This is a genomic window from Lentisalinibacter orientalis, assembly GCF_040706535.1.
Taxonomy (GTDB): Bacteria; Pseudomonadota; Gammaproteobacteria; order Steroidobacterales; family Woeseiaceae; genus Lentisalinibacter; species Lentisalinibacter orientalis.
The window spans coordinates 344,411-397,913 of the sequence record NZ_JAPDRJ010000004.1; the positions used below are offsets into that span (position 1 = coordinate 344,411).

The 53,503-nt window shown below is 65.8% G+C and carries 50 protein-coding genes (1 of these 50 only partly in view); 23 read left to right on the plus strand and 27 right to left on the minus strand.

Annotated elements, in window-relative coordinates; genetic code table 11:
- From ACJMK0_RS15520 to ACJMK0_RS15535, 4 genes are all read right to left on the minus strand, one after another.
- Positions 1 to 421 carry the 5' end (the start) of an efflux RND transporter permease subunit gene (locus ACJMK0_RS15520; RefSeq protein ID WP_405239594.1) on the minus strand. It extends 2,795 nt beyond the left edge of the window, so 421 of the gene's 3,216 nt are visible here — the first part of the coding sequence; the start codon lies at positions 419 to 421; its stop codon lies off the left edge, out of view.
- Positions 422 to 449: 28 nt separating this feature from the next.
- Positions 450 to 1,589: an efflux RND transporter periplasmic adaptor subunit gene (locus tag ACJMK0_RS15525; RefSeq protein WP_405239596.1), complete on the minus strand. Its 1,140-nt coding sequence runs from the start codon at positions 1,587 to 1,589 to the stop codon at positions 450 to 452.
- A 25-nt stretch (positions 1,590 to 1,614) separates the two neighbouring features.
- Positions 1,615 to 1,938 carry a hypothetical protein gene (locus tag ACJMK0_RS15530; protein WP_405239598.1) on the minus strand — a complete coding sequence of 108 codons (324 nt, stop codon included), beginning with the start codon at positions 1,936 to 1,938 and terminating at the stop codon, positions 1,615 to 1,617.
- Positions 1,939 to 2,037: 99 nt separating this feature from the next.
- On the minus strand, positions 2,038 to 4,164 hold the full coding sequence (locus tag ACJMK0_RS15535; RefSeq protein WP_405239600.1) for a carboxy terminal-processing peptidase: 2,127 nt from the start codon (positions 4,162 to 4,164) through the stop codon (positions 2,038 to 2,040).
- A 122-nt stretch (positions 4,165 to 4,286) separates the two neighbouring features.
- On the opposite strand from ACJMK0_RS15535, the gene ACJMK0_RS15540 reads away from it, so the two are divergent.
- Positions 4,287 to 4,571, plus strand: coding sequence for a hypothetical protein (locus tag ACJMK0_RS15540; RefSeq protein WP_405222114.1), 285 nt, complete (start codon positions 4,287 to 4,289; stop codon positions 4,569 to 4,571).
- Here the strand turns inward: ACJMK0_RS15540 and ACJMK0_RS15545 are convergent.
- Both ACJMK0_RS15545 and ACJMK0_RS15550 read right to left on the minus strand, forming a co-directional pair.
- The gene (locus tag ACJMK0_RS15545) at positions 4,568 to 4,888 is read right to left on the minus strand and encodes a hypothetical protein (protein WP_405239602.1); all 321 of its coding nucleotides are present in this window, start codon (positions 4,886 to 4,888) and stop codon (positions 4,568 to 4,570) included. The two genes, ACJMK0_RS15540 and ACJMK0_RS15545, sit on opposite strands and share 4 nt — an antisense overlap.
- Before the next feature lie 2 nt (positions 4,889 to 4,890).
- On the minus strand, positions 4,891 to 5,460 hold the full coding sequence (locus ACJMK0_RS15550) for a YkvA family protein (RefSeq protein ID WP_405239604.1): 570 nt from the start codon (positions 5,458 to 5,460) through the stop codon (positions 4,891 to 4,893).
- Between the two features lie 155 nt (positions 5,461 to 5,615).
- Here ACJMK0_RS15550 and ACJMK0_RS15555 point away from each other — a divergent pair, with 155 nt between their 5' ends.
- Positions 5,616 to 7,340, plus strand: coding sequence for a M28 family metallopeptidase (locus ACJMK0_RS15555; protein WP_405239605.1), 1,725 nt, complete (start codon positions 5,616 to 5,618; stop codon positions 7,338 to 7,340).
- A 95-nt stretch (positions 7,341 to 7,435) separates the two neighbouring features.
- Here ACJMK0_RS15555 and ACJMK0_RS15560 read toward each other — a convergent pair whose 3' ends face one another.
- From ACJMK0_RS15560 to ACJMK0_RS15570, 3 genes are all read right to left on the minus strand, one after another.
- On the minus strand, positions 7,436 to 7,960 hold the full coding sequence (locus ACJMK0_RS15560) for a hypothetical protein (protein ID WP_405239607.1): 525 nt from the start codon (positions 7,958 to 7,960) through the stop codon (positions 7,436 to 7,438).
- 188 nt (positions 7,961 to 8,148) lie between these two features.
- Entirely contained in the window at positions 8,149 to 8,526 is a 378-nt protein-coding gene (locus tag ACJMK0_RS15565) for a hypothetical protein (protein WP_405239608.1), read from the minus strand.
- 175 nt (positions 8,527 to 8,701) lie between these two features.
- On the minus strand, positions 8,702 to 9,001 hold the full coding sequence (locus ACJMK0_RS15570) for a hypothetical protein (RefSeq protein ID WP_405239609.1): 300 nt from the start codon (positions 8,999 to 9,001) through the stop codon (positions 8,702 to 8,704).
- Between the two features lie 140 nt (positions 9,002 to 9,141).
- Here ACJMK0_RS15570 and ACJMK0_RS15575 point away from each other — a divergent pair, with 140 nt between their 5' ends.
- The gene (locus ACJMK0_RS15575; protein WP_405239611.1) at positions 9,142 to 9,699 is read left to right on the plus strand and encodes a gamma-glutamylcyclotransferase; all 558 of its coding nucleotides are present in this window, start codon (positions 9,142 to 9,144) and stop codon (positions 9,697 to 9,699) included.
- Here ACJMK0_RS15575 and ACJMK0_RS15580 read toward each other — a convergent pair.
- From ACJMK0_RS15580 to ACJMK0_RS15590, 3 genes are all read right to left on the minus strand, one after another.
- Positions 9,688 to 9,957, minus strand: coding sequence for a hypothetical protein (locus ACJMK0_RS15580; RefSeq protein WP_405239613.1), 270 nt, complete (start codon positions 9,955 to 9,957; stop codon positions 9,688 to 9,690). The genes ACJMK0_RS15575 and ACJMK0_RS15580 overlap by 12 nt on opposite strands.
- A 91-nt stretch (positions 9,958 to 10,048) precedes the next feature.
- Positions 10,049 to 11,908 carry an FHA domain-containing protein gene (locus ACJMK0_RS15585; RefSeq protein ID WP_405239615.1) on the minus strand — a complete coding sequence of 620 codons (1,860 nt, stop codon included), beginning with the start codon at positions 11,906 to 11,908 and terminating at the stop codon, positions 10,049 to 10,051.
- A 77-nt stretch (positions 11,909 to 11,985) separates the two neighbouring features.
- Positions 11,986 to 13,470, minus strand: a complete 1,485-nt coding sequence (locus tag ACJMK0_RS15590) for an AAA family ATPase (RefSeq protein ID WP_405239617.1) — start codon at positions 13,468 to 13,470, stop codon at positions 11,986 to 11,988.
- A 142-nt stretch (positions 13,471 to 13,612) separates the two neighbouring features.
- Here ACJMK0_RS15590 and ACJMK0_RS15595 point away from each other — a divergent pair, with 142 nt between their 5' ends.
- Positions 13,613 to 15,661, plus strand: coding sequence for a S9 family peptidase (locus ACJMK0_RS15595; RefSeq protein WP_405239618.1), 2,049 nt, complete (start codon positions 13,613 to 13,615; stop codon positions 15,659 to 15,661).
- On the opposite strand, the gene ACJMK0_RS15600 is transcribed toward ACJMK0_RS15595, so the two are convergent.
- Both ACJMK0_RS15600 and ACJMK0_RS15605 read right to left on the minus strand, forming a co-directional pair.
- On the minus strand, positions 15,621 to 18,431 hold the full coding sequence (locus tag ACJMK0_RS15600) for a tetratricopeptide repeat protein (RefSeq protein WP_405239620.1): 2,811 nt from the start codon (positions 18,429 to 18,431) through the stop codon (positions 15,621 to 15,623). The genes ACJMK0_RS15595 and ACJMK0_RS15600 overlap by 41 nt on opposite strands.
- On the minus strand, positions 18,428 to 19,690 hold the full coding sequence (locus ACJMK0_RS15605) for a hypothetical protein (protein ID WP_405239622.1): 1,263 nt from the start codon (positions 19,688 to 19,690) through the stop codon (positions 18,428 to 18,430). The genes ACJMK0_RS15600 and ACJMK0_RS15605 overlap by 4 nt, the downstream gene beginning before the upstream one ends.
- 121 nt (positions 19,691 to 19,811) lie before the next feature.
- On the opposite strand from ACJMK0_RS15605, the gene ACJMK0_RS15610 reads away from it, so the two are divergent.
- Together ACJMK0_RS15610 and lysM are read left to right on the plus strand one after the other, a co-directional pair.
- Positions 19,812 to 20,015: a dodecin family protein gene (locus tag ACJMK0_RS15610; RefSeq protein WP_405239624.1), complete on the plus strand. Its 204-nt coding sequence runs from the start codon at positions 19,812 to 19,814 to the stop codon at positions 20,013 to 20,015.
- Positions 20,016 to 20,078: 63 nt separating this feature from the next.
- Positions 20,079 to 20,561, plus strand: coding sequence for a peptidoglycan-binding protein LysM (gene lysM, locus ACJMK0_RS15615; protein WP_405239626.1), 483 nt, complete (start codon positions 20,079 to 20,081; stop codon positions 20,559 to 20,561).
- A 93-nt stretch (positions 20,562 to 20,654) separates the two neighbouring features.
- Here the strand turns inward: lysM and ACJMK0_RS15620 are convergent, their stop codons facing one another.
- The 5 genes from ACJMK0_RS15620 to ACJMK0_RS15640 form a co-directional block, all read right to left on the minus strand.
- Positions 20,655 to 21,701, minus strand: coding sequence for an SAM-dependent methyltransferase (locus ACJMK0_RS15620; protein ID WP_405239628.1), 1,047 nt, complete (start codon positions 21,699 to 21,701; stop codon positions 20,655 to 20,657).
- Positions 21,701 to 22,225, minus strand: coding sequence for a DUF2878 domain-containing protein (locus ACJMK0_RS15625; protein WP_405239630.1), 525 nt, complete (start codon positions 22,223 to 22,225; stop codon positions 21,701 to 21,703). The genes ACJMK0_RS15620 and ACJMK0_RS15625 overlap by 1 nt, the downstream gene beginning before the upstream one ends.
- An 85-nt stretch (positions 22,226 to 22,310) precedes the next feature.
- Entirely contained in the window at positions 22,311 to 23,018 is a 708-nt protein-coding gene (locus ACJMK0_RS15630) for a hypothetical protein (protein WP_405239632.1), read from the minus strand.
- The gene (locus ACJMK0_RS15635) at positions 23,005 to 23,892 is read right to left on the minus strand and encodes a hypothetical protein (protein WP_405239634.1); all 888 of its coding nucleotides are present in this window, start codon (positions 23,890 to 23,892) and stop codon (positions 23,005 to 23,007) included. The genes ACJMK0_RS15630 and ACJMK0_RS15635 overlap by 14 nt, the downstream gene beginning before the upstream one ends.
- A 207-nt stretch (positions 23,893 to 24,099) precedes the next feature.
- Complete coding sequence (locus ACJMK0_RS15640; protein WP_405239636.1) at positions 24,100 to 24,705, minus strand: nuclear transport factor 2 family protein; 606 nt, start codon at positions 24,703 to 24,705, stop codon at positions 24,100 to 24,102.
- A gap of 137 nt (positions 24,706 to 24,842) precedes the next feature.
- On the opposite strand from ACJMK0_RS15640, the gene ACJMK0_RS15645 reads away from it, so the two are divergent.
- The 7 genes from ACJMK0_RS15645 to ACJMK0_RS15675 all read left to right on the plus strand — a co-directional run bounded on the left by ACJMK0_RS15645 (position 24,843) and on the right by ACJMK0_RS15675 (position 30,944).
- Positions 24,843 to 25,595, plus strand: coding sequence for a glutamine amidotransferase-related protein (locus tag ACJMK0_RS15645; protein WP_405239638.1), 753 nt, complete (start codon positions 24,843 to 24,845; stop codon positions 25,593 to 25,595).
- Between the two features lie 112 nt (positions 25,596 to 25,707).
- The gene (locus tag ACJMK0_RS15650) at positions 25,708 to 27,174 is read left to right on the plus strand and encodes an HAD-IB family hydrolase (RefSeq protein WP_405239640.1); all 1,467 of its coding nucleotides are present in this window, start codon (positions 25,708 to 25,710) and stop codon (positions 27,172 to 27,174) included.
- 138 nt (positions 27,175 to 27,312) lie between these two features.
- Positions 27,313 to 27,684, plus strand: coding sequence for a DUF6249 domain-containing protein (locus tag ACJMK0_RS15655; protein WP_405239642.1), 372 nt, complete (start codon positions 27,313 to 27,315; stop codon positions 27,682 to 27,684).
- A 24-nt stretch (positions 27,685 to 27,708) separates the two neighbouring features.
- Positions 27,709 to 28,272, plus strand: coding sequence for an RNA polymerase sigma factor (locus ACJMK0_RS15660; protein WP_405239644.1), 564 nt, complete (start codon positions 27,709 to 27,711; stop codon positions 28,270 to 28,272).
- A complete protein-coding gene (locus ACJMK0_RS15665; RefSeq protein ID WP_405239646.1) occupies positions 28,269 to 28,604 on the plus strand; it encodes a hypothetical protein in 336 nt (111 codons plus the stop codon). Before ACJMK0_RS15660 ends, ACJMK0_RS15665 begins: the two co-directional genes overlap by 4 nt.
- Before the next feature lie 85 nt (positions 28,605 to 28,689).
- Entirely contained in the window at positions 28,690 to 29,718 is a 1,029-nt protein-coding gene (locus ACJMK0_RS15670) for an ion transporter (RefSeq protein WP_405239648.1), read from the plus strand.
- An 80-nt stretch (positions 29,719 to 29,798) separates the two neighbouring features.
- Entirely contained in the window at positions 29,799 to 30,944 is a 1,146-nt protein-coding gene (locus ACJMK0_RS15675; RefSeq protein ID WP_405239650.1) for a D-2-hydroxyacid dehydrogenase, read from the plus strand.
- Here the strand turns inward: ACJMK0_RS15675 and ACJMK0_RS15680 are convergent.
- Both ACJMK0_RS15680 and ACJMK0_RS15685 read right to left on the minus strand, forming a co-directional pair.
- On the minus strand, positions 30,938 to 31,435 hold the full coding sequence (locus ACJMK0_RS15680) for a DUF2505 domain-containing protein (protein WP_405239652.1): 498 nt from the start codon (positions 31,433 to 31,435) through the stop codon (positions 30,938 to 30,940). The genes ACJMK0_RS15675 and ACJMK0_RS15680 overlap by 7 nt on opposite strands.
- Positions 31,435 to 32,151 carry a Crp/Fnr family transcriptional regulator gene (locus tag ACJMK0_RS15685; RefSeq protein WP_405239653.1) on the minus strand — a complete coding sequence of 239 codons (717 nt, stop codon included), beginning with the start codon at positions 32,149 to 32,151 and terminating at the stop codon, positions 31,435 to 31,437. The genes ACJMK0_RS15680 and ACJMK0_RS15685 overlap by 1 nt, the downstream gene beginning before the upstream one ends.
- A 389-nt stretch (positions 32,152 to 32,540) precedes the next feature.
- Between ACJMK0_RS15685 and ACJMK0_RS15690 the strand changes: the two genes are divergently transcribed.
- Positions 32,541 to 34,913: an OmcA/MtrC family decaheme c-type cytochrome gene (locus tag ACJMK0_RS15690; protein WP_405239699.1), complete on the plus strand. Its 2,373-nt coding sequence runs from the start codon at positions 32,541 to 32,543 to the stop codon at positions 34,911 to 34,913.
- 133 nt (positions 34,914 to 35,046) lie between these two features.
- The gene (locus tag ACJMK0_RS15695; protein ID WP_405239655.1) at positions 35,047 to 37,737 is read left to right on the plus strand and encodes a fused MFS/spermidine synthase; all 2,691 of its coding nucleotides are present in this window, start codon (positions 35,047 to 35,049) and stop codon (positions 37,735 to 37,737) included.
- A gap of 45 nt (positions 37,738 to 37,782) precedes the next feature.
- Here ACJMK0_RS15695 and ACJMK0_RS15700 read toward each other — a convergent pair whose 3' ends face one another.
- From ACJMK0_RS15700 to ACJMK0_RS15710, 3 genes are read right to left on the minus strand one after another with little or no spacing between them, the layout of a single operon-like run.
- The gene (locus ACJMK0_RS15700; protein ID WP_405239657.1) at positions 37,783 to 38,073 is read right to left on the minus strand and encodes a hypothetical protein; all 291 of its coding nucleotides are present in this window, start codon (positions 38,071 to 38,073) and stop codon (positions 37,783 to 37,785) included.
- 13 nt (positions 38,074 to 38,086) lie between these two features.
- Positions 38,087 to 38,923 carry a sterol desaturase family protein gene (locus ACJMK0_RS15705; protein ID WP_405239659.1) on the minus strand — a complete coding sequence of 279 codons (837 nt, stop codon included), beginning with the start codon at positions 38,921 to 38,923 and terminating at the stop codon, positions 38,087 to 38,089.
- 27 nt (positions 38,924 to 38,950) lie between these two features.
- Positions 38,951 to 39,841 (minus strand): LysR family transcriptional regulator, encoded by an 891-nt coding sequence (locus ACJMK0_RS15710; protein ID WP_405239661.1) that lies wholly within the window; start codon positions 39,839 to 39,841, stop codon positions 38,951 to 38,953.
- A 101-nt stretch (positions 39,842 to 39,942) separates the two neighbouring features.
- Between ACJMK0_RS15710 and ACJMK0_RS15715 the strand changes: the two genes are divergently transcribed.
- Positions 39,943 to 40,950: a sodium-dependent bicarbonate transport family permease gene (locus ACJMK0_RS15715; protein ID WP_405239663.1), complete on the plus strand. Its 1,008-nt coding sequence runs from the start codon at positions 39,943 to 39,945 to the stop codon at positions 40,948 to 40,950.
- A 66-nt stretch (positions 40,951 to 41,016) separates the two neighbouring features.
- Positions 41,017 to 41,334 carry a P-II family nitrogen regulator gene (locus ACJMK0_RS15720; protein ID WP_405239664.1) on the plus strand — a complete coding sequence of 106 codons (318 nt, stop codon included), beginning with the start codon at positions 41,017 to 41,019 and terminating at the stop codon, positions 41,332 to 41,334.
- A 15-nt stretch (positions 41,335 to 41,349) separates the two neighbouring features.
- Here ACJMK0_RS15720 and ACJMK0_RS15725 read toward each other — a convergent pair whose 3' ends face one another.
- Both ACJMK0_RS15725 and ACJMK0_RS15730 read right to left on the minus strand, forming a co-directional pair.
- Positions 41,350 to 43,242 (minus strand): hybrid sensor histidine kinase/response regulator, encoded by a 1,893-nt coding sequence (locus tag ACJMK0_RS15725; RefSeq protein ID WP_405239666.1) that lies wholly within the window; start codon positions 43,240 to 43,242, stop codon positions 41,350 to 41,352.
- 299 nt (positions 43,243 to 43,541) lie between these two features.
- Entirely contained in the window at positions 43,542 to 44,579 is a 1,038-nt protein-coding gene (locus ACJMK0_RS15730) for a TauD/TfdA dioxygenase family protein (RefSeq protein WP_405239668.1), read from the minus strand.
- A gap of 426 nt (positions 44,580 to 45,005) precedes the next feature.
- Between ACJMK0_RS15730 and ACJMK0_RS15735 the strand changes: the two genes are divergently transcribed.
- On the plus strand, positions 45,006 to 45,506 hold the full coding sequence (locus ACJMK0_RS15735) for an outer membrane beta-barrel protein (RefSeq protein WP_405239670.1): 501 nt from the start codon (positions 45,006 to 45,008) through the stop codon (positions 45,504 to 45,506).
- A 284-nt stretch (positions 45,507 to 45,790) separates the two neighbouring features.
- Here ACJMK0_RS15735 and ACJMK0_RS15740 read toward each other — a convergent pair whose 3' ends face one another.
- Complete coding sequence (locus ACJMK0_RS15740) at positions 45,791 to 46,630, minus strand: hypothetical protein (RefSeq protein ID WP_405239671.1); 840 nt, start codon at positions 46,628 to 46,630, stop codon at positions 45,791 to 45,793.
- A gap of 290 nt (positions 46,631 to 46,920) precedes the next feature.
- Here ACJMK0_RS15740 and ACJMK0_RS15745 point away from each other — a divergent pair, with 290 nt between their 5' ends.
- The 5 genes from ACJMK0_RS15745 to ACJMK0_RS15765 all read left to right on the plus strand — a co-directional run bounded on the left by ACJMK0_RS15745 (position 46,921) and on the right by ACJMK0_RS15765 (position 53,255).
- Positions 46,921 to 47,385: a YccF domain-containing protein gene (locus tag ACJMK0_RS15745; RefSeq protein ID WP_405239672.1), complete on the plus strand. Its 465-nt coding sequence runs from the start codon at positions 46,921 to 46,923 to the stop codon at positions 47,383 to 47,385.
- 137 nt (positions 47,386 to 47,522) lie between these two features.
- Entirely contained in the window at positions 47,523 to 48,158 is a 636-nt protein-coding gene (locus ACJMK0_RS15750; protein ID WP_405239674.1) for a hypothetical protein, read from the plus strand.
- A 106-nt stretch (positions 48,159 to 48,264) separates the two neighbouring features.
- Positions 48,265 to 48,849, plus strand: coding sequence for a PEP-CTERM sorting domain-containing protein (locus ACJMK0_RS15755; RefSeq protein ID WP_405239676.1), 585 nt, complete (start codon positions 48,265 to 48,267; stop codon positions 48,847 to 48,849).
- Positions 48,846 to 49,301: a hypothetical protein gene (locus tag ACJMK0_RS15760; RefSeq protein WP_405239678.1), complete on the plus strand. Its 456-nt coding sequence runs from the start codon at positions 48,846 to 48,848 to the stop codon at positions 49,299 to 49,301. The genes ACJMK0_RS15755 and ACJMK0_RS15760 overlap by 4 nt, the downstream gene beginning before the upstream one ends.
- 90 nt (positions 49,302 to 49,391) lie before the next feature.
- Complete coding sequence (locus ACJMK0_RS15765; protein ID WP_405239679.1) at positions 49,392 to 53,255, plus strand: VWA domain-containing protein; 3,864 nt, start codon at positions 49,392 to 49,394, stop codon at positions 53,253 to 53,255.
- The last annotated feature ends 248 nt before the right edge of the window (positions 53,256 to 53,503 follow it).

Below are 53,503 nucleotides of genomic sequence, written 5' to 3' on the forward strand. Positions count from 1 at the left end.
GCGCGAAGCGCATGATCGGGTCGCTGGACGGATCGAAGCGCAGCAGCAGCGGACGATCGGCCTCCAGGGGCAGCTCCAGCACGTCGAGCTTCTCCCGCACGTCGACGCTGGCCAGGTTCATGTCCGTGCCCCAGATGAACTCGATGGTGACGTCGGACTGGCCCGAGCGCGACAGTGAGCGCACCTTGCGCACGTTCTTGACGATACCCACCGCTTCCTCGATGGGTTTGCTGAGCAGGTTCTCCACCTCCTGGGGAGCGGCGCCCTCCAGCTCCGTGCGCACGGTGAGGGTGGGGTAGGAGAGATCCGGCAGCAGGTTCACGTCCAGGCGGCTGAGAGACACCGTCCCGAACAGGGCGACGGCGACGAAGAACATCAGCACCGTCACCGGCCGTTCAGTGGCCCGGTTCACCAGCCACATGGCATGCTCTCCCCCGGCCGGCGCCGGCTCACAGGCGGTTGCGGCTGGACGCGATCTCCGCGTTCAGCTGCATCGCGGTCTCTTCGTCCGCTACCACCTTCACCCGGGCGCCGTCGCGCAGCCCGGACTGGCCCACCACCACCACCTGCTCGCTCTCCTCGACGCCGGAGACGATCTCCATGTGGTTCTGCCAGGCGATGCCGGTCTGCACCGGCCGGCGCTCCACGACGCCGTCGCGGACCACGTACACGGCCGGCCCCGATTCCGTCTCGACGACGGCGGGGCGGGGCACCAGCAGGCGGGCCGGCCGCGAGTCGTACACGATGTCGAGCCGGCCGAACATGCCCGGCTTGAGCGCGGTGTCTTCTTCGTCCACCTCCACCGTCACCTTGAACGTGCCGGTACCGGCATCCACCACCGGGCTGATGCGCTCGACCGCGCCGCGGAAACGCTCTCCGGGCAGCGCGTCGATGGTGATGAATACGGGCTGTCCCTGCTCGATCTTGCCGAATTCCTTCTCCGGTACGTGCAGGTAGGAGACGATGGGCTCCAGGTCGGTTACGCGGAACATGGGCGTATTGGCGGAGATCGTGTTGCCGACTTTTACGTGCCGTTCCGAGACGACGCCGTCGATGGGCGCGCGGATCTCGGTGTAGCTGTACTCCAGCCGGGCCAGCCGCCAGGCCGCGCGCAGCGCGTCCAGCTCGAACTTCAGGTTCTCGAAGGCGCCCGCCGCGAGCAGGCCTTTCTCGTGCAGCTCGGTATTGCGCTGGTATTCCTGCTCCGCCCTGGCCAGATTGGCCCGCGCCTGCTCCAGTTCCAGGCGCAGCCGGTCGCCGTCCAGTCGCGCGAGCACCTGCCCGCGCTGCACGGTCTCGCCTTCCTCGGCGAGGACCTCGCGGATTTCCCCGCCCACTTTGGCGACTACCTCCGCTTCGGCGAAGGCTTCGAGGGCGGCGGTGCCCGAGTAGACCGCGAAGATATCGTCACGGGCGACAGCGGCCACCTCCACGGGTATCGCCGCTTTTTCCGTTTCCTTCTCGTCTTCCGCGGCCCCGGCGGATGCGCCTGCGCCCGAATCCCCGGGGCCGCCGCAGCCGGCCAGGAGCAAGGCCCCGAGCAGTCCGGCGGGGAGCAGACCCCGCGTTATCACGTCCCGTGTGATCATCGGCTTCAATCGTCCTCGCAGTGTCTCAGATGTCGCGCCGGTACATGTGGCCGGTCGGCAGTCGAACCGGCGGGAAAGCGGCGGCCCGGTCCATGGCCCGTTTTGCTCCCCGTCTTGCTCCGTCGATGCGGCTGCCGAAGATCTCGGCCCAGCGCAGCTCGATCAGGGGCCTGATCCGCAGCACCGGCGGCGTGATCGGCGTCGGCGCTGCCGCATTCGCGGCGTACGCCGGCGGCGCCGGGAAAAGGGTCGCCGGCGCATCGCGGGTGGCCAGCGCCTGGGCGGCAGCAAGGGTCAGCGTCAGGCCGACGGCCAGAGCGAGTGGATGGCGGAGCGGGCGTGCGGACATCCTGTGCTACTTCCATGGTTGACTAGTGTTGTAGTTAAGTATAACACCTTGTGACCGCCTGACAAGAGGTAACCCCCGATCACGACCGGCGGAGACGGCTCAGAGGTCGTTCTTGGCGGCCCGCTCGACGGCGGGCGGACGCGGCAGCGTCAGGAACTGAGCCATGTCGGCGACGATGGAGGCGGCTTCCTTCAGGAGAATGTCCGGCTCTTCTTCTTCGTCCAGCGCTTCCACGGACTCGACCGGCTCCAGGCCCAGCGCCTCGCGGCGCTCGTTCTCCCGCGCCAGACGCTCGGCCTGCAGGCGCTCGCGCTCCTGCTTGCGCTCGTCCAGCGCGAGCGACACCGTCTTGCGCTCGCGCATGCTCTGCGCGGCCTCGATGTCCTTCAGCAGGTAATCGTAGTCCGGGTCGCTCTTCAACCGCTCGCGGAAGTTGGTCGACAGGAGGTCGATGGTGGGATCCAGCGGCTCACGCGCCTCGTAACGGGTGGGCCGGATCCGGTCCCAGGGCAGCGCCGTGGGGCGGGTGCTCTCGCCGACTTCCGCCGAATCGATCACGGAGGGCAGGGCGATGTCCGGGTCGACGCCCCGGTGCTGGGTGCTGTCGCCGGTCACGCGGTAGTACTTGCCGATGGTGAGGGTGAGCTGGCCGAGGCCGTCGCCGCTCCGGTCACGCTGGAAGCGGTCCAGCGCATAGAGGTTCTGCACCGAGCCCTTGCCGAAGGTGCGCTGGCCGATGACGACGCCGCGCTCGTAGTCCTGGATGGCCGCGGCGAAGATCTCGGACGCCGAGGCGCTGAAACGGTTGACCAGCACCGCCAGCGGTCCGTCGTAGGCGACGCCGTTCTTCCACTGGTCGTCGATGACGCTGATGCGCCCGGTGGAGTCGCGCAGCTGCACTACGGGACCCCGGTCGATGAACAGGCCGGACAGTGCGGTCGCCTCGGTCAGATGGCCGCCGCCGTTGTTGCGCAGATCGACGATCAGGCCGTCGACGCCTTCCTGTTCCAGTTCGCCGATGAGACGCTCGACGTCGCGGGTGGTGCTGGTGAAATCCTTGTCGCCGTCGCGCTGGGCCTCGTAGTCCCGGTAGAAGCTGGGCACGGTGATGACGCCCACCCGCCAGTCGCGGCCGTCGCGCGGGATGGTGACGATGTCGCTCTTCGCCGCCTGCTCCTCCAGCTTCACCTGGTCGCGCACCAGCGAGAGCATCTCCTCTTCGGCGCCGGGGAGGGCGTTGCCCGGCAGTATCTGCAGGCGCACGGTGGTGCCCGCGGGTCCGCGTATCAGCTGCACCACGTCGTCCAGGCGCCAGCCGATGACGTCCACCAGCTCGCCTTCCTCGCCCTGGCCCACCGCCGTGATGCGGTCGGTGGGCTCGAGCTGCCCGTCGATGGCGGCGGGGCCGCCGGGGATGATGTTCATCACCGTGACGTACTCGTCCTCCATCTGCAGCGAAGCGCCGATCCCGAAATAAGACAGGCTCATCTGGATCTGGTATTCCTCGGAGTTGCGCGGCGACAGGTAGCTTGAGTGCGGGTCCATGGTGCGGGCGTAGGAGTTCATGAACGTCTCGAACACGTCGTCGCTGTTGATCTGCTCGAAGCGCTTCTGGAACCGCTTGTAGCGCTTATCGAGGATGTCGCGCACCTCTTCCCACGGCTTTTCGGTCAGCACGAGACTGAGGGCGTCGTTCTTCACGCGCTTGCGCCAGAGTTCGTCCAGCTCCGCCTGGCTGGCGGCCCAGGGCGCGTCCTCGCGGTCGAAGCGGAAGGTCTCCTCCACGGAGAAATCCGGTTCCTCGTCGAGCAGCTCCAGCGCGTGGCTGATCTGGCGCTCGGCACGCTCGCGGTAGACCCGGAAGATCTCGAAGGCCGGCTCCAGCGACGCGTCCCGGGACACGGCATCGTCGAGCTCGTCGCGGTACTGCCGGAACGTATCGATATCGGACTGGAGAAAGTAGGAGCGGTTGCCGTCCAGGGCCTCGATGTAGGCGTCGAGGATGCGGGCGGACACCTCGTCGTCGACGGCGGTGCGGCGGTAGTGGGAGCGCTCGATGAAATCGGTGACCAGCGTCGCGATCTGCTCGTGCCGGTCCGTCGGCGCCAGCGTCGGGTTGCTCTCCGGCGGGACCGCGTCGGCGGCGACGGGCACCAGGCCGCCGGCCCAGGCACCGGCCAGCACGAATGCCGTCGCAAATAAACCAGTTCTGATTCTATTCATCATTGCAGATTCGTCCTCGATTCCGACGCAGCGGCGGCACTTGCACCCCGCCGAGGCAAGGCTAGAATGCCCCGACCCGCCAATCAAGGGCAAACGACACGCCTTCGCAACGCTCGACAAGCCCTATGCAGCCACTCACCATAATCACCGGCATCGTCCTCGGATCCGCCGCCTCCATCAGCCTCGGCCTCGCCGTGGTCATGCTGATCTTCCTCATCCTCGGGGACGAGTATCCGCGGCTGGCGTCCGAGTTCCGTCCGCTGGTGGGCAGCTTCGGGCTGTTCATGGCTATGACAGTCGTGGCCGGGGCAAGTTTCTATGCACAGCTGAAACGCCTGTGGTGGCGGTGGCCGGCGCAGGCGCTGATGTGGGCGGACGTGCTGTTCACGGGCTGGTTCTACTGGCCCTAGCCGTCCCTCTCGGTCCCTGCCAGCGCCCGCTCGTGGGCCCTGGCCATCGCGGCGAGCACGGCCAGGTGCAGTTCCCGGCGCAGCGCGGGGGCAGGTTCGCCGCGGATCAGGCGGTCGGCCACTTCGGCCACCCGATCCGGCACTTCGTCCATGCGGTGCCAGGTCCGGTAGTCGTCACGGCGTCGTCGGAGCTCTTCGGCGAGTCCGCCGCCGGCGCCCGCCAGTTCATCACACAGCTGGCCGCTGACCGTTCGCTCCAGCGCGGCGACGGCGTCGCGGAGTTCCCGCGGGAGGTCTTGCGCCTCCGCCGGGCTCACGCTCAGAACAGCGACAGCGGCGAGCGCCGGGTGCCGCCGCGCTTGCGCTCGCTGCGCCGGCGCCGGCGCATGCGCGAGTGGAGTTCGCGGCGCCGGCTGCGCAGCCATTCCTCTCGCGTCACGGGGTCTTCGTTCTTGCGGCCCCGCCGCACTTCCTCGCGCACGCGGAACTCGCAGAAGTCCTGATAGGCCTCGATCTCGTGGCGCAGCTCGCGCACCACCAGTTCCACCATGATGGCGTCGTCGAGGAAGCCCAGGCCCGGGATGTGATCGGGGATCAGGTCCTCCGGCTCGGCGAAGTAGGCCAGCGCGTTGATCACGCGGCTTTTCTCCTCTTCCGGCAGCTGCCATTCATCATCGTGCAGCATGTCGGTCAGCACCCGCAGTTTCTCGAGGCGCTCCTGGATGTACGCCGGCACCTTGCCCCCGCGGACCTGGTCGAGGAGGCTCTCGGCGGAGGCGATGATGTCCTCCTCGGAGGCCCGGCCGGCGGCCTTGTGCGCCTCCTTCATGATCAGGCGGAAGTGGTCGAGGTCCGAATCCTCGAGATCGATGGTGATGCGCAGCCCCATGGTTTTCCTCCTCGGCGGGAAGCAGCGAGCGTACGCGGGGGCCCTGATGCGGTCAATTCTGCCCGGCGTGTACCCGGGCGCCGTTTCTGGTATACCGGGCCGCTCTCATCGAAGGGCTGCCCGGAAGGGCGGCCGAAACCGGAACAGGAGAAAGCATGGATATCGTAGTGCGCTTGGTAAGCCGCGCGTCGCGTTGGGCGGCCTTGGCCGCGGCCGTCGTTCTCACCGCGGCCTGCGGCGGTGGCGAGCAGGAGGCTGGTGGCACGGAGCAGCCGACCGCCGGCGCGGAGCCCGCCGCGCCGGCCAATGCCATCGACGCGGCCGATTTCGCCGAGCATGTGAAGGTGCTCGCCTCGGACGAATTCCAGGGCCGGGCGCCGGGTGGCGAAGGCGAGCGCAACACCGTCGACTACCTCACCGCGGAGTTCCGCGCCGCCGGGTTGCAGCCGGCCAACGGCGACAGTTACCTGCAGGGGGTGCCGCTGGCCTCCATCACCGCCGAGGAGGTGACGCCGCTTGCGATCGAGGGCGGCGGGGAATCGCTGGCGTTCCGCTACCAGCAGGACATGATGGTGTGGACCAAGCGCTATCGGGAAGCCGAGTCCCTGACCGACAGCGACATGGTCTTCGTCGGCTACGGGATCGTCGCGCCGGAGTACGACTGGAACGACTACGAGGGCCTCGACGTCGAGGGCAAGACCGTGGTGATCCTGGTCAACGACCCCGGTTTCGCCACCGGCGATCCGGAGCTGTTCAACGGGCGCGCCATGACCTACTACGGACGCTGGACCTACAAGTACGAGGAGGCGGCGCGCCAGGGCGCCGCCGGCGCGCTGATCGTCCACGAGACGGAGGCGGCCGGTTATCCCTGGCTGGTGGTGAGCGGCAGCTGGAGCGGCGAGCAGTTCGACCTCGACCTCGGTGATGCCGCGCCGCCCCGGGTCGCCATCGAAGGCTGGCTGACCGGCGAGGCGGCCCGCTCGGTGTTCGCATCGGCCGGCGTCGACTTCGACGAGGCAGTGAGCAGCGCGGCGAGTCGGGAATTCGAGGCGCGGCCGCTGGGCCTGCAGGCGAGCGTCGCCGTCATTAACAGCCTGTCCAGCATGGAGTCGGCCAACGTCGTCGGCATGCTGCCGGGCAGCGAGCATCCGGACGAATACATCGTCTATACGGCGCACTGGGACCACCTCGGCGTGGCGCGTTCCGTGCTGCAGGACCGCATCTACAACGGCGCCGTTGACAACGCGAGCGGCGTGGCCGGTATGCTGGAGATCGCGGAAGCGTTTGCTGCCATGGACCCCGGTCCGGAACGCAGCATCGTGTTCCTGGCCGTGACTGCGGAGGAATCGGGTCTGCTCGGCTCCGATTGGTACGCCAGCCATCCGTTGTTCCCGCTCGAGCGCACGGTGGCCAACATCAATCTGGACGCGATGTCGCTGGTGGGCCCCAGTCACGACGTCACGGTGATCGGCTACGGCAACTCCGAACTGGACGAGTACGCGGCCCGCGCCGCGGAGATGCAGGGGCGGCATCTCGAGCCGGAACCCACGCCGGAGAAGGGCTTCTTCTACCGTTCCGACCACTTCAACTTCGCCAAGCGCGGCGTGCCGGCGCTCTACCTGCGCGGCGGCGTCGACCATCGCGAGAAGGGCAGGGAGTACGGACTCGCCTACAACAGCGCGTGGGTCAGCGAGCACTATCACAAGGTCAGCGACGAATACAGCGAGGACTGGGACCTGCGCGGCGTGATCGAAGACGTCGGGCTGCTGTTCGAGGTGGGCCGGGCCCTCGCCGGGACGAGGGACTGGCCGAACTGGGCCGAGGGGAACGAGTTCCGCGCGGCGCGGGACGCGTCGGCTTCCGCCCGCGAGGGCGGCTGACGGCACGCGCCGCCATTGCCGGCGCCAGCGGCGTCCAGTGGCTCCCGGTGGCTCCCGGTGGCTCCCGGTGGCCCCTGTCGGCCTCTCGGCCCCTATTAACGATAGGCCGTGGCGGCGAGAAACTCTGGGTCGGGGGCCGGGTCGGCAGGCTCGGCCTCTTTCTCCTCCCGCTCGGGCGCACCGTCTTTCTTCCGGCTGATGTTGAGGCCGGCGATGCCGTCCCTGGAGACGCCGAAGAAGACGGCGAAGGCCCGGGTCTCCCAGAACGTGAGGAGGCGCAGCCCGTCGAGTTCCTTCAGTCGGGTGATGAGGGCGGCGCGGTCCCGGTATTCCATGGGACCGATGCCGGGCGCGGCGTCCTGCAACGTTGGCGCGTCGGGGCTTCCTGCGTGCGCGGCCCGGTGCCGGAAGCGTGCCGGGAGAAGGGCGTAGCGCAGGGTGCCTTTGTCGTCGATTGCCCTCACCCTCATCGCATCGCCATCCGTGGCCGCGCGCGAGGCCGATCCATCTGTGGCCGCGCGCATGGCCGATACATGACGGGCGGGCGATTCGTCCGCCACCGCGGCGGTGCCGGGCAGCGCCAGCAGGCACGCCGCCGCGAGTATCAGTGGAGTCTTCATCGGCCGCACCCTCCATGGTCATCAGGGACAGCGGAGGCCAGTCTGGCACCGGGTGGCGGCAGCCAACGAGGAATCAGGTCACAACCTGAAGCTAATTCAAGGGCTTATGTCAATAAGGCAGGGTGAGCGGACGGCCGCTGCATTGCCGGCGGCCGGGTCGGACTGCAGCCGGCCGGACCCCGGCGCGCTCAGCGCTGGTCGTTCCGGCGCCAGGAATCGGAGTGGTCGTAGGGATCGAAGGCATGATCCTCGTCGATCGACAGCGAGGGGTCATCCAGCAGCCTGAGCAGCTCTTCGCGATCATCGGCAGGAATCTCGCCCAGATAGACGTTCTTGCCGTTGCCGTTGGAAACGACCCGGCTGCCCGCCGGCAGGTGATCGATGCGGGGAGGCGGGGGCGGAGAGGGTTTCTCGTGGTGCTGCGACTCTTTACGCTGCCTGGCGCGCTGCTCGGCGAGGACCTGGTTCAACAGCGGCGTGGCTCCGCGCGCCGGTGCGGTTGTCGGCCGGGACCGGAAACGGTCCAGCAGTCGCTCTTCCAGCAGTCTCTTCAGATACGAGGTCATTTATCGGGTTGTTCTTGGTGGTGAGCCGATGCTTTTACGGACAGTTCGATTATCCGAGCCACCCGTCAGCGCGCACCTGAAACTTTACATAATTTTGTCAAATTACCCGTCAATCCATTGATTTTGTGAGAGTTCTGTGAACCCTTTCACAGTTCTGCGGTACCGTCGTCGGGACTCATGCCGGCACCCGGCTCCGGGGCCGACGCATGGCACGCCAGGTCAGTCGGGCGACCGTCACCACCAGCCAGGGGCTCAGCACGAGGAACCACGTGCCCGGATTGCCGCGGCCCAGCGCGCCCCAGATCTCGCGGTAGAAGCCCCCGAGGCCGCCCGGGTACTCGCCGAAGATCAGGAAACCGACCCCGTGGACCGCGGCCGGCAACAGGAGCACCCCGCCGAGTACCAGAACGACGGCCACGAGCGACTCGCGTTTCAGGAGGGTTCCGATTCGGATGTCGTCTTTTTCGTCTGCCATTGCGAGAATCCGTTAGTCCGGCGGCCATGCGGTGGCCGGTCAGTGGGCAACCAATGGCTATTCAGCGGCGATCCTCGGCGAGTTGCCGGGCGGAATCAAGCCCCGGGGTATCGACCGCGGAGGCATGGCGTGAGGTGCGCGTGGCCGACAGCGGCGAACAGGAACTTTGGATCTTCGGTTACGGATCGCTGGTATGGCGGCCCGACTTCCCCCACGCCGAGGCGGTGCCCGCCTGGAGCGCGGGCCAGCAGCGACGCTTCTGGCAGGCCTCGACGGACCACCGGGGCACGCCGGCCCGGCCTGGTCGGGTAGCGACCCTGGTGCCGGAGCCGGGTGCCCGCTGCCGGGGGGTCGCCTACCGGATCCGGACCGGGTCGCGTGACGAGGTGCTGGCCTACCTCGACCATCGCGAGAAGAACGGTTACCTGAAACGCACGCTCGGCATCGAACTGGACGACGGCCGGCGCGGCGAGGCCATCACTTACGTGGCCGACCCGGCCGGCGAACACTATCTGGGCGCGGCGCCGCTCGCCGAGATGGCGCGGCAGATCCGCACCAGCATCGGCCCCAGCGGACCCAATTCGGAGTACGTGCTCCGTCTGGCGGAGGCGCTGCGCGGACTCGGTGCGCCGGACCAGGAAGAGGTGTTTGCGCTGGAGGCGCTGCTGCGGCCGCCGGAGCCCGGCTCAGGGCCGTAGGCGCTCGCGCCGGCGCCGGCGCCAGATGCGGGCGCCGAGATGCAGGCAGCAGCCCGCGAAGAGCAGGTAATAGGGCACGACCCAGTACCAGCCGCTGACGTAAAGGGTGGCGAACAGCGCCAGGAAGCCGGCCGTTATGTAGAAATAGGGGAGGGCTTCGTACAGCAGCGTGGGCAGCCAGACGCGGCGGTTCACCAGCGACCGGCCCCGTACGCGGAGCGTGCTCGCGTCCGTTGCCCGTGCTTCCCTGCTGCCCATCAGTGGCGCATCCGTCCCGACCTCGTGCGGTCTCCCCAGCGCCGCCGAGCTTAGCGCACGCGTCGAGTTCGGTCCGTGACTGGCCTCACAGTCAGGCTTCGGCGCCGGAATCCCGGGCCGTTTCCTGGTAGCGGAAGCGGCTGTCGCCGATCACCAGCGTGTCGCCCGGTTTCAGATCGGCCCGCGGTGTGCGCTCGCCGTTCACGTAGATGCCGTTCTTGCTGCCCAGGTCGACGATGTGCACCCGGTCGGCCTCGTTGATGATCGCCGCATGGAAGCGGCTGACGAACGGCGTCTTCAGCTGGATGTCGTTGCCCGCCGTGCGGCCGATGCTGATGCGTTCGCGGAACAGTGGGTAGCGGATGTCCTGCCCGTTGACCTCGGCGACCAGCGATCGGCCGACCCGCGTCTGCTCCGGGCCCGGCTCGTCTTCACCGCCCATGCTGCGCGCCATGCGGGCGTCGAGATCCTCCATCGAGGCCTCGATCGTGCCGAGCCTCGAGATGTGCTCGCGCAGCTGCACGAGCTCGGCGGACAGTGCGCCGTTGCGGGTGAGGGCGTCGGCGAGTTCGCTGCGGGTCTCGTGCAGCTCGCCGCGCAGCGACCCGATCGCGGCGGCGTCGGCCTGCTCGCGGGATTCCCGCGTCGCCAGGCGGCTCTTCAGATCGTCGACCCGGCTCTCCATCTGCTCCAGGCGCGATCGGGTCTTCTCCAGGTCGTGGTCCCGTTCGCACAGCTCGTGCCACACCTGCTGGAGCTCCTCGCTGCGTTCCTCGAGCTCGCCGGCCGCCTCCGACCGGGCCGCTTCCGCTTCGCCGGCGGCCGTGCGCGCCTCTTCCAGCGCGGTGCGCAGGCCGGCGGTTTCACCGTCGAGCCGCTCGTTGTCCGCCTTCAGCCGGGCGATGGTCTCGTTCTGCTCGTCGATGCGCCGGCCGAGTTCCTGGCGTACCTGCGCCAGTTCCCCGTTGCGACTCTGCAGCTCGCGGTCGGCATCCGTGCGTGACCGGTTGGCCTCTTCAAGCGTGGCGCGCAGCCCGGCGGCTTCGCCGTCCAGCCGCTCGTTGTCGGCCTCCAGCCGGCGGATGGTCTCGTCGCGCTCCCCGATGCGGTTGCCGAGTTCCGCGGCGGCGCGGCGCACCTCGGCGAGCGTACGGGAGAGTTCCTCCGCCTGCTCGCGCCAGCCGGCGCGCTCCTCGAGCCGGCCTTCCATCTCGGCGGCGGCCGCCTCGAGTTCGCGGCTACGCGCGTCCCGGTCGTCCAGCCGGCGGCGCAGCTCGTCGTTCTCGTCCCGGACACGGGCCAGTTCCCGTTCCAGCGCCCGGCCCGTCGCCTCCCGGCGGGTGAGCCGCCGTCCGAGTCGTGCGGCCTCCCGTTTCGCCCGAGCCGACTCGCGCCGGGTGCGGACCAGCAGCGAGAGGCCGGAACGCAGTCGCGAGTCCTGCTGTTCGGCCTCGGCCAGTGCCTGCTGCAGCCGTGCCGTCTCCTCCCGGGAGCGGGCGAGCTCCGCCTCGATTCGCTGCCGTTCGCCACCGGACTCGGTGAGCTGCCGCTCCGCGGCGTCCAGTTTCTCGGTCAGGCCGGCGCCGCGGTCGGCGGCGTCGTTCAGCTGCTCCTGCTGGGCCGCGATGCGTTCCCGGGCCGTCTCCAGTTCCTGGCGCAGGGTCGCCGCGGTGCTCTCCCTCTCGGCCAGTTCCTGCTCGACCGCGTCCCAGCGGGCCTGCATCTGCTCCAGCCGGTTCTCGAGGGAACGGATCCGCTCGCCGCGTTCTTCCAGGTCGGTCTGCAGGGAGAGGATCTTCTCTTCCCGAGTGACCGTTTCCGCGTCGAGGCCGTGCAGCTCGGCCGTCCCTTCGTCGATCGCGCCGCCGCCAAGTGCGCGCAGCTCGTCGGTGGGGTCGTCGTCGACGACGGCGGCCGGAGCATCGATCTTGTTATTTCTTTCCGATGCCATGACAAAAGTCTAGCACGCGTCCCCGCGCGAGGCGGGAGTGCGCCCCGGGCGGGGTACGGCGGGCGGCCCGGTGCGGCTCAGTCGGCGGGTACCGTGCGGGCGTCGGCCCAGCGCCGGAGGCGGTCGATACGTTCGGCCATCACGACGGAGAGGGGGCGCGTCGCCTCGATCTCGGCGAGGATGGCGGCGGTGTCCAGCGTCTGGTCCGAGCCGTGGACCGTGTAGAGTGCCGCGACGACCGCCTGCTCGATCTCGGCGCCGGAGAAGCCGTGGCTGGCGTCGGCCAGCGCGGCCACGTCGAACCCGCCGGGGTCGAGGTCCCGGGCCGCCAGGTGCAGCTGGAAGATCTCCCGCCGCACTTCGGGCCGCGGCAGATCGACGAAGAAGATCTCGTCGAAGCGGCCCTTGCGCACCAGTTCGGGAGGCAGGTCGTCGATCTCGTTCGCCGTGGCGACGACGAACACCTGCTCCCGCTTCTCCGCCATCCAGGTGAGGAAGGTGGCGAGCACCCGCCGGCCGGTGCCCGTATCGTCGCGCCCGCCGGCGATGCCCTTTTCGAGTTCGTCGATCCAGAGCACGCAGGGCGCCATGACTTCGGCGGTGCGCAGCGCCTCCCTGAGGTTGCGTTCGGTCTCGCCGTGATACTTGTTGTACAGCGCGCCGAAGTCGAGGCGCAGCAGCGGGATGCCGTAGACGCCGGCGGTGGCCTTCGCGGCGAGGCTCTTGCCGCAGCCCTGCACGCCGATCAGCAGCAGTCCCCGGGGCAGGTCGAGGTGGCGGTTCTCGCCGGGTTTCAGGAACGCGCCGCGGCGGCGTTCCAGCCAGCTCTTGAGCCGGCCCAGACCGCCCACCTCGGCGAAGTCCGCGGTCTCGTACTCGTAGGAGAGCAGGCCGCCCCGGTTCAGCAGCTCGTACTTGGCCCGCATCACCTCCGGGATGTCGGCGGCGGAGATGGCGCCGTCGCGGAATATCGCGTTGCGCGCCAGGCGCGCCGTATCGGCGGCGGTCAGCCCGCCGAGGTTGCGGATCAGCAGTTCGAAGGCCTGCTTGTCGGTGCGCACGGGACGGCCCTCGTTGGCCTGCGCCCATTCCCGGGCCACCTTGCGGACGATCTCCTCCCGTCGCGCGGGGCAGGGCATGCTCAGTTCCAGCCGGGCGGAGTAGCGCTCGATCTCCGCCGGCAGGCGGATGCGGTGACTGATCAGCACCAGATGCCGGTTCGTATTGCGGAAGCCGATGCAGATGTCCTTGATCAGGCGGACGTTGACCGGGTCGTCGATATACGGATGGAAGTCCAGCAGCACGTACAGGCCCGGCTTCTCCACCGCCCGGATGTGGCGCAGGACGTCGGCCGGCTGGCTGTTGTGCAGCTGCGGCTCCATCTCGATGTCGAGGCGCTGCAGGCCGTCGGTGACCGTCCAGCGATACAGCGGCCGGTAGTCGCCGCCGGTCAGGTTGACGTCCTTCAGCAGCTCCAGCACCCGATCCTCCTCGTGGCTCTCCACGACGATGATCGGTACCCGCGAGTTCAGTATCAGGCTGAGGTCTTTGCGCTCGTCCATAGCTCGTCCGTTGGCGGCCCGTTGTTCGTTACCCGTGCCGCTACATGCTAGACCATCCGCCGCGGGCGGCGGCTTGCGTCAGGTCACGCCACAGGGTTTTGCCGTCGGCTGCTAGAATCCCGCTCGTGATGAGGTACCGCCCATGAAGCCGACACTGCCGGCCGCCGCGCTCGCGCTGGCCGCGGCCCTGCCGCTGGCGGCCGCGCCGCTCACCGAGGAATCACTGCTCGACTGGGAATACGCGGGCAGCCCCCGCTACGCGCCCGGCGGCAATGGCAATGGCGCGCGCATCGTCTATACCCGCTTCGGCACCGACGCCGAGGCGGACGGCTACGACGCGGACCTGTGGCTGATCGGGGCGTCCGGCGAGCGGCGCCTCACGGCAGACGCCGCTGCCGATTATGCGCCGGCCTGGTCGCCGGACGGCCGGAGCCTCGCCTTCCTGTCCCGCCGGGACGGCAGCGCCCAGGTCTACGTACTGCGGGGCGGCGGTGGCGATGCATTGCAGGTCACCGCAGTCGAGGCGGGCGTGCGCGCGTTCGCCTGGGCGCCCGACAGCCGCCGCATCGCGATACTGGCGCGGCCGGCCGCCGAGCCGGAACAGGACGGAGCCTACGTCACCGAGCGCCTGCTCACGCGGCGGGACGGCCGGGAGGGCTATCGGCGGCCGGGCGCGGCGCAGCTCGGCGTCGTGGCCGTGACGGAACCGCGGACGGAGCCGCTCTGGCTCACCGATCACGAATTCGGCGCCGGCGTGCCCGCGTGGAGCGCGGACGGGACCACCCTGTATTTCAGCGCCGCCTGGGATTCGGAGGAGGCGCTGGCGCTGGGCGATACGGAACTCTATGCCGTCCCGGCCGACGGCAGCGCCGCCGCCCGGGCCATCACAGACCGCGTCGGGCCCGACGACAATCCGCTGCCGTCGCCGGACGGGAGCTGGATCGCCTGGACCGGCTTCGACGACGGCGAGCCCCCGGTCAGCTATCGCCCGGACGAGCTCTACGTGATGCGCCCGGACGGCAGCGAGCGGCGCAACCTGACGGCGGACTGGCCGGCGGGTGTCGCCGACACGATGGCCGGTGACGTCAACCCGCCGTTCGGACCGGCCCGCCGACTCGCGTGGTCGGCCGATAGCCGCAGCCTGTACTTCACGGCCGCCGTGGAGGGCCGGGTGCAGCTGATGCGGGCCGGCGTGGACGACGGCGTCGTCTCGCCGGTCACCGATTTCGACGAGGGGGATATCCGCGAGTTCGACGTGGCGGCCGACGGCAGCATCGCCGCGGTCTACAGCCGGCCGGACTCGCCGCCACAGATCGTGACCTTCCCGCCGGAGCGGGCGCAGCGCGGGGGCTGGCGCCAGCGCACGTCCCTGAACGGCGCCTACCTGGAATATCCGCGCTTCGCGGAGTACGACGAACTCCGGGTCAATTCCTTCGACGGCACGCCCATACAGGCCTGGCTGGTCCAGCCGCCGCGCTTCGACATGCGCGAGCGCCACCCGCTGATCCTCTATATCCACGGCGGCCCGCATTCGATGTACGGGACGAACTTCTTCCACGAATTCCAGGTGCTGGCCGCAGCGGGCTACTTCGTGCTCATCGCCAATCCCCGGGGCAGCACCGGCTACGGCGAGGTTTTCGGCAACGTCATTCAGTACCGTTACCCGGGCGACGATTTCCGCGACCTGATGGCCGTGGTCGACGCGGTGGCGGAGCGCGAGTACATCGACGCGGGGCGGCTCGGCGTGGCGGGCGGCAGCGGCGGCGGGCTGCTGACCACCTGGGTGGTCGGACAGACGGACCGGTTTCGCGCCGCGTCTGCGCACCGCTCCGTCACCAACTGGCTGAGCTTCGTCGGCACCACCGACATCAACCGCTACGTGACCGCGCGCTGGTTCCGCGACTACCCCTGGCGCGACCCGGAAGGCTACCTCTCGCGCTCGCCGCTGATGCTGGTGGACCGGGTCACGACGCCGGTGCAGATCATCCACAGCGACGACGACTTCCGTACGCCGCTGGAGCAGGGGCTGCAGTACTACACGGCGCTGAAGCAGCTCGGCAAGCCGGCCGAGCTGGTGGTGCTGCCGGGCGAGAGCCACGGCCTGTCACGGGACGGCGCGCCGTCCATGCGGGCGGAGCGGCTGCGGCTCATCATCGACTGGTTCGACCGGCATCTCCGGGAGGGGCGCTAGCCGGCTCCGCGTCGGCCCGCCGCGCCTCCAGCTCCCGGCCGTCCTGACGGATCACGAGTCCGGTCACCCTTCCCGTCCGGTCGCGGCGGAACAGCAGCCGTACGTCCACCAGTTCGTTGCCGAACTCGTCGACGTCCCGCGGCCGGTACGGGATGGCCGCCTGGCCGGTGATCGCGCCGAACAACAGGTTGTCGCGGCGCGTGAGGCGCAGCTCGACGCCGGCCACGCCCTCGATCTCGTAGCGGCCGACGTAGTCGTCCAGGATCATCGGGTCGATTTCGTAGTCGGCCACCTCGCGGCGCGTCACGGCCGGCCGGCCACGCAGCTCATGGCCGTATTCCTGCCAGAGCATGTGCCTGAGCCTTCCTCGCTCGTCCAGCACGAACTGCAGCCTGACCGCCGCGTCGTCGAAAAAGAACTCGGTCTCCGAGGCAGGGCGCATCAGGCGCGGGCGGTCGCCGGGAACGGTCAGGACGAGTCCCTCCGGCGTGTCGTCGATCTGTACCACGGCGCCATCCTCCCGGCGGTAGCGGCGCGCATAGCGTTCTCGTTCGGACGGGTCGAGATCGATCGCCTGCGGCCTGGCCGGCTGCGCATGCTCGACAGGCGGGGCGGTGGCGAGCGCCGCGCGGTCGCGCTGAATGTAGGAGTCCAGCAGGGTCCGGAACTGCCCGCCGCCGGCAGAAGCCAGGAGCGCCCGGAGATCGTCGGCGATTTCCACATAATAGGCCTGCCGGAAACCGCGCTCCGCCGCCGCGCGCAGTTCCCGCAGCGCTAGCTCGGGCCGGCTGCGCAGGGATAAGACCTGGGCGTACTGGGCGTGCGCGCTCGCCGTGTCGATGCCGGCCGAGAGACGCTCTTCGAGGTAGGTCTGGAGCGCGTCCAGGAGGCCGCCGGCCTCCGCCCCGAGGCCGAGCTGCCGGTAGGTGCGGATCATCCAGGGCAGCCAGGCCTGGTTCGTCTCGTTGACTACCGGTCCGGCGACGCCGCCGTCGTAGCTGAGCGCCTCCGCGTAGGCATCGCGCGCGGCCTCCAGCTCGCCCGCGAAGAAGTTTGCGGAGCCGAGCCAGGCCAGGAGACCGGGCGGGAGAGACACGCCGTAGGGCTCCAGGTTGCGGGCATACCGATCGGCCGTGGTGCGCACGTAGTCGAGGTTATCCTCGTAGCGTCCGTTCGCCACGTACCAGAGGCTGGTGGCCTGCAGCGTGTACGGATCTTCCGGGTCCATCTCTTCCATGACCGCCAGCCAGCGACGTGCCTCTTCTGGTTGCCGCAGGTCCGTGTGCAGCGCGACGAGGTAGTACAGGGCCAGCAGGTTGCGGGGGTCGCGCTCGAGTTCCGTGCCCGCCCAGCGCGCCGCCTCTGACAGGTTGCCGCGGGCGTGGGCGGACTGGATCAGGTTATTGTGATGGGCGCCGATCTCCGCCGGCTGTAACTCGAGCAGCCGGCGGAAGTGGGTCTCGGCCTGCAGATGGCGGCCCATCGTGCTCAGCAGGTTGCCCAGGTTGGTATTGAGCGGAATCGACAGGGGATCACGCTCGTAGGCGCGCAGATAGGTACTGAGAGCGTCCCGATAACGGTCCTGGGCGAGCAGTACGCTGCCGTACCAGGTCAGCGCTTCCTCGTTGGCGGGATCGAGCGAGAGGGACCGGCCAAGTGCCTCCTCGGCCGCGGGGTACTGGGCCTGCTGCAGGCGCAGCAGGCCCAGGGAGGCCCAGGCCTCCGGTAGCTCCGGATCCAGCTCGAATGCCCGGTTGATGAGGTCCTCGACCTGCGGCGTGACGTCGTCCAGGCGCTCGTTGCCGTAGTCGATCAGCAGGGAAAGCGTGTCGGCGAGGCCCGCATAGGCGAGCGCGTAGCCGGTGTCCACCTCGGTGGCCCTGGCGTAGTAGTCGCGGGCGCGCAGCAGCGCCTCCTCGGTGCGCTCGTGCGCGGCAGTGCGGCCCTTCAGATACAGCTCGTAGGCTTCGACGTTCTCGGTTGCCTCGGCTGCCGTCTCCGCATTGCCGCCGAGCAGGGTGAATTCCAGCTTGCGGGCGATAGCCGCCGCGATCTCGTCCTGGATGCGGAACACGTCGTCCAGCGGACCCTCGTAGGTCTCCGACCAGAGATGGAAGCCGTCGCGGGCGTCGATGAGCTGTGCGGTCACGCGCACCCGGTTCGCGTTGTCGTCCTTGCGCACGCTGCCCTCGAGAATGGTGGCCACGTTCAGCGCCTCGCCGATTTCCGGGATGCTGCGATCGGTGCCGCGGAAGACGAAGGACGAGGTGCGGGCGGCGACCCTGAGGCCTTCCACGCGGGCCAGGGTGTGCAGGAGTTCCTCGGCGATGCCGTCGCCCAGGTAGGCGCTGTCCCGGTTCGGGCTGAGGTCGTCGAAGGGCAGCACCGCGATGGAGCCCAGGTTGCCGGCGGGTCGGTCCGCGCCTCGGTCGTCGAGGCGCTCGCTGACGATGTAGGCGATGGCGACGGCGAGCAGTCCGAGCAGCACCAGATCGGTCCAGCGGCCGAACAGCCGCCGCGGCGGCTCGGCGGCCTCGCTCCGGTCCGGCGTGCGGACGATGCCCTCCGGCGTGATGTCGAAGAACCAGGCCAGCACCAGAATCAGCGGGAAGCCGGCGATGGCCGCCAGGATCACGGAGCGGACCGCCGATTCCGGCAGGCCGAGATAGGGGAAGATGACATCCGCCGCCTCGATGACCACCCAGCAGGCGACGACGTAGGTCGCGACCGACCGGAATACGCGGCGCCGCCTGAGCTCGTCGATGATCACGTGGCCGGCTCTCCCAGCGCGTCGCGGAATTCCGCCGACGCCAGGGTGCGCGACGATGCGCCGATGATCGCCGCCGTCGTCTCTCGCAGCTCGTCGAGGTCGATGTGTCCGCCGCCCTCCGCGAGCCGCCGGAAGACGTCGTCGAGGCTGGCGTCTCCCCCGGTCCGGTCGCGGATCTCCCGGTCGAGCTCCCGGAATACGCTCACCGCCCGGGCGGTGGTCGCGCCGGTCGAGTGCCGCCGGCGCAGTCCCTCCGACTCCTCGCCCCACTCGGCCAGGTCGCGGAACGTTTCGCGGCTGCGCGCGGCGGTGACCGTCCCGGTGCGGCGCAGGACCTCCACGCTGTAGTACTCGGCCAGACCCTCCAGGATCCAGTCGTCGCCGCGCACGGTGTCGCGCCCGAGGGCGATGTGCATGAGTTCGTGGAGCAGGGTGCTGGTGCCGTTCTCGCTGATCAGCGGGCGCTCGGCATGGACGTAGAGCGAGTCCGGGGCCGACAACGCGCCGCGCCACATGGGATCGCCGGCGGAAACCACGGTGAGCCGCTCGGGGAAATCCGGCACCAGCCGCACGATGGCGGGCAGGTTCCAGTTCAGCAGCGCCAGCACGTCGACCCGGCGCACGCCCTGGTCGACGGGCCCCGCCACCGCCACGCGGACGCCGGCGATGGTGTCCCGGCGCACGCCGATGCTGCCGGCCACCATCCAGCCCGTGGGCCGGTCGAAGCGGCGTTCGTCGTTCACGACCTGATAGCGGCCATCCTCTTCACGGTACGGCGTGACGACGGACCATCCGCGCGGCACCCGGAGGCTCAGCGTGCTCCGCGATACGGCGCCCTTCAGGGTGCGGGTCGCGGCGGCCGGAAAGGCGTCCTCGCCCCGGAACAGTGCCCACTCGGGGCCGAGCCGGGCGTCGTAGGCCTCGCCGCGGGGATGCACCAGCGCGGCTCGCCAGCGCAGGGTCCCTCCCGCCTCGGGCGGCCGCCAGACGAGCGTGCCGTCGCGCCGCTCGATCTCGCCGTCGCCGGCGAATTCGGTCCAGCGTTCCCCGGAGAGGCTGAAGCGGGCCTCGCGCAGCAGATGGCGCGGCTGTTCGAGCGTGATCGATGCCTGCGCGACGCCCCGCAGGGGCTCCAGCACGAGTTCGTAATGCAGACGGTACGTGAGTTCATCCGACGCGGGCGCGGCGGACGCCTCGCCGGCGACGCGGCAGGCGCCGAGGGCGAGGCAGACCAGCAGGAGGAGGCAGGTGTGGCGCATTCTGCGTATTATGCGGAAAACGGCGGCACCGAACAGGGACGACGGTGTAGCCGCCTCCCGCAGCCGCGGCCGGGCAATCCCGCCGGGTCGCGGGCCGTCGTTTTGCCACAAGGAGAAGAACATGAGCGTTGCAAGAGTCACCGAGATCACGAGTGCATCGGACAAGAGCTTCGAGGATGCGATCGAGAAAGGCATAGAGCGTGCCAATGAGACCCTCGACAACATCGAAGGCGCGTGGGTCCAGGACATGAAGGTGGTCTGCGACAGCGGCAAGATCAAGGAGTACCGCGTCAACATGAAAGTCACCTTCGTTCTGAAGGGCTGACCCGTTCTGTGACCCCTGACGGCCGGCCGCGTTCACCGCGGCCGGCGCAACGAGGAGAATGAAATGGATCTATTGGGTTTCGCGAAGGATATCGGACGCCGGATCTTCAACAAGGACGAGGAGGCCGCGGAGAAGATCAAGGAGCTGATCCTGCAGAACAACCCCGGCGTGCGCAATCTCGAAGTGGAATTCGACCAGGGCGTGGTTGGGCTGTCGGGCGAGTGCGAATCCGGCGCCGCCATGCAGAAGTGCGTGCTGCTCGCGGGCAACGTGGAGGGCGTGATCGACGTCTACGCGAACAAGATGACGATCCGCGCGCCCGCGGCCGCCGAAGCTGACAAGGGCGGCGAGAGCGCGGAGGTCGAGCCCGAGGAGGAGCCGGTGGAGTTCTACACCATCCGCTCCGGCGACACGCTCAGCAAGATCGCGAAGCAGTACTACGGCGACGCGATGAAGTATCCCCGCATCTTCGAGGCGAACCGGGAAGTGATCGAGGACCCGGACAAGATCTATCCGGGCCAGCGCATCCGCATCCCGCTCGGCTGACCGGCCGCCGGGAGTCGCGAGCCATCGGACGGGCCCTGCGGGGCCCGTCTCTCGTCGAGCCTGGGTCGGGCCTGGGTCGGGCCTGGGTCGCGCCTAGGCCGGCCGGCGGAAGCGGTAGTGGCCCACCAGCCACTGGCGGCCGTCGGCGTAGCCGAACAGCTCCGCGCAGGCCATGTAGAAGATGCGCCAGCGCTGCAGCCAGATCTGCGCATCCCGCGCGGCGAGGTCCTCGCCGAGGATGCCGAGCGCGGCCTCCCGATGTGCGTCCAGTTTTTCCAGCCAGGCGTTGCAGGTGCGCTCGTAGTGGCGTCCCCCCACCAGCCAGCGCTCCTCCAGGCGGAGATCGTCCTGGAAGTGCAGCAGCGTATCCGCCGAAGGCATGATGCCGCCGGTGAAGAAGTGCTGCGCCATCCAGTCCGTCCTGCCCTCCACCTGGAAGGGGTAGAGCAGTTCCCGGTGGCAGAAGTGATGGACGAACAGCTGCCCGCCCGGCCGCAGCCAGCCGGCGATTCGGCGCATCAGCTCGCGGTAGTTGCTCATATGCTCGAACATCTCCACCGACACGACGCGGTCGAAGGTGTCGCCGGCATCGAACTCGCGCATGTCGGCGGTGATCACGTCGATGTTGCCGAGGCCTCGTTCACGGGCCAGCGCGAGGATGGTCTCGCGCTGGGGGGCGGAGTTGGAGACGCACAGTATCTCCGCCTTCGGCAGATGCTCGGCCATCCACAGCGACAGCGAGCCCCAGCCGCAGCCCAGCTCCAGGATGCGCTGGCCGTCCTCGAGCCGCGCGCGCTCCACCGTGAGCGCGAGCATGCGGGCCTCGGAGTCGTCCAGCGTGGTCGTCGACTCGTCCCAGTAGCCGCAGCTGTACTTGCGGTGGCGCCCGAGGCAGAGGCGGAAGAACTCCGGCGGCACTTCGTAGTGCTGCTCGTTGGCGGCGTCCGTGTGCACCGCCACGGGCCCCTCGGAGAGTTCGGAGATGCGCAGCCGGAAACGCGCGTCCTGGGCGTCGGCGTCGGCCAGGCGCTCGTTCGCCAGGCGTCCGGCGAGCAGGCGCCGGATGCCCTGGCGGATCAGCACATCGGGTACGAGGCCGCGCTCGGCCCAGTCGATACCCCAGTCACCAGGACCGGCCATCACGCGGCCTCGTCGGCGCTGCGCAGCAGCGACGGCAGCGGCGCCGCGTGGGCGAACCAGACCAGCAACGGCGTTACCACGGCCCAGGCCAGCCCCAGGTAGAGGAGCCCGAGCTCGCCGGGGAATGCGGCCGCGCCCAGCTTCGATCCGGCAGTGAAGGACAGCGGCTGACCAATGGCGCCGAACAGCGCCGCCAGCCGGTAGCGCCCGGCCAGCCAGCCGAGGCAGCCGCGCAGGGTGAGCGCGAACACCACCCACAGCGTGAGTATCCAGGCGGGCGCCAGCGGTCCCCACGGCGAGGCGTAGTCCAGCAGCCCCAGCGCGACGAAGCTGCCGTCCACCAGCAGTCCCAGCGAGAGTGCGAAGGCGCACAGCGCCAACAGCCGGCCGCGGGAAGACTCCCGGGAGAGCTCCCAGGCGAGGAAGGCAACGGCCAGCAGCATGCCGGGCCAGACGATGCCGTTGGCGGCACCGAGCACCAGCGCGAACCAGCACGCGTTGAAGAGGATGAAGTTGATCAGCACGAGGCGAATCCCGGGATTGTCCGTTGACCCGTCTGCTGTTCGGCGCAGGCGGCCGTCCGGATGCAGCCAGGCCGGCGGATCGGGCTCAGCCGGTCGTGTCGGTGTCGGCGATGAAGGTCCGCAGCCGGTCCGCCAGGTTCTTGCACGCCGCAGTCTGGGTGCGCGCGATCAGTGGCACCGGGATCACGATGGCCGGCAGGTAGGACGTGCCGGAGACGTCCGCCTTCACCGAGCCGGCGGACTTCAGCTCCTTCAGATCCCAGATCGATGCCTCGTAGTTGGCCTCGTTCTCCCACCAGGCGAAGCCGAAGCAGCCGCCGCCGCCGGGTCCCGCCGCGCAGGACAGGCTGCCGCCGCCGCCGGTGCGCTCGGTATCGCCGTCGAGCCAAACGATGTAGCGAACGCCGCTGTCGCGGATGCGCTCGCGCACGCCCGGGCGCTGCATGAAACGCTGCAGCGCCTTCGTCTCCGCGGGCGCCGTGCGCGGCTCCAGCCAGGGGAACAGCGCGTCCACGAACTGTTCGTCCGGCATCACGGCCAGGCCTTCGCGACCGTTGCCCAGCGCGTTGCCGACGCAATCGGTGAAGCCGCGCTCCGTCTCGTTGCCGAGATGGTAGCTGCGCGCCATGACCACCACCGCCTCTCCGTCCAGGATGCCGGTGGCCGCACTCTTCTCCTGTTCCATCCGTGCCGTGACGCAGCCGCTCAGCAGGACGGCCGTCCCGGCCAGCCCCAGCAGCAGCATCCGGCCGGGGCCCGTCGCCTCGACTCTGCCGTCTCTAGCCTCGGTCATCGGTGAGATTCCCCTGGAAATTCGCCTGGGCTGCATCGCCCGTGTTGGCTGCCACGTCCGTGGACTGCCCCGGTCCCTCGTCGGCCGGCAGCTCGGCCTCGTCTTCGGTGCCGGGCGGGGCCACCACCGTCACGGCGCCGGACTCCGCCTCGGCCGCCGGGTCGACTGCGGAATCGCCCGCTGAATCACCTGCGGACTCCGCGGAGGAAGCGCCCGCGGGCCCGGTCTGAGCGGTCATGCTTTCCTCCTCTTCCGGCTCCGACCCGGGCATGCCGCTGCCGCCGGGGTCGCCGAGCCCGGTCTCCCGCGCAAAGCGCAGGCCGATCATGGCGGCCGCATCCCGCATGGCGAGCACCGCGGCGCGGGCCAGTGCTTCGTCCGCGCTGAACATGCCCTCGGAGCCGGCCTTGCCGTAGGCGGCGATGGGCCAGTTTGAGATCTCCGTGCCCTCGGCGTCGAAGATGCGCAGCCGGTAGCGGATCCAGATGGTATAGGCATCCGAGCGGCTCTGGGCGGGCAGGGCGAACTCGAAGGCCTCGATGCTCGCCTCGATGAGGGCATCGGCGCCCACCGCCTCGACGTCCGTATCCGCGTCGACCTCCACCACCTCGCTGAACATGGACTCGAACAGATGCCGGAAGGCGAGCTTGTTGGCGGCCCCCAGGCTGATGGTCCATTTCTGCCGCCCGAGCACCTCCTCCTGATGCACGTAGCGCGACATTTCGGGCGAGTAACGAACGGCCACCTTCAGCGGCAGCTGATTCAGCAGGGGGTCGGGGAGAGCGGGATCCGTAAGCGCAACCTGACTCGAGCAGCCCGAAATGCCCAGGGCCGCCAGGACGACTGCGACGATGGCAGAAACTCTCCCGGTCAAGCGACGCTCCATCGGCCGAAGCGGCCGGTGATTCCCTCGGTGATTGCCCAGGAAGTGATTGCCCGGGAATCGGGTATCGAATCCATGATATCGACTTGCGCGGCCGCCCGAAGTTTCATCCTGGCCGCGGCAAGGAATGCACGCTTCGACTCTAGACCCAGTGCGCCCGTCATGCAAGCAGCCCGGCCGCCGCCTCGCCAGCCCGCCTCAGAAGCGCGCGCGGATGGCGCGCAACAGCCCGCCGATCACGGGTATGTGCTCGTACAGCCCGCCTGCGGAGTCCCAGAAATCCTGGTGCAGGACCACGCGTCCGTCGTCGTCGAAGCGAAAGTGAGTGACGCCCCACGACACCAGCGGCTCGCCGTCGGCCAGCGCGCCGACGCGCATGGTCATCCGCCAGCGGAAGTAGAAATCGTCGCCGGAACGGCCGATGTGGTGGAATTCCACCTGCACGGAGTCGGCATTCTGCGCCGTGTGCAGGAAGTATTCCTCGATGGCTGCGGCGCCCCGCAGGGTCTTCAGCGTGTCGTTGAAAAAGGCGTCCGGGGCATAGACCTCGCGGGCCATGCGCTGCACCCCTTCGGGCGTGAGTTCGCCGAAGAACTCCCGCAGCCTCGCGACGGCGGCGGCCTCGGCCTCGCTGCCCGGCGCGGGACCCATCCCCTCGGTGCGGACCAGGGCCTCCTCGTAGGCGGCCACATGGGCGGCGGGGGCAGCCACGTCGGCGCTGCGGATCGCCCACGCCAGCAGGCCTGCCAGGACGACGGCCAGGACGCCGATGACAAGCAGGGTTACAATCGCGAGCTTTTGCATGCCGGTCTCCTTGCGGGGTGGCCGCGGCCTGAGACGGTGGTGAACGAATGGTGACGACGACAAGCATAGTGCACATGAACGCTGCCGGCGTCGGCACGTTATTCGGCGCTTGCCGCTGATCGGATCAGGAGCCGCCCATGCCGCGTCCCAAGGTCCTCGTCTTTCAGCACGTGCCTTTCGAGCCCCTCGGCACGCTCGACCCGCTGCTGAAGGAGCACGGCTTCCGCATCGGCTACGTGAACTTCAGCCGGGACCCGGCACAGCGCCCGCGGCTCGCCGGCTACGATGCGCTGATCGTCCTCGGCGGACCGATGAATGTGGACGAGGTCGATGACTATCCCAACCTGGCCACCGAGGTGGAGCTGATCCGGGAGGCGCTGGAGCGGGGCCGGCACGTGCTCGGGATCTGCCTGGGCGCGCAGCTGCTGGCGAAGGCGCTGGGCGGCGCGGTGGCGCCGAACGGCGCTCACGAGATCGGCTGGCACGAGGTGCGGCTCACCGCCGACGGCGAGACCGACCCGGTGCTTTCCGCGCTGGATGCGCCGTCGCCGCTGTTTCACTGGCACGGCGATCGCTTCGAGCTGCCGCCGGGCGCCAGCCACCTGGCGGAATCCGCGCTGTGCGCCAATCAGGCGTTCCGTTACGGCGAGCTGGCGCTGGGGCTGCAGTTTCACCTCGAGGTGGATCGGGCGCTGATCGAGCGCTGGCTGACGGTGCCGGTCAACCGCCGTCTGCTGGCGCGTCTGCAGGGTCGGGTGGACCCGGAGGCGATACGACAGGAGACGCCTGCGCTCATCGCGGCGCTGGAGGCGCGCAGCCGGCGCGTCTTCGGCCGCTGGATAGAGCAGTTCGGCCTGCCGCGGCGGCGGCGCGCGCTGCCGTCGCGCTGAGCGGTGCCGCGCATAGGCGGTTCGGGCGGCTTTTTCGGCCGCATCCCGGGCTGATTTTTACCGTCGTTGCCTGCATGATAGGCCGTTCAACCAACCGAGCGGGAACCCGAGCATGAAGCTGTACGCCGACGTCACCCGGGAGATCGACGAGATGCCGGAGGGCCCGGAGGTCGTCGCCTTCTTCGACCTGGACGGCACCCTGCTGTCCGGGTTCTCGGTGACGTCGATGATGCGCGAACGGCTCACCTCCGGCGAACTCAAGCCCCGCCAGGCGCTGGTGCAGTTCGTCTCGTTCGTCGGCCAGGGCTTCCGCAGCCGGGAATTCCCGGCCATGCTGAAGGCCGCCACGCGGACGCTGGAGGGCGTCGAGGAGGCCTCCTTCGTGCGCCTCGGCCGCGAGACGTTCCGCAAATACGTGAGCGGTGCCATCTATCCGGAGTCCCGCGCGCTGGTGCGCGCCCACCAGCGCAAGGGCCACACCGTGGTGGTGCTGTCCTCGGCCACGCCGTACCAGGTCAACCCGGTGGCCGAGGAGCTGGAGATCGAGCACGTGCTGTGCACCCGCTTCGAGGTGGAGGAGGGCCGGTTCACCGGCCGGCTGGTCGAGCCCATCACCTATGGGGAAGGCAAGCTCACGGCCGCGCGCAAGTTCCTGAAGGCGCGCCGCCGGAAGCTCGCCAACAGCTTCTTCTACACGGACGGTGCCGAGGACGTGCCCCTGCTCGAACACGTCGGCTATCCGCGTCCGCTCAACCCGGACAGCGACCTGGAGGAGGTGGCCCGGGAGAAAGGCTGGCCGATCCGGCGCTTCCACAGCCGCGGCCTGCCCGGCGTGCGCGAGCTGCTCGGCACCGGGCTGGCCTGGGGCGCGCTCGTCTCTTCCGCGTTGGCCAGTGTCCCCGTGCTCGCGCTCAACCGCTCCCGGCGCGACGCCGCCAACCTGGCCATCGCGACGTTCGGCGACTTCGCCAGCGCGCTGGCGGGTCTCGATCTGCAGGTGACGGGAGAGCAGCATCTCTGGTCGCACAGGCCCGCCGTATTCGTATTCAATCACCAGAGCGGGGCGGACATGGTGATCCTCGCGAAGCTGCTGCGGCAGGATTTCACGGGTATCGCCAAGAAGGAGCTCAGGAGTAACCCGATTCTCGGCCCGCTCATGTGGGCCACCGAGACGGTCTTCATCGACCGGGCCAATACGGAGCGCGCGATCGAAGCCATGCGTCCGGCGGTCGAGACGCTGAAGAGCGGCCTGTCCATCGTGCTGGCGCCGGAGGGGACGCGCAGTCTCAGCGACCGGCTGGGGCCGTTCAAGAAGGGCGCGTTCCACCTGGCCATGCAGGCGGGCGTGCCGATGGTGCCCATCGTGATCCACAACGCGACGGATGCGCTGCCGAAGAGCGGCATCTTCGTGCGTCCCGCCACCATCAAGGTTGAGATACTGCCGCCCGTGCCCACCGACGACTGGGAGCCCGAGACCATCGATCAGCACGTGCGGGCAGTGCGCCGCATGTTCCTGAAGGCGCTGGATCAGCTGCCGGAGCCCGGCGAAGAAGAGATTAGTAATAACAATAAATTATAGAATCTTCCTCGAAAGAATATCGAGCGCTGTCGAGGCCGCGGCAGAGAATTTCCGGCCCGCATGCATCCGATCCCGCGGCTCGTGTCATCTCTTCATCGGACAGCGGGGAATTCCCCCGGACAAGAGGAGACACGGATAATGGGTGACTTCGACAGCGAGATTCTCGTGCCCATCACACTATTCATCAGCATCGCCGTGGTGTTTGCTCTGGCCTTCATGTATCGGGCGCGGCAGCGGGAGCAGATCCAGCTGACGGTGCGCCAGGCCATCGACAAGGGCCAGGAGCTGACGCCGGAGCTGCTCGAGAAGCTCGGCCACACCGGCGCGCAGCCCCACTCGGATCTGCGGCGCGGCGTCATCGCGGTGGCCATCGGCCTCGGCATCGGCGCATTCGGGATTATCCTCGGGCAGGAGGACGCGATGCGTCCGCTCGTGGCCATCGGAGCGATCCCGCTGCTGATCGGTGTCGCGTACCTGGGATTGTGGAAGTTCGCAGGGAGAGACGCGTGATTACGAGGAGGCCCTCGGGACGCGATGTCGACATCGGCGAGCGATGAGGAACTGGTTGCCCTCGCGGTTGCCGCCGGGGATCAGGCGGCCTTCGGGGAGCTGGTGCGGCGCCACCAGTCCCGGGTGCGTGGCTGGCTGCGGCAGCTCACCGGCGACGCCGCGGAGGCCGACGACCTCGCCCAGGAGACCTTCCTCAAGGCGTGGACCCGGCTCAATACCTTCGCCGCCCGCGGGCGCTTCCAGGCGTGGCTCATGAAGCTCGCCTACAATGAATTCCTGCAGGCGTTGCGCGGCGGACAGCGGCGGCGCCGTCTGGCGGGCGAGTACGAGGCGGATGCCGTGGCGCGCGGCCGGACCGCGGACGAATCGATGTCCGGCACCGGCAGCGAACTGCCCGACCTGCCACGGCTCCTTTCGGTGCTGGGGGAGGAGGAGCGGCACGTAATGCTGCTGGGTTATGGCTGCGGCTGCTCTCACTCCGAGATCAGCGAGATCACCGGCATGGCGCTCGGCACGGTCAAGTCGCACATGCACCGGGGCAGGGAGCGCATCCGGCAGTCCTTCGCGCTGGAGGCGAGCGAGTCATGAGGCGGACGGGAGAAGAATTCGAGCGGCTGCTCGAGCGCGAGTTCGCCCGCGCTTTCGAGCCGGTGGCCGACGACGGATTCAGTGAGCGCGTGCTGCGCCGCGTCCGGCGCCGGGGGCGGGCGAGGGTGCTGGCGCTGACCCTGGCGGGTGCCGTCGGCCTGGCGGTGGCTTTCGTGCCGCTGGTGCAGATCGCGGGCGCGCTGAGCGAGTTCTCGCCGGTCCTCACCGAGAGCTGGCGGCTGTCGGAACTGCCGGCCCAGTATCGTTATATCGTGGCCGCCGCGCTGCTCGGCCTCGCGAGCCCGCTCCTGATCCGTCTGCTGGAGCGCTGAATCTTACCGGCTGGCTCAAGTTTCACCGATCCCGGCCGCTAACCCCTTCAGAGCCACGCCGCAGAGGCGACAGGGGCGCGCGCCCATGAAGACCATCCGCCTGCAGGAGCGACACGTCGACCGGCCGGCCGGCCGCATGGCGGTCGGCGGGAGCGGCGATGCCGGCCTGCGCGGGACCCTCTACGACCTGCTGGAGGGTGAGCGGTCCGGCAGCCGTCTCGGCCGCTTCGTGAACCGGGCGCTGGTCGCGCTGATCCTCGCGAATGTCGCGGCCGTGATCCTGGAGTCCCAGCTGTCCGTGCAGCGGGTGACGCCCGAGTTCTTCCACGGCTTCGAGATCGCCTCGGTGGTGATCTTCACGCTGGAATATCTGGCGCGCCTGTGGGCCGCGCCGGCGGACCCGCGCTACCAGGGCTTGCCGCCGTGGCGGGCGCGCCTGAGCTACGCCATCTCGCCGCTGGCGGTGATCGACCTGCTGGCCATCGCGCCTTTCTACCTGGCGCTGCTGATCCCCATCGACCTGCGCTACCTGCGCGCCTTCCGGCTGCTGCGCCTGTTGAAGTTATCCCGTTATTTCGACGGGTTACAGATTTTTCTTAAAGTCATTAGGGCGGAGATCGGCGCCATCTCCGCCGCGCTGCTCACCATGTTCGTGCTGGTCATCATCTCGGCCTGCCTCATGTTCTCGCTGGAGAGCCAGGCTCAGCCCCAGGTGTTCCGCAGCGTCGTGGATGCCATCTGGTGGGCGGTGGTCACGCTGACCACGGTGGGCTACGGGGACGTCACTCCGGTGACGGCGGGCGGCAAGATCCTGGCCATGGGCATCATGCTGATGGGCGTCGCCACTTTCGCCCTGCCGGCGGGCATCCTCGCGGCGCGTTTTTCGGAAGAACTGCAGGAGCGGCGCGAGAAGCTGCGCTTCGAGGTGGCCGAGGCGCTGAGCGACGGCATGCTGGACCCCGGCGAGCAGGCGGAACTCGCCCGCCTGCGCGCGGAACTCGGACTCTCCGAGGACACCCTGACGCGGCTGGTGGAGCTGCACGGGAGGACGGGGCACGGCTTTCGCTATTGTCCGCAGTGTGGGGAGCATCTGGAGGGCCCGCGTCCGCGCTGAGGGTCGGGTTGGGGATCGGGCCTGAAGGCCCTCCTACGTTGGGGTATGCTTCGGGGCGGGAGTCTTTACCGGAAGCAAGCATGAAGCTGAGCGAGATTGTTCGACGGCAGGCGGTGATCGTCTGCTGCGCCTTGGCCCTCGTCGTGGCGGCGCCGCTGGGCCAGGCCCGGCCTGCCGCCGCCGATGCCGACACCAGGGAGCTGATCAGCGGACTCGGGCTGAACGAGGGCGAGACGCCGGTACGCGAACATCCGCGCTGGCAGCCCGATGGCCCCATCGTGGTGGCGGTCGACGGCCCGGAGCGGCTGGCCTGGCTGCAGGCCGTGGCGGGGGACGCCGAGCTGGTGGCCGTGCAGTCGCGTGCCGAGGCCGAGGCGGCGCTGCCGGGCGCCGTGGCGCTGCTCGGTGTCTGCAGCCCCGGCCTGATCGAGGCGGGCGAATCGCTGCACTGGGTGCAGAGCTACAGCGCCGGCGTGGACCGCTGCGTGGACACGCCCGCGCTCGCCGAGCGGGACATGATCCTCACGAACGCACAGCGACTGTACGGCCCGGCCATCGCCGAGCACGTCATGGGCATGATGTTCATGCTGGCCCGCGGCCTGGACGTCTATCACCTGCGCCAGGCCGACGGACGATGGGAGCGGGAGCTCGAAGACTACGCCGACAGCACCTGGGAACTGGCCGACCGGACGCTGCTGGTGGTCGGCCTCGGCGGCATCGGCACCGAAATCGCGCGGCGGGCGCACGCCCTCGGAATGGAGGTCATCGCCACCCGCGCCAGTTCGCGGCAGGGCCCGCCGTTCGTCAGCTATGTTGGCCTTGCCGACGAACTCCACACCCTGGCCGGCCGCGCCGACATCATCGTCAACGCCACGCCGCTGGTGCCGGCGACGGAAGACCTGTTCGACGCGGAGTTCTTCGCGGCCGCGAAGCCGGGCTCCTACTTCATCAACATCGGCCGCGGCGCCAGCGTGGTCACGGAAGATCTCCTGGCGGCCCTGGAGTCGGGGCGCATCGCCGGCGCCGGTCTCGACGTGACCGACCCGGAGCCACTGCCGGAGGGTCATCCGCTGTGGCGCATGCCGCGGGTGATCATCACGCCCCACATCTCCGCGCGCACCGAGGGCTCGTCCGAACGGCGCTGGCTGCTGGTGCGCGAGAACCTGCGCCGCTACGTGGCCGGCGAGCCGCTGCTCTCGGTGGTGAATATCGACAAGGGTTACTGAGCGGCGCCGGCGAGTCGCTCGGCCGCATAGGCCAACTCGGCCTCGACGGTGGCCGTGATCTGACGGCGCAGCACCTTCTCGATGCGGCCGGCGATCAGCGGTATCGGCACGCGGAAGCGGTGCTCCACCTTATATAACGAGCCGGAGGCGTCTGCCTCGAGGGTGAAGCGGCCCTCGATCTCGATGGGGGCCATGGCGCTGCGCACCGTATAGCGTCCCGCGTATCGGTCTTCGCCGTCGTCGGCGACGCGCTGCCACACCTCGTGCACGGTGACGGTCTGTTCTTCGCCGACCAGCTTCGTGAGGAATCCGGGCAGATCCTGGCGGGCGACGCGGGTGGTGTGCAGCGTGACCGAGTCCCGGTCTTCGTCCGCATGGCACTCGGCGCTCAGCTCGCCGATGGCGAGGCAGCGGTCGACGATGAAATCCGGGTCCGTCATCAACGCGGCCACGCTCTGTACGTCGGCGTCGAAGCGGCGGCTGACGGCCATCAGGCGATCTTGTGCTCCCGCTCGTCGACGGTTTCCCCGTCGGCGAGCTCGCGGAGCGCCGCCAGGTCCAGTACCTCGATACGGCCCCGTGGGGCGAGCAGGATCTCGCGGCGTTTCATGTCCGCCATGAGCCGGCAGACGGTCTCTTCGCTCAGACCGAGCAGGTTGGCGATCTCCAGCCGGGTGATGGGCAGGCGAAAGCGGCCGTCCCGCGGCCAGGGTTCCGGCGCCATCATCAGGATGAACGCCGCCAGCTTGGAACTGGCGCACTTCTGGCCCATGGCCTGGATCAGGGCGCGGCTCTGCACCAGCTGGGCATTCAGCGCGTCGATCAGGCGCATCGCGATGTCGGGCCGGTCGGCGACGCGGGAGAGCAGGGCTTCGTGGCTGATGCGGCAGGCCTGCACCGGGGTGGCCGCCGTGGCCGAATAGGCGTAGCGCTCCTGCTGCAGCGTCTGCAGTCCCACCACCAGGTTGCCGCGCCGGCCGATGCCCACGATCTGCTCGCGCCCGTCCGAGCTGTGATGGCAGATCTTCACGACGCCGTGGGAGATGGAATAGAGATTACCGCCCGGTTCTCCCTGCAGGAACAGCATCTCCCCCTTCTGATAGCTGGAGCACTGCACGAGCCCCGAGACAACGCAGGGCAGGTCGGCGAGGCCGCCCCTCGCTTCGTCCAGACTCCGGAAAAGACACAGGCAGTTTTCACATGGCATCGGCGGTCGTTCCCCCTCTTGTTGTAAACCATTAGATACGCGCCGGGAGCGGCCGCGTCGATACCGGGAAATCCAGTTCGATTGTCGGTATCCACGTATTTGAACCTGCCATTTGTCATTGTTCGGCCCCACAGAATGTGCTTAGCATCAAAGGGTCTCTACGCGCGCGCTCGGCGCCCTCCCCGGGGCCCTGTTCGAAGAAATCGAAATACGTACTATCCACCGGCGGCCAGAAGGGCTGAACTGACAATTGTCAGTGTTTCTTGACACGCGCAAATCTACTCTTTCGTCTGACGCCGGTTGATCGGAAGGGCCTTGGTCAAGGTCGTTACTGGTAAACCGGGCATTTCGAAGAAGCAGAGGGTTGCGCCATGAACCGTTTCCAGAAGATGTTTAAAGGAAGCTGGGCATTGCTCCTCGCGTCGTTCCTGCTGTTAGGTCTGGCAGGTTGCGAAGGCGACGACGGTGCACAGGGACCCGCAGGGCCTCCGGGCCAGGACGGGCAGGACGGAGCCGCCGGGCCTCCGGGACCGGAAGGACCTCCGGGGCCTCCGGGACCAGGACCGATCTCCATCGGTGATGGCGAGGCTCTGACGGCCGAAGAGATCGAGATTCTCGGTCAGCTCGAGGCCACTATTACTAATGTCACGATCGCGAGTCCACCGGTGGTTGAATTCACCGTGGTGGATCAGAACGGCGATCCCGCGCTCGGTCTGGCCGAGGGCGTGGTCAACTTCACGTTCGCCAAGCTCGTGCCCGCCGATCCCGCCGCGAACGGCGGTATTGCCTACTGGCAGAGCTACGTGAACCGTGTGGAAGAGGCCGGCCCCGAGCGGTTCAACCCGAATCCGCCGGACTTCCTGGATCAGGCGGTACAGGCGACGACCGATACGCAGGGTACGCTGGAAGAGCTGGGCGACGGCAACTACCGTTATACGTTCGCTACGGACGTCACGGCCGTGACCGATCCCATCGAAGTGACCTGGGAACCGAGCCTGACCCACCGCGTGGGCCTCGAGATTCGTCTCGGCGGTCCGGGCGAGGTGCCGCTGGCTCCGGATAACCCGGTCTACGACTTCGTGCCCGACGGCGGCGCAGGCTCCGGCAGCAAGGACATTGCCGCCACGGCCAACTGTGCCGACTGCCACTTCTCGTTCGCCCTGCACGGCGGCCCGAGGAAGACGGTCGAGTACTGCGTGACCTGCCACAACCCGGGCACCATCGACCAGGATACGGGCGAGTCCCTCGACATGGCCTACATGACCCACTCCATCCACGTGGGCGAAGGCCGTGTGGACATCGCCGGCGATCCGCTGCCTTACGTGATCTACGGCTACGGCGGTTCCGTGCACGACTACGGCGAGGTGACTCATCCGCAGTCGCTGACCTACTGCACGACCTGCCACGTCGAGTCCGAAACGGCGCCGGATGGCGACGTCTGGACCGCAGGCGCCTCCACACAGGCCTGTGGCAGCTGCCACTCCGACGGTCTGATCGTCGAGAATTGGGACGAGGTGACCGGTATCGCTGAGTATCGGTTCGATCACGCCAACTCCGACGTTTCGGTCCTGGGGCCCCAGGCCAACAACACCTGCGCCAACTGCCACCTCGAAGGCGGCGTTGCGGGTGCCGGCCCGGCTGACTTCATCCACACGCGGATCGACGGCGATCAGCAGTTCCGCCAGATCACCGGTGAGAACTTCGTGTTCGAGATCCTCGACGCCACGAACGTGGGCCCGGGCGAGACGCCTGTGATCACGTTCCGCGTGACGGATGCCGCAGGTGCGCCGTACGACCTCCTCGCTGATCCGGAGTTCAATACCTCCGGCGCATCGATGAACCTGTACGTCTCCTGGCCGGGTGTCGAGAACTACAACGGTGACGAACTCGGCAACGCCCGTGGTCTGCGTCGTGGTTCTCTGTACGGCCCGGGACAGCCTCATCGTTGGGATCTCAGCGACATCCAGCAGGCGATCACCGATCAGGGCGTAACCCAGGCAGCGGACGGCAGCTACACGCTGACGTACTTCGCGGCCGTGCCCGCCGAGATCACCGGTAATGCCTTCATCGCCATGGGCGGACACCCGGCAGCGGTGGATGTAGAGGATGCCGACGGCAATCTCACCGTGCAGCGCGCCGCGCCGGACAGCATCGTGTTCTATCCGGAAGGCACGCAGGCTCGCGAGTTCGGCTCCAGTGCCGCGCAGTGTAATGCCTGCCACGAGCAGATCCAGTTCCACGGATCCAATCGCAACGGCGATCCGGAGATGTGCCTCGTCTGCCACAATGCCGATACTGTGGTTGCCTTCGACGACAACGGTGTGACCATCGACGATGGCTATGGCCTCGGCTACATGATCCACAAGATCCATGTCGCCGACCCGGCCTACTTCGGTGGCGGCTTTGCCGAAATCACCTATCCGCAGTCGATCGCGAATTGCGACGCCTGCCACGTGGAGGGCTCCTATAACGCGGCCCGCGCGGAGGCCAGGTCAGTCAGCATCAAGGTAGGCGGCGGTGACGACACGATCTGGACGGATGACATCGCCACGACGCCGAATGCGGCGCTCTGCGGTGCCTGCCATACGTCCGCGGCAGCACTCGGCCACTTCGCGACCAACAACGGCGAGATCGGTGTAACGAAGGACAGCATCCTGAAGTTCAACGGTCTGCCGAACGGTCAGGAAGCCTGCGCCGTCTGCCATGGTGCCGGTGCCTCGTTCGATACCGCGAACTATCACAATCCCGGTATCGCCGAATAATTAACGACGAATAACAAAACCATGACTGGGCGCCCGCTTCGGCGGGCGCCTTTTTTGTGCGCGCACGAAACGCGCCGCTGTAATTCGCCCGCTACCTGCGGGAAGCGGCGCGCGTTTCCGGTACCATCCCGCCATGATCGAGAGGAAGTCGTCCCGCGGATTGCTCGCGCTGGTGCTGGCGTTGTTCTTCGGCTCCGGCGCGCTCGCCCTGGTCTACCAGGTCGTCTGGGCCCGGATGATGACCCATGTCTTCGGCTCCACGGCGGTGGCGGTGGGCACCGTGCTGGCCGCGTTCATGGCGGGCATGGCCCTCGGCAGCTGGTACCTGGGCAAGGTGGCCGACCGCACCGGGAACCGGCTGAAGCTCTATGCGGTCCTCGAGTTCGGTATCGCGGCGGCCGCGTTGCTGTCGCACTGGGCGCTGTCCCACATGGAGACGGTCTATCCGGCCCTGCACGGGTTCGTCGGCGGGTCCCCCGTGCTGCTCGCACCCGTCCGTTTCCTGGCGGCATTCCTGCTGGTGATGGCGCCGACCATCCTGATGGGCGCGACGCTGCCGGTGCTGAGCCGCTACCTCGTCAGCGGCCGCGAACTGGTGGGCGTTCGCCTCAGCACGCTCTACTCGGTCAATACCTTCGGCGCCGTGGCCGGCGCGGCGACCACCGGATTCTTCCTGATCGGCAGTTACGGTATCCACGCCCCGATCGTCGGCGCGGCCGTCGGTAACGCCCTGATCGGGCTCGTCGCCTGGGTGGCCGCGGGCCGGGGCGCCGGCGGCGAGGAGGCGGCTGAAGCGCCGCCTGCCGAAGACGTTCTCGCTCCGGAGGAGCCGTCCGAGGCGCCCGGCCCTGCGGTGATGCGCCTCGTCCTGATCGGCCTGGCCGTCTCGGGTTTCACGTCCTTCGCCTACGAGATCTACTGGACCCGTTCCCTGGTCTTCGTCCTCGGCAACTCCACCTATGCGCTGAGTACGATGCTCTGCGCCTTTCTGACCGGCATCGCGCTGGGCGGCTACCTGGTGCGTTTCGTGATCCGCTACGTGCGCGACCGCGTCGAGGCCTTCGGCTGGCTGCAGCTCTCGCTGGGGCTGGTTTCGGCACTGGCGCTGCCGCTGCTGTTCGCGGTCAACGACCCCGCTTCGCTGGACCGTTACCTCCAGGGGATAGCGGGGGAGGCGACGACACTGGTGCTGGCGAGCTTCGGCATCGCGTTCCTGGTCATGCTGGTGCCGGCGGCGCTGATCGGCGCCACGTTCCCGCTGGTCGGACACCTCGCCGTGCGGCGCATCAGCGAGACCGGCGGCTCGGTCGGCAAGGTGTATGCCGTGAACACGCTCGGCAACGTGGTCGGCGCACTCGTCCCCGGGCTGTTCCTGCTGGACTGGCTCGGCATCCAGAAGGGCATCCTGCTCATGGCCGCGCTGAACGTCCTGCTCGGGCTGCTGGTCCTCGCGGTGCGGCTGTTGCGCCCGGGCGGCAGCCCCGTCTGGTGGGGCGCGCTGCCGATGATGCTGATCGCGAGCGCCGTCGTCATGCTGCAGACGCCGCTGGACTTCCGCTTCCCGTCCCGCGGCGAGCAACCGGATCACCGCACGCTGTTCTATCGGGAAGGCCCGCTCGCCACCACCAAGGTGTACGCGGATCCCGACAGCAGCGAGAAGTACATGAGCGTGGACGGCATCGTGATCGGCGGCACCGGCGATACCCATTTCAAGCAAGTGCTGCTCGCCCACCTGCCGCGGCTGCTGAAAGACGGGCTGCACACCGAGCTCTCGGTGGGTCTCGGGTCCGGGATCCTGGTGGGGGAGAGCGCCCGCCACGAGGACCTGAGAGCCATCACGGCGGTGGAGATCGAGCCCGGCGTGATAGAGGGCGCCGACTACTTCCGCGAGGAGCACGGGAGCATCCTGGGCGACACCCGCCTCGAGGTCGTCAACGACGACATCAACAGCTTCCTGCATACCAGCGAGCGACGGTTCGACGTCATCACCGCGGACGAGAAGACCGCCGACGAGTACGCCTCCAACGGCTTCTCCTACTCGCTGGATTACTACCGCCTGCTGCTGGAGCATCTCGCGCCGGGCGGTCTGGTGGTGCAGTGGGTCCCGGGCACGCTGCCGCCGCGCCAGTACCGCATGATCCTGAAGACCTTCGCCCGGGGCTTCCCGCACGTCCAGGTGTGGAGCTTCCTGCCAGCGCACCGTCTGGGGCCGTTCAACACCCTGCTGGTCGGCTCGGCGGAACCGGTGCCGGTCGAACTCGGCGCCATCCGGCGCAGGTTCGATGAGGACCGGGCCGCGCTGGCGAGCCTCGAGCCCTACGGCATCACTTCCGCCGAGTCACTGGCGGCGCACTTCGTCGCCGGTGACGCGGTGATCCGGGAGGCCGTCGCGGATGCGGAGCTGAATACCCTCGCGCATCCCCGCTACGAGTTCTATCACCCCTGGGAATACGCCGAGGGCCGGCTGGACAAAGCTATCGCCAATCAGGCCTTCCTGCTGGAGCTGAAGCGCCGCGCCCACCCGGATTACTTCCGGGAGTTGGCCGCGGACGCGGAGGATCCGGAGCGGCTGGAGCGCACTTTCGCGGCCGAGTTCCGTTTCCTGGATGCGTTCCAGCGGTTCCTCGGCCGGATACCGCTCGAGGAGACCTACCGTCTTTTCGATGGCGCACTGGCGGTAGCACCCTGGCACGACAGCCTGCGCGCGAGAATCTACGCCCAGTACCGGTATTTCGCCGCCATGCAGCGAGACCCGGTGCGCCGGGACCGGCTCTTTCGCCGCGCCGAAGCCCTCTATCAGACGCCGGCGGCCCGGCCCGACTGACGGCGCCCGGACCACGGACCCGGCACCGCGCGTCGCCCGCCGGTGCTAGTCCGCGGACAGCCCGTGCTGCTTGCTGGGCGCGACCTTCTCGGCGTCGTCGTCGCCGGTGAGTTCGGCGAGGACGAGCAGGATGCGGCGCAGCAGGTCGTTTTCCGGCCCGGGCATGTTCTCCTCGGTGGCCACCGACAACTCGGCCGCATCGTATTCCCAAGAACGGAGGATGTGGAGTTTATCCTCCCGGCTCAGGTCATCCCGGGCGGCCAGCGCCTCCGGCCCTTCGAACACGGATCCCGGGTCGGCGCAGGCCTTCTTCAGCCACTCTTCTCTGTCGCTCATGTCGGATTACCTCTCATTGTCTGCGCGGGCCGGCGATACCGCCGCCGGGGTCACCCCGCCAGGGCTGCAGCAGCATCCGGTCCAGCCGCAGGTCGGCGGGATCGCGGAATTGCCCGATGCCGATGGTCATGCCGTCGTGGCCGTCCCTCGGCTGGTCCCGGTAGGTGCCGAGCAGCCGGTCCCACCAGGGCAGGTTGAAGCCGAAATTGCTGTTGGTCTCGTCCCGGTGTATCGAGTGATGAACGCGGTGCATGTCCGGCGTCACCACGAACCAGCGCAGCACCCGGTCGATGCCGCGCGGGATGGCGAGATTGCTGTGATTGAACATCGAGGTGGCGTTCAGCAGCACCTCGAAGACCAGCACGGCGCCGGCCGGCGCGCCCAGCGCCGCGATCACCGCCATCTTCCAGACCATCGAGATGAGGATCTCCAGCGGATGGAAGCGCAGTCCGGTGGTGACGTCGAAATCCAGATCCGCATGGTGCATGCGGTGCAGCCGCCACAGCGCGGGCAGGGCGTGGAACATCACGTGCTGGAGATAGACGGCCAGGTCGAGCAGCAGGATCGAGACCGGCCAGGCGATCCACCACGGCGCCGACAACGCATTCAGCAGGCCCCAGCCCCGCTCCGCGGCGATCAGTGCGACGCCGATCGCGAGCAGCGGGAACGCGAGGCGAAGCACGGCCGTATTCACCAGGACGATACCCAGGTTCGAGAACCAGCGTGTGCGCCGGGGCAGCTGGCGCCGGCGGCGGGGAGCAACGGCTTCCGCCAGGGCCAGCACAGCGAGGATGCCGAGGAAAGAGCCACCCCGGATCAGGGCTTCGTTGTCGGCCAGCAGCGGTTCCATGCGCAGATCGTCCGGACTGTTGCGGAATCAGGAGGCATCCAGCACGGCCTTCAGCGCCGCGGAGCGGAAGTGGCGCCGGGCCGTGATGGCGTAGAAGTTCTCGTGGATAGCGGGAACCTCGCAGTACTTGCTGAGAATGCCATGCTCCAGTTCGTCCTGCACGACCACCTCCGGCACCATGGCCACGCTGCCGGAATCCCGGGCCAGCAGCCGGAGCATGGCCATGTCGTCCACCTCGGCCGAGATTTTCGGCGTGAGTCCCAGCTCTTCGCACAGCAGATCGAACTGGCTGCGGATCTCGCTGCTGTGGCCGGGCACCAGCAACGCCGTGCCGGCGAGATCGTCGGGGAAACGGAAGCGGCGCCGGCGCGGGCGGGGCGGACCCACCAGACACACCGTCTGCCGGGCGATGCGCCGGCAGCTGAGTGGCAGCTGGTCATCGGCGGTCACGGGCCGGTTCGAGAGGATCAGATCGAGCTTGTGTATCCGCAGCCGCCCGATGAGCTCCTCCAGGCTCGCGGACTCGATGACGAGATGCAGGTTCTCGTCGCCGATGACCGGGCGCAGCAGATTCTGCTGGAAGTTGCGTGACAGGGTGGCAACGGCGCCCACGCGCAGCTCCGGCATCTCCTGGCCGTCGCCGCCGCGCACCGTCTCCAGCAGCTCCGCGCCCAGGTTGAAGATGCCCTCCGCGTAACCGAGCACCAGGCTGCCCGTCTCCGTCAGCCGCAGTGTGCGGCCTTCGCGCAGGAACAACTCGTGGCCCAGCTCTTCCTCGAGCTGGCGTATCTGCGAAGAGATGGCCGACTGGGAGACATGCAGCCGTTCGGCCGCGCGGGTCAGGTGCTCCTCCTTCGCGACCACCCAGAAGTAGTGCAGGTGGCGGAAGTTCAGTCGTCTGAGCGTTTCTGTTCTCATAAAAAGAACGAAATTTAATAATAAATCTATTTTACGGAAGAGACTCCGATATGCAACATGCGTCCCCGATCGATTGTCTGACCATCTGGCCGGAGAACCCCATGGACCTCGCTATCGACTTCTTCAGCCGCCTGCTGACCCAGTTCCAGTCGCCGGCGCTCGCATTCCTGATCGGCGGCATGGTGCTGGCCGCGGCCGGCAGCAAGCTGCAGATACCGGACGCCATCTACAAATTCTGCGTCTACATGCTGCTCATGCGCATCGGCCTGGAAGGCGGCATGGAGATCCGGGAGGCCGAGCTCGGTGAGATGCTGCTGCCGGCGGCCATTGCCGTTGTCGTCGGCTGCGCCATCGTCATCGTCGGGCGTTACACACTGGCGGCGCTGCCCGGGGTACGGACCGAGGACGGGATCGCTACGGCGGGACTGTTCGGTGCGGTGAGCGCGTCCACGCTGGCGGCGGCCATGGTGATGCTGGAGGAGCAGGACATCTTCTACGAGGCGTGGGTACCGGCGCTGTACCCATTCATGGACATCCCGGCCCTGATCGTCGCCATCGTTCTGGCGAACGTCTATCTGGCGAAGCGGAAGGGCGGTGCGCGGGAGGAGGTCCGTATCGGTTCCATCATCGCAGACAGCCTGCGGGGCTCCGCGCTCTCGGCCCTGCTGCTCGGCCTCGTGCTCGGCCTGCTGACGCGCCCGGAGTTGGTCTACGAAGGCTTCTACGACCCGCTGTTCCGCGGTCTGCTGTCGGTCCTGATGCTGACCATGGGCATCGAGGCCTGGACCCGCCTGAACGAGCTGCGCAGCGTGGCGCACTGGTACGCCGTGTATGGCGCCGTCGCGCCACTGGCGCACGGCCTCATCGCCTTCGGCCTGGGCTACCTGGCCCACCTGGTGACCGGCTTCAGCCCGGGCGGCGTGATCCTGCTCGCGGTCATCGCGGGGTCGAGCTCCGACATCTCGGGGCCGCCGACGCTGCGCGCGGCGATCCCGTCGGCGAATCCATCCTCGTACATCGGGTCGTCGACCAGCGTGGGCACGCCGGTGGCCATCGCCGTCGGCATCCCGCTTTACATCGCCCTGGCCGAGGCCGTATTCGGAGTGTGAACGGGCGCGAACCGGGGCAAGGCGAGCGATAATGACCGCGCAGCCGCGCGGGGAGGTTAAAGAGCAATGACTCATTACAAGGCAATGAAGGTCGTCATCATCACCGAGAAGCTCATCCTCGAGAAGGTCGCGCGGGTGATCGAGTCGACAGGGGCAAAGGGCTACACGGTGGTGGCAGCCGGCGGCAAGGGCAGCCGCGGCGTGCGCCCGGCCAACCGGGCGTCCGTGGTGGACGAGTTCAGCAACGTGAAGATCGAGGTGATCACGGGCGATCGGGAGGCGGCGAATCGTATCGCCGACGAGGTGGCCGAACGCTTTTTCGACAACTACTCCGGCATCACCTACCTGGAGGAGGTGGAGATACTGCGGCCGCACAAGTTCTGAGTCCCGGTACGGGTCTCAGCCCCGCTCCCGCCCCAGCAACTCGTCCACGGCCGTTATCAGCTCGTCCGCCGAGTGAGGTTTCGGCAGTACGCGGGTCACGAAATCGGGGACGTCTTCCAGCCGCATCTTCGCCAGGCCGGATACCATCAGTACCGGCAGGCCGGGCCGGATGCGTACCGCTTCCCCGGCCAGCTCGAGACCCGACAGGCGCGGCATGGTGTTGTCGGTCACCAGCAGGTCCGGCTGCGCCTGTCTCGACCGAAGGCGCTCCAGGGCCTCCAGGCTGGAGGTGAAGACTGTCACCCGGTAGCCCGCTCGCTCCAGCACGCGCCGGCCCAGCCGGGCGAGTGCCTCCTCGTCTTCCACGTAGACCACGTGTTCCATCAATACCGACCGCGGATCTTCCGGTGCCGCATCGTCCTGCGCCGATTCCTGCTCGGCGGCGGGCAGGAAAATGTCGAAGGTGGTGCCCTCACCCTCCCGTGTCTTCACCTCGATGACGCCGCGCAGGGCCTGCACGGCTTCCCGGACCAGCCATAGTCCCAGGCCGGTACCCTCGCCGGTGCGGCTCGACGTGTAAAACGGCTCGTAGATGCGCTCGGCCACGGCCTGCGGCATACCCATACCGTTGTCCGAGATCGTGAGGCGGCTGTACAGGCCGGGCTGCAGCTCGGGGTGTTGCTGCCGTCCCTCCTCGTCCGCTTCGTAGGGCACCAGGCTGACGTCCAGGACCCCGTCAGAACGGGTCATCGCCTTCGCGGCGTTGGTGCCCAGGTTCATTACGATCTGATGGATCTGGGTGCTGTCGCAGAGCACGGGGGGTGCGGTCTCGTCCAGGTGGACGCGCATCTCCACGGACTTCAGCAGCGAGGCCTTCAGGAGCTCCAGTGCCTCGTCCACCGTCTCATGCAGGCGGGTGGGCTCCGGGGGTCCCTGGCGGCCTCTGCCCACGGCCAGCATGCGCTCCACCACCTGGCGTCCGCGCTGTGCGGCTCGCACGATCTGATCGAGGTCGGCGCGGCTCTCCGGGCCGAGATCCGCGCTCGCCAGCACCATTTCGGCATAACCGAGGATGGCCATCAGGACGTTATTGAAGTCGTGGGCAATGCCGCTCGCCAGTCCGCCGATGGTCTCCAGCCGCTGCGCTTCACGGAGCTGGTTCTCCATGGTCCGGCGCATCGTGATATCGACCACCGAGGCGAGCACGAACGTGCCTTCGGCCGTGGTGACCGGCGTCAGGCCCACTTCCACCGGCACCTCCGTGCCGTCCCGGCGCACGCCGAACAGCTCGCGGCCGACGCCCATGGGGCGTGCTTCCGGCGACGCCATGTACGAGCGCCGATGATCGGGGTGCGCCTCGCCGAAGCGCTCGGGCACCAGCGTCTCGATGGAGCGGCCGATGAGCTCGTCTTCGTCGTAGCCGAACGCGCGCGTGACCTCCCGGTTGGCCAGCGTGATGATGCCGCGCTCGTTCACCATCAGCATGCCGCTCGGCGACGAGTCCACCGCCTTCTGGAAGTAGGTTTCCGCGCGTCGGCGCTCCGTGAGGTCGGCAATGGACACGACGGTGGCCGTGCCCTGGGGAATCCGCAGTGGCTTCAGCCCGATCTCCATCGGTATCTCGGTGCCGTCCCTGCGCAGGCCACAGAGGTCGCCGCTGCCGTTCCGCGCGGCGAGTGTGTCCAGAAATCGCTCGGCCGGTTCCCGCCCGGCGGGCCGGAGGCGTTCCGGAACCAGTGCCTCGGCACGCTCGCCGACCAGCTCGCCCCGGGAATAGCCGAACAGCCGCTCGCTCTCCTCGTTGGCGAGAACGATCACTCCGTCCTCGTCCACGATGACGAGCGGGGAGGGCGCCAGGTCGAATGCAAGGCGGAAGAACTCCCCGTCGGGCAGGTGGATGTCCACCATGGTCGGGCCGACTCCCGGGTGGTGTCGTCACCACCCCGTGTTGCGTGGTGCAGGACAGGCTGCCCACGGTGCCCAGGCCGACGGAGGAAACGGACAACGCGGATCGAATCAGCGCTGAGGCCGGATCCCCCGCATCCCGCCTGAGCCACGTGTCTGGCGGTTATGGTCTCCGATCGGGAACGGTGCTGCAACCGTGCCGGGAGGCGTCGGTCGCAGCGGCGTATCGCAACGGGCTGTGTGCAATCGCAGCCGCACGGGCGGCAGGCCGATGCGCGGGGCAGCGCAGCCTGCTGCCGGCTTCAGTTCTGCATCGGGATGCTTTCGTCCCACCGGAAACCGATCCCGCCCGACTGCCAGATGCCTGCGCCGAAGGGGCTCGGTCCGGCAATGTTGATGCGGATCGGCAATCCAAAGCGGGGCGCCAGATCGCCGACGCCACGAACGGTGCTGCGATGCATGATACGCAGACCCTGTTCTGCCGCCGGCAAGTGGGCCTGGGGTGAGGCGCGATGCGCCACCGCCAGGTTGTCGATGAAGATGCAGTCGTTCTCCTCGTACTCGTAGGCAATCGCGTAGCCGTCCTCGAAGCCTGCATCGAGGATGTCCTTGTACTCATGGCAGAGCTGCGTCAGTTCTTCGGAACCGAGCAGTCGAAAACCATCGCCGTCGCGAAGCTTCTCAATCACCGCACCGGTCATGCCCAGATGGAGCCAGACACTTTTCCGCCCGGAGATCGGGTGTTCATGCACGGCGGGATGGACGACTCCCGAGGTGGAATTGACCGACGACAGACGGCGCCAGAATTCCTGCCGTTCCTCCGGGAGAGCGTCATAGGCCGCCCCCTGGTGAGCGAAATAGGTGCCTCCGCCTTTCTCGGCCGGGCGGACGATGTGGTAGCCGGCGTGGGAGAAGGTGTCCGGGTTGAAGCTGCCGTCGTTGTGCCACTGGGGACCCACCGCCGGGATGCCGTGGCGCCGATCGTTCGACAGGCGGAATATATGCTGGTTGGTACCCGGAGTCGCCGGATGAACCCCGTGCGTGCTGTGCAGTTCCTTGCCGCCCCACCAGCAGCTGACGCGGAGGAAATCGTCCACATCCAATGCTTCACTGGATTTGAAGACAATGAAGCCGCGGCTGGCCATTTCCTTTTCGAGGGCCTCGATTACGTCGGGTGGTGGCGGGCGCTCGGATGACAAATCGATGCCGGACACCGCGGCCCCGATGGGATCGAGTGGGAGGATTGTTGCTCCCGCATTTTCGATCGTCTCGACGCGTGACGGATCCAGGGGTGAGATCTTCGATGACGTGGTTTTTGGTACGCGATTTCTGTCGTTCATGCAGTTCAGGGTAACGCAAGCAGACTCGAAAAGACCAAGGCGGATATGCCGAAAAAAGTGCGAGGATCAATCGGGTCAGAAGATGCTGTCCCCGGGGCAATGGCGGAGTTCGTCCAACCCGCAAATACATCTTGCAACCGGCAGAGGCCCACGCAGGTTCTTGCCCGTGTCGGCACGTCGAGTCGGTTCTTGGCGTTATGGTAGCTGGCAAGACTCGACTACATAGTTCAATTACGCCACGTGGTACTTCCTTATTGCAGGCAGACATCCATATTTGAGATTTTATGCCCACACGTTTAAAGAGCAATCTTTAGATGGAGCCACTGGCAATTGTCACGGTCCTACCGCAATTGCCCTCGCAGGATGCGACGGCGGTGGTGGTTTCCACTTCCGAGCATTTCACCACCGATAGAAGGAAATACCCACATGAAGAAATTTGTTCTCGCCATCGCTCTATGCGCAATCTCACTCCCAGCTGCCGCTCAATGGGTAGTAGGTGGTGGATACGTAAACCTGTCAGATGAAGAGGGCGACATCGATGTCAGTCTTGGTGCCATCTACGGGTCGGTCGGCTACCTGATTGAAGGGGAGGGCAATTTTAGTTTCCTTCCTGAACTGCGCATCGGTTTCGGTATCGCCGACGATACCGTGCTAGGTGTGGACGTCGAAATCGACAGTTTCTTGGCACTGAGTCTACGGGGACAGTACACATTCGATTCAGGGCTCTACCTATTCGCCGGCCCATCCTATGCTCGACTTGAGCTGACTGCGTCAGCCGGTGGCTTTTCTGCCTCGGAGGACGATTGGGAATTCGGCGTTGGCGGCGGTGCAGGGTACAAGTTTACCGAGCAACTCTGGGGTGAGCTCGGTTACGAAACTTACGACGGTACCGATGCCTGGGGCATTGGCGTCAAGTACGCGTTCTAAGGACAGTCTCGCTACTCGCACGGCTCGCAGGGCGGTGTTGACTCAAAGGTACTGCCCTATAGCAGTAATACTCGGTCAAACCAACTGCGAGTCGTGCGCTAGGGCGCTGCCGGCTTTAGTCATCGTCCCCGAACTCCTTCCAGGAAGCACCGGCCCTCCGGGCTGTTAATTTCAGTGCCCAAACTTATCGTGACAAGGGCGCTTGAAGCTCGACTTCACGTCTCCAATCAATCTGCCAGAACGCAAGGTGCCGGGCTCGGTGTCAATGCAGGCTAGCGCAGCAGCTAAAGAGCTGTGTTTGCATACAAAACCGAATATTCGGCAGGGCGGTTCTCGACATAGGGAAGATAATGGGAATACCGTTCATCATCGAGATCGAACAAGCCGTATTCGCCACTGACCAGTAGGTCGCGCTCATCGATTTCTGGTGCGCGATCAACGAAGACCCGGGCTACAAAGGGCAGGCCACCAGCTGCTGATTCCGTTAGAAGGAGACCACTGAATGCCGGATCTTCCGGATTGCTCGAAAGCAAGCAACTCATTTGTCTCAGAATGGGGCTAGGGGAAACGAAGGTTGCCTTCCGGTCTTTAGGGAAGATGTAGCCCTCATGTCGGAGGACGCGACCTTTGCGTTGCGGACTGTTAGCGATCGGACTCGGAATGGCCTCTACATGCAAGAAGCCCGGGATGTCTCCGGGCAGGCGAAGAATTCGGAGATGGGTGACCAGGATCTCCCGTGAGTCCGTAGTGATACGGACGCACTTGTAGTGTCCCTTATATAGTCTCAGGAAATCTGTATTTCTCGACGTCGATACCCCGAGCAGGCGTCGAAGTGTGCCGTAGAAGTTTCCCGCCAACGCTGCCGCAGATGCTACCTCCGCTTCACTGTTATGGATGATGCGAAGGAGATTCTCTATCTGCTGGGCTGTCGTATCACGAATCTGGCAGTTCTCAGGATCGCCAAAAATCCGGTAGAGAGTCCGTCGGCTTGGGATCACGCCGATGAGATCGGGATTATCGGAAACCGATGACCAGTTCATCTGTTCCCGTACCTCCAAGAGACGATCAATCAGCCTTCTTTTTTCTGCGCTCGAATACAGCTTGCGATAGCCCGGATCTTCCATTGTTCCGTTGCTCGTCCTTCAGCAAATTTTCTGTTCCTTTGTGGCACAAACGTGGCACAAGTTTGGTACTAGATTGCCCACTTAGCGGTTGCTAGCTTCTAACCGTGATGCGGGCAATCGATTGAGATCACTTTCCTAATGTGTCACCGGAGTTCGGGTGTTGCGGAATCAAGGACTGCGCTCGAAGGCTGCGAATCATTGGGGAAGATTGGCACAGTCGTAAAAGTTTGGCCATAAGCATTCTTGCCTAGATTCGCGGGTCGGAAAAACAACAACAAGGAGCGGCAGCGATGAGAACACTTGGCAACATACTCTGGCATTTCCCCTTCCTGGGGTTCTTGAGTGCATTCATGACGTTCGTCTTCGGGGCCTTAATGGTGCTGCTCGTTGTGACGGCCCCCATTGGCCGAGGGCTGATTCAGTACAGCAAGTTTCTTTTGGCGCCATACACCAGGAAGATGATCCGCCGGAAAGACATGGGTGCGCAGAGCGACGGGCTGTGGAACAGGTACGAGTCCATCGTCGGAATTCTGTGGTTGCCGTTTGGACTCTTCCTGGCCTTGATGGTCGCGATCCAGGTTGGCCTGGTGTTCATCAGCATCATCGGCATCCCTGTGGCGGTAGTGCTCGCCAAGTCGATTGGGACCTATCTTAATCCCGTCGGGAAGCTATGTGTCGAGCGTGAGGTGGCCGAGGAATTGGCTCGCGAAAAGGCACAGCAGACTATCTCTGCGGCTCGCGAAGGAGCTGTCTAAGCTGAAGCACGCCAGCGATGCTAGTCACCGAGGTTGGACGCGACGCAGACGAATCATGGTATGCGTCGGATGTCGAAGCGTCTGAACTCGAGGATAGGGAATAGCAAAAGCAAGAAATGGACGAAGGAGAGCAATGCATGATCGTTAGGATAAGTGGGCTCGTGAAGCTTGGGGTTGGCCTCTCAATTGCCGGGATGTTGTCTGGTTGTGTTGCCGCTGCGCTCGTACCTGCGGCGCCGTTAGTCGGCGGGATGATGGGCCACAAGACAGAAGTCTTGATTGACGAGGCGACGGTTGATCCGCAATTCCGGGAGCTGATGCCTGCCGTAAGCAAGATCGCCTTCATCAGCACAGATCCGACGACGGTATATGCAGCAGAGCACATGGAGCTGAACAGTGACTATCTCGTTTCTGTGGTTCCACCGCTGGAGGCCGCGTCGCCATCTCAGTCGAAACGCTACATGGAAGAAGTCTGCGAAGGCTCCGAGAAGCCGGACGTAGTATTCGGCTTTCAGACACCGCAGACCGATGCAGGCACCGGTACGACCGTGAGGGGTGTCCTGACAGGCCGGGCGGTGTTCGACGTTACCATGCTGACGGATGTGCTCCGTTGCGACACGGGCTGGAGATCCCAGTTCACGACGGTTGGTCGCATCAGCCAGGGTGTCTACAACGCCGATCAGACACAGATAAACCAGATATTGGGGCAGGAATTCTCAGGGGCTTTGTTGCGCCTGGCGGGCAAGATGCCGCCGTTGGAGGGAGGTGCGTAGCAGGCATGGAGGCTACTTCGAACTTCGAATAGCCGAGGCTCGCGAATGCCTCAACCAAGTTGCGATATACGCGGCGCCTTTCACAAGAACTTTCAGGAATAGAACAATGATAATGAAAAATCGCTCATGCTATTTACGAGGTTTGACGCTCGTTCCCGCTCTCCTGCTCCTCTCCTTGTCTGCTCACGCCCTGCCGGCCCTTAGCTTTACGGAAACTGATGAAGGCGCGTTCACCCGCTATGACTTCGTGCTGGATGCGGAGCCAGGGGATTTGATTTTTGAATTAGCACTCGACCTGAGCGTGGCTGAAAGTTCCGTCATCGACGTCTTTTCGCCAGTGAATTGGGGGTCGCTAAGTGATCCGTTTGCGCCGGGCTTTCTAGCGTTCGGCGATAACGGTTCAGGCGGAACATTCGTTTCTGCCTCCGCGGATTTTGGCTCGGAGTTGTTTGGGCCAGCGCGTCTGTCTGGCTTTGGCGTAAGGACATCCGAGTTAATCAGCGATCCGATCAGCTTCTCACTGAATTTTGGTGTGGAGACCTTTTTGGCACAACGGATAACGGATGAGCCATCCGCGGTGCCAGAGCCTGGCACGCTGCCTCTGATGGGGCTGGCACTAATCGCGCTCGTGGTCAGATCCAGAAAGCGGAAGCGGATATCAACGCGTTCGCTATTGCAGGTGCAACTATGATTGGACAACGCCGGTTCACACAACGCTGCGTAACGCTTGCGTTACTGCTCACTCTCCTTTCGTTCACCTCTGTATCTTCGGCGGGGATCATTCAGCAACTGAACGAGAGTCAGTTGCTTCAAATAACCGAGTACAGAGTAAAGAGCATCGTTGTGACTGACGGCGTGCTCACCAAGACCTTCTCGATCATCGTGAGTAACAGTGGGGCCGATGCGCTCCGGCATGTTTACCTAGAGATAGATAGTGCCCCCGCGTATGTCTCAACATCGGGGCGGATCTATTTCGCGGAACTGGAGGCTGGAGCGATGCGGGAGAGTTCAGCCACAGTCACCTATTCTCTGAATACCGACTCCCATAATGCAGCTCAACTTGAACTGGTATGGGAGATTCGAGCGGAACTGAATGGTGAAGAGAATGTTGATGAGGTTGCGGTAGCAGAACTGCTGGACTGACTTCGTACCCAGTTGAGCGATTGCTTGATCGCACTCAGGAAAAACCAAATACATTTCAGAGGATGCCGTGAGGCGTCGAGAGGGGAAGCAATGATCAGTGCAGCAGGTGTCCAGAGCAAGCATCGCTTTGCGGTTACATATAGACTTCTTCTGCTTCTCCTTTTGGGGCCGGCGCATGTCGATGCCGAGATCGAGATAGAAAACATCGATAGTTCACGGTTCCCGACGATCTACATTAACGCAAGAGCGAGCGAAAACGGTGTTGCAGTGCTAGACCTCAATGCGGGCAATTTCAGCATTGAAGAGGATGGCCGCAGCCAGTTACTTGATAGCTTCACAGCGCCAGGCATCGACGATGGAACGCGACGTGCAGATATCGTCTTCGTCGTTGATGTCAGCGGTAGTATGGGTGCTGAGATTGCAGACGTCCGGAATAATATTGCCGCCTTTGCGAGTGCTCTGGAGTCAAGCAGTGTCGACTTTGCCCTTGGGCTTGTGCGCTTTGGAAACAGTAGGGGAGAAAATCCCTTTATCTTCAACGATGGTGCACTTACATCCGATGTCGCGACATTCCAGGGGTTCGTCGATGGCCTAGTCGCGAGTGGCTCGTTCGAACCGTCTTTCCTCGCACTCCGCAAGGCAGCCACCGATATAGTATTTCGGGCGGGAGCGCAGAAGGTCTTTATTCTGATTACTGATGAGGATAGTGACGATAGGGAAAAGCTCGAGACAGTCAGCGTGCTTCTTGCTGCCGATGTTACCGTGCACGCGGCGGTCAATTGCTCAGCCGGGGCTTCAAACACGGATTACTGCGACGGAACCAGTGTTCGCGCAGCAACGGGTGGACTGCTTTTTGGAGTCGAGGGCCCGTACGCGCCAATTCTGGACAGCATTGCTGCGGATGCCGGTGGCACCTACGTCTTGCGTTACACGACGGACAACCCGGCAAAAGATGGGATTGAACGACGGGTCGATATTGGGGCGTCCATCGGCGGCGCGTCAGCCACTGATTTTGGATTCTATGTTCCTGGGGCAACACCAGTAATCAGACTGACGGAAGCGACGCGGACGCTGATTGCCACGGACTGGATCGAAGGCACGGAGCTGGCAATCGAGGTAGCTATCTCCGACGATGTGCCGCCCTCAGCCTCCAGAGCGCAACTTTTTTTCAGAGCAAAGGGGGCCGCCATTTCAGGGTTTGAGTCGGTCGCGATGAGCAATTCAGCTGGCAGTCTTTGGGAAGCAGCGATTCCTTCGCGCGTTGTATTGAGCCCCGGTGTGGAATTCTACGTTACTGCAACGGATGGTGAATCCACGTCGTCATTGCCGTCGGACATCAGCGGCGAACTACTGCAGATTGCGGTTACGCCAAATGAGGCGCCTATCATTAGCGGTCTAGAACCGGTTGAGCCTCCGGAAGGCTATTTAAGAGGCGCACCAGTCCAAATAAACGCAACGGTTGAGGATTCTACAAATTCGATTGCGAGCGTCAGCTTGTTCTACCGAGGTCGTGGTGATCTAGCCTACAAGGAATTGGCACGATCGTTTGACAGCCCAACGTTATCGGTAAACCTTGGATTTACAGTTCCGGGTGAGCAAACAGATATAGAGGTCCTTGAGTTCTATCTGGCTGCACGGGACGACTTGGGAATAACGCGGTTTTTCCCGATTGAGGGGGGCGACGCTCCCCGGTCGATCGAACTTGAAGTGCCGGTGGAGCCGGGTGAAAAGAAACAGCAGATCATCTTTCTGCCTGGAATCTTAGGATCAAAATTGTTTGAACAGGGCGCCGGTATCATTGGCGATAACACGCGTTGGCCGTCGGTCGATGTCGATAAGGACTTACCGGCGCTGCAATTAGATGCAGATGGCACGGCGCCTGACGAGCGTCGCATTTTTGTAGATCAAAGCGAAGATGGGGTGATTTCAGAAACAGCGCCTCTCATTGGCACCAATATCTACAAGAGCTTTCTCTCGGATGTCGTTAACGGCGCCAACCCGGACCTCAAGTGGACTGTCTTTGCCTACGATTGGAGGCTCGCGTTTGATGATCAAATGTGGCGCAAACTCGGCGATCGATCAATTTCACGCGATTTCACAATTCTTCAGCTGCTGCGGAAGAAAATCGATGAGCTTGTAGAGATCGACAAAGATGGCAAGGTTGATATTGTCGCGCACAGCCTAGGTGGGCTCCTTACCAAACGCTACGTCTCGGAATATCCAGAAACTAAGCTAGGTAAGCTTATATTGGTTGACAGTCCACAGCTGGGCACGCCGGCGGGGGCGTGGGCGGTGATGCATGGCGCTGGACAGCCCATACCAGGGTTCTTCAACATTGAAGATGAAAGGCGCGTATTCCGAAAAGTGTCAAGCTACTGGCCCACAGCCTATATTTTGCTCCCTCAACGCGCCTTTTTTGAGAATGTGGTTGAGGAAGTATTTAGCGACGAAATAGAAGAAGGCGAGACCGTGAGGACATTTCCTTATAAAGAAACGCCTCTGTTTGACTTCGAGATCGCCGCTGCTGAATGTGCAGGCCTTCCTTCGTATGACTGGTCTAGCGAGTTTCGTGAGGAAGACAACTTCGGCACCGGCGTCCAGACTTGGGATGCGTGGACAAGGTTCTTCCGTAATCCTGGCGCCGTTGGTACAAACTCGCATGATGCGGTCTTTTCGAGTATACGGCCATTTATTGGAGAGGCCGATGCCAACCGTGTTAAGTTGTTTGAGGCTGGTGCTAGAGGATATGACAACTCTATCGGCCCTTCATGGTCCAAAGGCGATGTGGATCAGGTGTACCAGTTTGTTGGGCAGAACATTCAAACTCCCATTGGCCTGAGCTACGAGCTTACGGGCGGCGCATGCGGCCTGACGTACAGGGTAGAAGAGCGTCCGTTCGGCGACGGCACGGTTGTGACGGAGAGCCAAGCGGCACTCGACGACGCAACTACCTTCTATATTGACTTGAACGCCGCAAACTTCTTTTTAGGATTCAACCGAAAGCACGCAAACGTCCTTGAGGTTCCGTGGATTCAGGAGCAGATTGTTCGCACCTTGACGGGCGGTGGCTATGTCGCTGGCGATTTTGGGCGATGCACAAAGTTCTCAGTGGGCCCGGTCGTTGGGTGTGCCGAGCGGGAGCAGGTCACCTCTCTCAATGAACCCATTTCTGGTGATGTTCCTTGGACGGCCTTCACGTTTGCATCGCCAGTTGAGGTTCTGGCCTACGATTCCCGCGGAAACCGGACCGGCATTCTGCCCAGCGGCCAGGTGGTCCAATCCATTCCCAATAGCGCTTTTAATCAAGTTGGCGACAAGAAGTTTCTCACGCTTCCAGATGGTTATGACGATCTGACAGTTGAGATCAAAGGCCTTGAGGTAGGTGAATACTCCATGTATGTGGATCGCTACCAACACGCAAAGAAGATAGGTAGCAGGGCCTATTTAAATATCCCTATTACAGCCTCATATCGAGGTCAGATAGCGTTTCGAGAGTTTTCAGATCTTGGAAGTATTCAGCAGGACGTGGATGGTGATGGCACGATTGACAGTACTAAAGATGCGGTTGGCTTTATTGCAGCCAATTCGCGTGGGGCCTTTTACGTCAGTGGTGGATTTCGAGCTGCCACGAGCATGAGTTTACGATCAGATCCACTTAGGTCAGAAACCACGGGCTGGCTGAGGTTCAACTCGGCGAATTCGAGCGGTCGCGTTGCGGTGACAGCAGACGATTTCAACTTTGTACAGGTAAGCCTTTCGGGCGGCTTGAAAATGGAATCGAACTGTTCCGTGAATGGAAGCGCTGGCTATCGCTGCCTTGTTAGCCTGTCGGACGGCGGTGCTCCTGGCGCCAATAAGGATTCTTTTTCAATCGACATATTTGGCCCAGATGAGTTTGAATACTCGTCATCTGGCCTGCTAATTGCGGGAGATATTGCTGTCACCATTCGGTAGTTTGGGAGAGGTTGTGCGTTGTCCTGCACGCTTGTCACCGTGCAGCCGCAGGTGCGTCAAGGTGGTGCTGCCGCTCAATAGATAATGTGGGCGGCGGGAATCGAACCCGGGGGAGTGTAAGAATTTCTGTGTGTGAACCGGTGTCACTTTCTTCTTAAGCCGCGATTCTGAATCGTTCTCCGAACTGAATCGCGAACTGAGCTCTCGCAGCATGCCACTCCTTGGGCGGTCGTTTCCACTTCGCCGTT

Coding starts and splice junctions, on each gene's coding strand:
- ACJMK0_RS15525 (WP_405239596.1), bottom strand. CDS start 1,589: ATGATCACACGGGACGTGATAACGCGGGGTCTGCTCCCCGCCGGACTG.
- ACJMK0_RS15530 (WP_405239598.1), bottom strand. CDS start 1,938: ATGTCCGCACGCCCGCTCCGCCATCCACTCGCTCTGGCCGTCGGCCTG.
- ACJMK0_RS15535 (WP_405239600.1), bottom strand. CDS start 4,164: ATGATGAATAGAATCAGAACTGGTTTATTTGCGACGGCATTCGTGCTG.
- ACJMK0_RS15540 (WP_405222114.1), top strand. CDS start 4,287: ATGCAGCCACTCACCATAATCACCGGCATCGTCCTCGGATCCGCCGCC.
- ACJMK0_RS15550 (WP_405239604.1), bottom strand. CDS start 5,460: ATGGGGCTGCGCATCACCATCGATCTCGAGGATTCGGACCTCGACCAC.
- ACJMK0_RS15555 (WP_405239605.1), top strand. CDS start 5,616: ATGGATATCGTAGTGCGCTTGGTAAGCCGCGCGTCGCGTTGGGCGGCC.
- ACJMK0_RS15560 (WP_405239607.1), bottom strand. CDS start 7,960: ATGAAGACTCCACTGATACTCGCGGCGGCGTGCCTGCTGGCGCTGCCC.
- ACJMK0_RS15565 (WP_405239608.1), bottom strand. CDS start 8,526: ATGACCTCGTATCTGAAGAGACTGCTGGAAGAGCGACTGCTGGACCGT.
- ACJMK0_RS15570 (WP_405239609.1), bottom strand. CDS start 9,001: ATGGCAGACGAAAAAGACGACATCCGAATCGGAACCCTCCTGAAACGC.
- ACJMK0_RS15580 (WP_405239613.1), bottom strand. CDS start 9,957: ATGGGCAGCAGGGAAGCACGGGCAACGGACGCGAGCACGCTCCGCGTA.
- ACJMK0_RS15585 (WP_405239615.1), bottom strand. CDS start 11,908: ATGGCATCGGAAAGAAATAACAAGATCGATGCTCCGGCCGCCGTCGTC.
- ACJMK0_RS15590 (WP_405239617.1), bottom strand. CDS start 13,470: ATGGACGAGCGCAAAGACCTCAGCCTGATACTGAACTCGCGGGTACCG.
- ACJMK0_RS15595 (WP_405239618.1), top strand. CDS start 13,613: ATGAAGCCGACACTGCCGGCCGCCGCGCTCGCGCTGGCCGCGGCCCTG.
- ACJMK0_RS15605 (WP_405239622.1), bottom strand. CDS start 19,690: ATGCGCCACACCTGCCTCCTCCTGCTGGTCTGCCTCGCCCTCGGCGCC.
- ACJMK0_RS15610 (WP_405239624.1), top strand. CDS start 19,812: ATGAGCGTTGCAAGAGTCACCGAGATCACGAGTGCATCGGACAAGAGC.
- lysM (WP_405239626.1), top strand. CDS start 20,079: ATGGATCTATTGGGTTTCGCGAAGGATATCGGACGCCGGATCTTCAAC.
- ACJMK0_RS15620 (WP_405239628.1), bottom strand. CDS start 21,701: ATGGCCGGTCCTGGTGACTGGGGTATCGACTGGGCCGAGCGCGGCCTC.
- ACJMK0_RS15630 (WP_405239632.1), bottom strand. CDS start 23,018: ATGACCGAGGCTAGAGACGGCAGAGTCGAGGCGACGGGCCCCGGCCGG.
- ACJMK0_RS15640 (WP_405239636.1), bottom strand. CDS start 24,705: ATGCAAAAGCTCGCGATTGTAACCCTGCTTGTCATCGGCGTCCTGGCC.
- ACJMK0_RS15645 (WP_405239638.1), top strand. CDS start 24,843: ATGCCGCGTCCCAAGGTCCTCGTCTTTCAGCACGTGCCTTTCGAGCCC.
- ACJMK0_RS15650 (WP_405239640.1), top strand. CDS start 25,708: ATGAAGCTGTACGCCGACGTCACCCGGGAGATCGACGAGATGCCGGAG.
- ACJMK0_RS15655 (WP_405239642.1), top strand. CDS start 27,313: ATGGGTGACTTCGACAGCGAGATTCTCGTGCCCATCACACTATTCATC.
- ACJMK0_RS15660 (WP_405239644.1), top strand. CDS start 27,709: ATGTCGACATCGGCGAGCGATGAGGAACTGGTTGCCCTCGCGGTTGCC.
- ACJMK0_RS15665 (WP_405239646.1), top strand. CDS start 28,269: ATGAGGCGGACGGGAGAAGAATTCGAGCGGCTGCTCGAGCGCGAGTTC.
- ACJMK0_RS15670 (WP_405239648.1), top strand. CDS start 28,690: ATGAAGACCATCCGCCTGCAGGAGCGACACGTCGACCGGCCGGCCGGC.
- ACJMK0_RS15675 (WP_405239650.1), top strand. CDS start 29,799: ATGAAGCTGAGCGAGATTGTTCGACGGCAGGCGGTGATCGTCTGCTGC.
- ACJMK0_RS15680 (WP_405239652.1), bottom strand. CDS start 31,435: ATGGCCGTCAGCCGCCGCTTCGACGCCGACGTACAGAGCGTGGCCGCG.
- ACJMK0_RS15685 (WP_405239653.1), bottom strand. CDS start 32,151: ATGCCATGTGAAAACTGCCTGTGTCTTTTCCGGAGTCTGGACGAAGCG.
- ACJMK0_RS15690 (WP_405239699.1), top strand. CDS start 32,541: ATGTTTAAAGGAAGCTGGGCATTGCTCCTCGCGTCGTTCCTGCTGTTA.
- ACJMK0_RS15695 (WP_405239655.1), top strand. CDS start 35,047: ATGATCGAGAGGAAGTCGTCCCGCGGATTGCTCGCGCTGGTGCTGGCG.
- ACJMK0_RS15700 (WP_405239657.1), bottom strand. CDS start 38,073: ATGAGCGACAGAGAAGAGTGGCTGAAGAAGGCCTGCGCCGACCCGGGA.
- ACJMK0_RS15705 (WP_405239659.1), bottom strand. CDS start 38,923: ATGGAACCGCTGCTGGCCGACAACGAAGCCCTGATCCGGGGTGGCTCT.
- ACJMK0_RS15710 (WP_405239661.1), bottom strand. CDS start 39,841: ATGAGAACAGAAACGCTCAGACGACTGAACTTCCGCCACCTGCACTAC.
- ACJMK0_RS15715 (WP_405239663.1), top strand. CDS start 39,943: ATGGACCTCGCTATCGACTTCTTCAGCCGCCTGCTGACCCAGTTCCAG.
- ACJMK0_RS15720 (WP_405239664.1), top strand. CDS start 41,017: ATGACTCATTACAAGGCAATGAAGGTCGTCATCATCACCGAGAAGCTC.
- ACJMK0_RS15725 (WP_405239666.1), bottom strand. CDS start 43,242: ATGGTGGACATCCACCTGCCCGACGGGGAGTTCTTCCGCCTTGCATTC.
- ACJMK0_RS15730 (WP_405239668.1), bottom strand. CDS start 44,579: ATGAACGACAGAAATCGCGTACCAAAAACCACGTCATCGAAGATCTCA.
- ACJMK0_RS15735 (WP_405239670.1), top strand. CDS start 45,006: ATGAAGAAATTTGTTCTCGCCATCGCTCTATGCGCAATCTCACTCCCA.
- ACJMK0_RS15740 (WP_405239671.1), bottom strand. CDS start 46,630: ATGGAAGATCCGGGCTATCGCAAGCTGTATTCGAGCGCAGAAAAAAGA.
- ACJMK0_RS15745 (WP_405239672.1), top strand. CDS start 46,921: ATGAGAACACTTGGCAACATACTCTGGCATTTCCCCTTCCTGGGGTTC.
- ACJMK0_RS15750 (WP_405239674.1), top strand. CDS start 47,523: ATGATCGTTAGGATAAGTGGGCTCGTGAAGCTTGGGGTTGGCCTCTCA.
- ACJMK0_RS15755 (WP_405239676.1), top strand. CDS start 48,265: ATGATAATGAAAAATCGCTCATGCTATTTACGAGGTTTGACGCTCGTT.
- ACJMK0_RS15760 (WP_405239678.1), top strand. CDS start 48,846: ATGATTGGACAACGCCGGTTCACACAACGCTGCGTAACGCTTGCGTTA.
- ACJMK0_RS15765 (WP_405239679.1), top strand. CDS start 49,392: ATGATCAGTGCAGCAGGTGTCCAGAGCAAGCATCGCTTTGCGGTTACA.